Source organism: Streptosporangium sp. NPDC000563 (genome assembly GCF_040299985.1).
In the GTDB taxonomy this organism is placed as follows: Bacteria; Actinomycetota; Actinomycetes; order Streptosporangiales; family Streptosporangiaceae; genus Streptosporangium.
The window spans coordinates 115,344-173,014 of the sequence record NZ_JBEPDA010000013.1; the positions used below are offsets into that span (position 1 = coordinate 115,344).

At 71.0% G+C, this 57,671-nt stretch carries 45 protein-coding genes and 1 pseudogene (2 of these 46 cut by a window edge); 23 read left to right on the plus strand and 23 right to left on the minus strand.

The genetic code is table 11. From position 1 onward, the window contains the following. On the plus strand, positions 1–201 hold the final stretch of the coding sequence (locus tag ABT352_RS26210; protein WP_350947581.1) for an electron transfer flavoprotein subunit alpha/FixB family protein. Its footprint begins 753 nt before the window's first position; 201 of the gene's 954 nt are visible here — the last part of the coding sequence; its start codon lies beyond the left edge, outside the window; its stop codon occupies positions 199–201. 314 nt (positions 202–515) lie between these two features. Here ABT352_RS26210 and ABT352_RS26215 read toward each other — a convergent pair whose 3' ends face one another. Further along, the gene (locus ABT352_RS26215; RefSeq protein WP_350947582.1) at positions 516–1,718 is read right to left on the minus strand and encodes an MFS transporter; all 1,203 of its coding nucleotides are present in this window, start codon (positions 1,716–1,718) and stop codon (positions 516–518) included. A 196-nt stretch (positions 1,719–1,914) separates the two neighbouring features. Then, positions 1,915–2,421, minus strand: coding sequence for a TetR/AcrR family transcriptional regulator (locus ABT352_RS26220; protein ID WP_350947583.1), 507 nt, complete (start codon positions 2,419–2,421; stop codon positions 1,915–1,917). 110 nt (positions 2,422–2,531) lie between these two features. On the opposite strand from ABT352_RS26220, the gene ABT352_RS26225 reads away from it, so the two are divergent. Then, positions 2,532–3,695 carry a cysteine desulfurase family protein gene (locus tag ABT352_RS26225; RefSeq protein ID WP_350947584.1) on the plus strand — a complete coding sequence of 388 codons (1,164 nt, stop codon included), beginning with the start codon at positions 2,532–2,534 and terminating at the stop codon, positions 3,693–3,695. A gap of 168 nt (positions 3,696–3,863) precedes the next feature. Then, complete coding sequence (gene mnmA, locus ABT352_RS26230) at positions 3,864–4,934, plus strand: tRNA 2-thiouridine(34) synthase MnmA (RefSeq protein ID WP_350947585.1); 1,071 nt, start codon at positions 3,864–3,866, stop codon at positions 4,932–4,934. Between the two features lie 2 nt (positions 4,935–4,936). Here the strand turns inward: mnmA and ABT352_RS26235 are convergent, their stop codons facing one another. The 7 genes from ABT352_RS26235 to eccD all read right to left on the minus strand — a co-directional run bounded on the left by ABT352_RS26235 (position 4,937) and on the right by eccD (position 11,332). Beyond that, positions 4,937–5,578, minus strand: coding sequence for an MBL fold metallo-hydrolase (locus ABT352_RS26235; RefSeq protein WP_350947586.1), 642 nt, complete (start codon positions 5,576–5,578; stop codon positions 4,937–4,939). 101 nt (positions 5,579–5,679) lie between these two features. Then, the gene (locus ABT352_RS26240) at positions 5,680–7,119 is read right to left on the minus strand and encodes a WXG100 family type VII secretion target (protein ID WP_350947587.1); all 1,440 of its coding nucleotides are present in this window, start codon (positions 7,117–7,119) and stop codon (positions 5,680–5,682) included. A gap of 4 nt (positions 7,120–7,123) precedes the next feature. Then, positions 7,124–7,495, minus strand: a complete 372-nt coding sequence (locus tag ABT352_RS26245) for a hypothetical protein (protein WP_350947588.1) — start codon at positions 7,493–7,495, stop codon at positions 7,124–7,126. A gap of 105 nt (positions 7,496–7,600) precedes the next feature. After that, entirely contained in the window at positions 7,601–7,906 is a 306-nt protein-coding gene (locus tag ABT352_RS26250; protein WP_350947589.1) for a WXG100 family type VII secretion target, read from the minus strand. A 22-nt stretch (positions 7,907–7,928) separates the two neighbouring features. After that, positions 7,929–8,243 (minus strand): WXG100 family type VII secretion target, encoded by a 315-nt coding sequence (locus tag ABT352_RS26255; protein WP_350947590.1) that lies wholly within the window; start codon positions 8,241–8,243, stop codon positions 7,929–7,931. A gap of 108 nt (positions 8,244–8,351) precedes the next feature. Further along, positions 8,352–9,791 carry a type VII secretion protein EccB gene (gene eccB / locus ABT352_RS26260; protein ID WP_350947591.1) on the minus strand — a complete coding sequence of 480 codons (1,440 nt, stop codon included), beginning with the start codon at positions 9,789–9,791 and terminating at the stop codon, positions 8,352–8,354. Positions 9,792–9,937: 146 nt separating this feature from the next. Then, entirely contained in the window at positions 9,938–11,332 is a 1,395-nt protein-coding gene (eccD, locus tag ABT352_RS26265) for a type VII secretion integral membrane protein EccD (protein WP_350947592.1), read from the minus strand. A gap of 287 nt (positions 11,333–11,619) precedes the next feature. Here eccD and eccCa point away from each other — a divergent pair, with 287 nt between their 5' ends. The 3 genes from eccCa (at position 11,620) to ABT352_RS26280 (ending at position 17,020) form a co-directional block, all read left to right on the plus strand. Beyond that, a complete protein-coding gene (gene eccCa / locus ABT352_RS26270; protein WP_350947593.1) occupies positions 11,620–15,585 on the plus strand; it encodes a type VII secretion protein EccCa in 3,966 nt (1,321 codons plus the stop codon). Positions 15,586–15,683: 98 nt separating this feature from the next. After that, positions 15,684–16,067 carry a hypothetical protein gene (locus tag ABT352_RS26275; protein ID WP_350947594.1) on the plus strand — a complete coding sequence of 128 codons (384 nt, stop codon included), beginning with the start codon at positions 15,684–15,686 and terminating at the stop codon, positions 16,065–16,067. Next, the gene (locus ABT352_RS26280; RefSeq protein WP_350947595.1) at positions 16,064–17,020 is read left to right on the plus strand and encodes a WXG100-like domain-containing protein; all 957 of its coding nucleotides are present in this window, start codon (positions 16,064–16,066) and stop codon (positions 17,018–17,020) included. Before ABT352_RS26275 ends, ABT352_RS26280 begins: the two co-directional genes overlap by 4 nt. A 282-nt stretch (positions 17,021–17,302) precedes the next feature. Here ABT352_RS26280 and ABT352_RS26285 read toward each other — a convergent pair whose 3' ends face one another. From ABT352_RS26285 to ABT352_RS26295, 3 genes are all read right to left on the minus strand, one after another. Continuing rightward, positions 17,303–17,641 (minus strand): YbaB/EbfC family nucleoid-associated protein, encoded by a 339-nt coding sequence (locus ABT352_RS26285; RefSeq protein ID WP_350947596.1) that lies wholly within the window; start codon positions 17,639–17,641, stop codon positions 17,303–17,305. A gap of 29 nt (positions 17,642–17,670) precedes the next feature. Then, positions 17,671–19,890, minus strand: coding sequence for a serine/threonine protein kinase (locus ABT352_RS26290; protein ID WP_350947597.1), 2,220 nt, complete (start codon positions 19,888–19,890; stop codon positions 17,671–17,673). 100 nt (positions 19,891–19,990) lie between these two features. Next, on the minus strand, positions 19,991–21,328 hold the full coding sequence (locus tag ABT352_RS26295) for a S8 family serine peptidase (protein WP_350947598.1): 1,338 nt from the start codon (positions 21,326–21,328) through the stop codon (positions 19,991–19,993). Between the two features lie 261 nt (positions 21,329–21,589). Here ABT352_RS26295 and ABT352_RS26300 point away from each other — a divergent pair, with 261 nt between their 5' ends. The 3 genes from ABT352_RS26300 to ABT352_RS26310 all read left to right on the plus strand — a co-directional run bounded on the left by ABT352_RS26300 (position 21,590) and on the right by ABT352_RS26310 (position 27,121). Next, entirely contained in the window at positions 21,590–22,594 is a 1,005-nt protein-coding gene (locus tag ABT352_RS26300; protein WP_350947599.1) for a methionine synthase, read from the plus strand. Positions 22,595–22,732: 138 nt separating this feature from the next. Next, the gene (gene ligA / locus ABT352_RS26305) at positions 22,733–24,913 is read left to right on the plus strand and encodes an NAD-dependent DNA ligase LigA (protein WP_350947600.1); all 2,181 of its coding nucleotides are present in this window, start codon (positions 22,733–22,735) and stop codon (positions 24,911–24,913) included. Positions 24,914–25,039: 126 nt separating this feature from the next. Beyond that, entirely contained in the window at positions 25,040–27,121 is a 2,082-nt protein-coding gene (locus ABT352_RS26310) for a putative bifunctional diguanylate cyclase/phosphodiesterase (protein WP_350947601.1), read from the plus strand. A 165-nt stretch (positions 27,122–27,286) separates the two neighbouring features. Here ABT352_RS26310 and ABT352_RS26315 read toward each other — a convergent pair whose 3' ends face one another. Next, positions 27,287–28,702, minus strand: a complete 1,416-nt coding sequence (locus ABT352_RS26315) for an ATP-binding protein (RefSeq protein ID WP_350947602.1) — start codon at positions 28,700–28,702, stop codon at positions 27,287–27,289. 471 nt (positions 28,703–29,173) lie between these two features. Between ABT352_RS26315 and gatC the strand changes: the two genes are divergently transcribed. The 5 genes from gatC (at position 29,174) to gatB (ending at position 34,306) form a co-directional block, all read left to right on the plus strand. Beyond that, the gene (gene gatC, locus ABT352_RS26320) at positions 29,174–29,473 is read left to right on the plus strand and encodes an Asp-tRNA(Asn)/Glu-tRNA(Gln) amidotransferase subunit GatC (protein WP_350947603.1); all 300 of its coding nucleotides are present in this window, start codon (positions 29,174–29,176) and stop codon (positions 29,471–29,473) included. Continuing rightward, positions 29,470–30,960 carry an Asp-tRNA(Asn)/Glu-tRNA(Gln) amidotransferase subunit GatA gene (gene gatA / locus ABT352_RS26325; protein WP_350947604.1) on the plus strand — a complete coding sequence of 497 codons (1,491 nt, stop codon included), beginning with the start codon at positions 29,470–29,472 and terminating at the stop codon, positions 30,958–30,960. Before gatC ends, gatA begins: the two co-directional genes overlap by 4 nt. Before the next feature lie 70 nt (positions 30,961–31,030). Beyond that, the gene (locus tag ABT352_RS26330) at positions 31,031–32,119 is read left to right on the plus strand and encodes an AAA family ATPase (RefSeq protein WP_350947605.1); all 1,089 of its coding nucleotides are present in this window, start codon (positions 31,031–31,033) and stop codon (positions 32,117–32,119) included. Then, on the plus strand, positions 32,116–32,685 hold the full coding sequence (locus ABT352_RS26335; protein WP_350947606.1) for a hypothetical protein: 570 nt from the start codon (positions 32,116–32,118) through the stop codon (positions 32,683–32,685). The genes ABT352_RS26330 and ABT352_RS26335 overlap by 4 nt, the downstream gene beginning before the upstream one ends. Before the next feature lie 115 nt (positions 32,686–32,800). After that, complete coding sequence (gene gatB, locus ABT352_RS26340) at positions 32,801–34,306, plus strand: Asp-tRNA(Asn)/Glu-tRNA(Gln) amidotransferase subunit GatB (RefSeq protein WP_350947607.1); 1,506 nt, start codon at positions 32,801–32,803, stop codon at positions 34,304–34,306. A gap of 245 nt (positions 34,307–34,551) precedes the next feature. Here gatB and ABT352_RS26345 read toward each other — a convergent pair whose 3' ends face one another. The 7 genes from ABT352_RS26345 to ABT352_RS26375 all read right to left on the minus strand — a co-directional run bounded on the left by ABT352_RS26345 (position 34,552) and on the right by ABT352_RS26375 (position 41,669). Beyond that, positions 34,552–36,117, minus strand: a complete 1,566-nt coding sequence (locus ABT352_RS26345; RefSeq protein WP_350947608.1) for a hypothetical protein — start codon at positions 36,115–36,117, stop codon at positions 34,552–34,554. 187 nt (positions 36,118–36,304) lie between these two features. Continuing rightward, positions 36,305–36,616 (minus strand): DUF4352 domain-containing protein, encoded by a 312-nt coding sequence (locus ABT352_RS26350; protein WP_350947609.1) that lies wholly within the window; start codon positions 36,614–36,616, stop codon positions 36,305–36,307. Positions 36,617–36,715: 99 nt separating this feature from the next. Then, positions 36,716–38,854, minus strand: a complete 2,139-nt coding sequence (locus ABT352_RS26355; protein ID WP_350947610.1) for a peptidase domain-containing ABC transporter — start codon at positions 38,852–38,854, stop codon at positions 36,716–36,718. Next, positions 38,851–39,357, minus strand: a complete 507-nt coding sequence (locus ABT352_RS26360) for a hypothetical protein (protein ID WP_350947611.1) — start codon at positions 39,355–39,357, stop codon at positions 38,851–38,853. Before ABT352_RS26360 ends, ABT352_RS26355 begins: the two co-directional genes overlap by 4 nt. After that, entirely contained in the window at positions 39,354–40,358 is a 1,005-nt protein-coding gene (locus ABT352_RS26365) for a TIGR04500 family putative peptide maturation system protein (RefSeq protein WP_350947612.1), read from the minus strand. Before ABT352_RS26365 ends, ABT352_RS26360 begins: the two co-directional genes overlap by 4 nt. After that, positions 40,355–41,377, minus strand: a complete 1,023-nt coding sequence (locus ABT352_RS26370; protein ID WP_350947613.1) for an MvdC/MvdD family ATP grasp protein — start codon at positions 41,375–41,377, stop codon at positions 40,355–40,357. Before ABT352_RS26370 ends, ABT352_RS26365 begins: the two co-directional genes overlap by 4 nt. A 154-nt stretch (positions 41,378–41,531) precedes the next feature. After that, positions 41,532–41,669: a putative ATP-grasp target RiPP gene (locus ABT352_RS26375; protein WP_350947614.1), complete on the minus strand. Its 138-nt coding sequence runs from the start codon at positions 41,667–41,669 to the stop codon at positions 41,532–41,534. A gap of 412 nt (positions 41,670–42,081) precedes the next feature. Between ABT352_RS26375 and ABT352_RS26380 the strand changes: the two genes are divergently transcribed. Beyond that, positions 42,082–42,465 carry an SH3 domain-containing protein gene (locus ABT352_RS26380; protein ID WP_350947615.1) on the plus strand — a complete coding sequence of 128 codons (384 nt, stop codon included), beginning with the start codon at positions 42,082–42,084 and terminating at the stop codon, positions 42,463–42,465. Positions 42,466–42,578: 113 nt separating this feature from the next. On the opposite strand, the gene ABT352_RS26385 is transcribed toward ABT352_RS26380, so the two are convergent. From ABT352_RS26385 to ABT352_RS26395, 3 genes are read right to left on the minus strand one after another with little or no spacing between them, the layout of a single operon-like run. Then, a complete protein-coding gene (locus ABT352_RS26385) occupies positions 42,579–44,072 on the minus strand; it encodes a tripartite tricarboxylate transporter permease (RefSeq protein WP_350947616.1) in 1,494 nt (497 codons plus the stop codon). Further along, a complete protein-coding gene (locus ABT352_RS26390; protein WP_350947617.1) occupies positions 44,073–44,762 on the minus strand; it encodes a tripartite tricarboxylate transporter TctB family protein in 690 nt (229 codons plus the stop codon). Then, positions 44,762–45,727 carry a tripartite tricarboxylate transporter substrate binding protein gene (locus ABT352_RS26395; RefSeq protein WP_350947618.1) on the minus strand — a complete coding sequence of 322 codons (966 nt, stop codon included), beginning with the start codon at positions 45,725–45,727 and terminating at the stop codon, positions 44,762–44,764. The genes ABT352_RS26390 and ABT352_RS26395 overlap by 1 nt, the downstream gene beginning before the upstream one ends. A 171-nt stretch (positions 45,728–45,898) precedes the next feature. On the opposite strand from ABT352_RS26395, the gene ABT352_RS26400 reads away from it, so the two are divergent. From ABT352_RS26400 to ilvC, 8 genes and pseudogenes are all read left to right on the plus strand, one after another. Next, entirely contained in the window at positions 45,899–47,599 is a 1,701-nt protein-coding gene (locus ABT352_RS26400) for an ATP-binding protein (RefSeq protein WP_350947619.1), read from the plus strand. Positions 47,600–47,613: 14 nt separating this feature from the next. Beyond that, a complete protein-coding gene (locus ABT352_RS26405) occupies positions 47,614–48,291 on the plus strand; it encodes a response regulator (RefSeq protein ID WP_350947648.1) in 678 nt (225 codons plus the stop codon). 498 nt (positions 48,292–48,789) lie between these two features. After that, positions 48,790–50,568 carry a VanW family protein gene (locus ABT352_RS26410; RefSeq protein ID WP_350947620.1) on the plus strand — a complete coding sequence of 593 codons (1,779 nt, stop codon included), beginning with the start codon at positions 48,790–48,792 and terminating at the stop codon, positions 50,566–50,568. An 84-nt stretch (positions 50,569–50,652) separates the two neighbouring features. Beyond that, positions 50,653–51,561 carry a 2-hydroxyacid dehydrogenase gene (locus tag ABT352_RS26415; RefSeq protein ID WP_350947621.1) on the plus strand — a complete coding sequence of 303 codons (909 nt, stop codon included), beginning with the start codon at positions 50,653–50,655 and terminating at the stop codon, positions 51,559–51,561. Positions 51,562–51,932: 371 nt separating this feature from the next. Continuing rightward, complete coding sequence (locus tag ABT352_RS26420; RefSeq protein WP_350947622.1) at positions 51,933–54,593, plus strand: putative bifunctional diguanylate cyclase/phosphodiesterase; 2,661 nt, start codon at positions 51,933–51,935, stop codon at positions 54,591–54,593. Positions 54,594–54,817: 224 nt separating this feature from the next. Continuing rightward, positions 54,818–56,557 (plus strand): annotated as a pseudogene (locus tag ABT352_RS26425) (acetolactate synthase large subunit); the annotation flags it as partial. 2 nt (positions 56,558–56,559) lie between these two features. Further along, on the plus strand, positions 56,560–57,084 hold the full coding sequence (ilvN, locus tag ABT352_RS26430; protein WP_350947623.1) for an acetolactate synthase small subunit: 525 nt from the start codon (positions 56,560–56,562) through the stop codon (positions 57,082–57,084). A gap of 39 nt (positions 57,085–57,123) precedes the next feature. Then, positions 57,124–57,671, plus strand: partial view of a ketol-acid reductoisomerase gene (gene ilvC, locus ABT352_RS26435; protein WP_350947649.1) — the 5' portion only. Its footprint extends 433 nt past the window's final position; 548 of the gene's 981 nt are visible here — the first part of the coding sequence; its start codon is at positions 57,124–57,126; its stop codon lies off the right edge, out of view.

Sequence of the window (57,671 nt, forward strand, 5' to 3'; positions counted from 1 at the left end):
ACCGTCTCGCCGCAGCTGTACATCGCGGCGGGCATCTCCGGGGCGATCCAGCACCGGGCCGGCATGCAGACCGCGAAGACGATCGTCGCGATCAACAAGGACCCCGAGGCGCCGATCTTCGAGCTCGCCGACTACGGCGTCGTGGGCGACCTGCACCAGATCGTCCCGCAGCTGACCGAGGAGATCACCAAGCGCAAGTGACCCGCTCGGGTCACCCGGCGTACCGACAGGCAGGAAAACGGCAGGGGCACCGCACTCGACGTGCGGTGCCCCTGCCGTTTTCGTTCCGGTTCTCACGGAGGGCTCCCGGACCGGAACGGCTTCGCGAGATCCGTGACCCGCGAAGCCCCGGACCTGTGGCGTGTGGGGCGGAGTTCGTGGTTCGTCGGACCGGTCCCGTTTTCAGGCAGGGACCAGGACGAGGCCAGGCCCAGACCTGGCCAGGACAGGACAAGCCAGGGCGGGGCCAGGGGCCCAGGCCGAGCCTGGGCAGGGACAGGCCAGGACAGGGCGGGTCAGGCCGCCATGGACAGCTCGCGCCTGGGGCTCTCCAGCGGGACGGTGACCGCGCGGGAGCGGGGCAGGAACCACGCCGCGGCGGCGATCAGGACGCCGAGCACCACGGCGATGCCGAGGCCCACCCTGAGCGTGACCAGGTCGGAGAGGAAACCGATGATCACGGGGCCGAGCAGCAGCCCCGCGTAGCCCATCGCACCGGTCTGGGCGATGGCGGGTCCGGGATCGCCGGTCGCGCCGCCCGCCAGGGACATCGCCATCGGCGAGACCGTCGCCACGGCCACGCCCACGAACAGCATCGCCGACAGGGCGATCGGCGCCGTGGGGGCCGTGATGACCACGGCGAAGGTCGCGGCGGTGGCCAGACCCGAGGCGACCATCATGCCGCGGGCCCCGAAGCGGATCCGGACCCGGTCGCCGGCGAGACGTCCGGCGAGCATGCCCGCCTCGAAGATCGGATAGCCCAGGGCGGCGAGCGCCTCCGGCGCCCCCAGCACGTTGCGCAGGTACAGGCCGTTCCAGTCGGCGACCGTGCCCTCCACCATGAACGCGCAGAAGGCGATCACGCCGAGGAGGTAGACCACCGGAGGCATCCGGCGCCTCGTCGTGCTCCGGCTCCCGGCCGAACGGCCCGAGGGCGCCGGAGGGTCGGGCAGGTAGGAGCGGCTGAGGAAGACCGTCACGGGGAGCGCGAGCAGCGCGACCAGGGCGAGGTGGGCCGTGATCGAGAGCCCGGCCACGATCGCCACGGTGCCCAGCAGGCCCGCCGAGATCGCCCCCACGCACCAGCCGGCGTGCATGCCGTTCATCAGCGGGCGGTCGTAGGCGCGCTCGACCGCCGACCCCTGCGCGTTCATCGCGACGTCCACCGCGCCGAACGCCATGCCGAACAGGCCGCTCGCGACCAGGACGAGGGGGAACGAGGGCGCCACCGCGAGCAGCGCCAGGGTGATCGCGGTCAGGGGGGCCGCGACCCGCAGGATGCTCCGGCTGCCGAAGCGTGCCATCACCCCGCGCATCGACTGCATGGTGATGAGCGCTCCCAGCCCCCACACGAGGAGGGTGACGCCCACCGACGCCTCGGACAGGCCGAGCTTGTCGGAGAGCGCCGGAATGCGCACGGTCATCGATCCGCACAGCAGCCCGGCGAGCACGAATGTGAGAACCGCCCCGGTTCGGGCCGCCCTCAGGTCGCGGGTCATGACGTAATCCCTTCAATAAATGTTTTGACAAACCGGGGAGCGGGCATGCCGAAGACGGTCGCTTTCGCACGCGAAAGCGACCACCAGTTTTTAGGGGCCTACCTGCTCGGTGAATGATCGGAACAGACGCCCACCGATCGGCGCGTCAGGGCGCCAGGATGATCAGGTGGGCAAGGTGTCCGGGCGGGCGGGGTGCTCAGGCGGGCAGCAGGGCGAGAAGGCGCTGTTTCAGCCCCTCGAAGTGCTCGGCGTCGTAGAGATCGGGGTCGTGGCTCGCCACGTCCCACAGTCCCTCGCAGGCCAGGCGCACGATCTGCGCGGCCCCCGGGTCGGGCTCGCGGTCGAGCCCCTCGCGGTGCCAGCGGGCCATCGCCACCCGCAGCGGCGCCAGAAGATAGAGGTTGCCGGAGGCTCCCGTCACCACGGCCCAGCGTCGCAGCCTGCCGCTCTGCACGGCGGCGAACGTGGCCGCCAGATAGTTCTTGGTGTAGGTGTCGTGTCCCTGAGCCGCGATGAGCTCGTCGAACTCCTCGATCAGCCGCTCGACCATGCCCTTGATCAGGGCTTCCTTCGTGCCGAAGTGATAGAGCAGACCGCCCTTGCTGCATCCGGCGCGCTCGGCGACGGTCGCCAGGGTGAGCGCCTGAGAGCCCTGGTCGCAGAGCAGATCCTCTGCCGCGTCCAACAGCTCTTCCCGTCTCATGGCGGTTACTGTACCGTCTGGACGGTTTAGTAGTCAACTCGGGGATCAGGTCCCGGGCGGGCGCGGATACCCTTGGAAGGTTGACAGCGAGTGGGGGAGGGAATGCGGCCGTGAAGCCCGCCTATCTCGATCATGCGGCGACCACGCCGATGCTTCCCGAGGCGATCGAGGCGATGACAGCCCAGTTCGGCCGGGTCGGCAACGCGTCGTCCCTGCACGCCGCCGGTCGCCGCACCCGCCAGGTCGTCGAGGAGTCGAGGGAGACCATCGCCGCCGCGCTCGGCGCCAGGCCCAGCGAGGTCGTCTTCACGGCGGGCGGCACCGAGGCCGACAACCTCGCGGTGAAGGGCCTGTACTGGGCCCGTCGCGCCGGGGGCGCCGACAGGATCCTGATCAGCGCGGTGGAGCACCACGCCGCCCTGGACCCCGCGCACTGGCTGAGCGACCACCAGGGCGCGACCGTCGAGCTGCTCGACGTCGACGAGGTCGGCCGGGTGCACCCGCAGACCCTCCGCGACGCCATCGAGCGTGACCCGGCGAGCGTCGCCCTGGTCAGCGTGATGTGGGCCAACAACGAGGTCGGCACCATCCAGCCGGTCCACGAGCTCGCCGCGATCGCCCGGGAGCACGGCATCCCCTTCCACACCGACGCGGTCCAGGCCGTCGGCCAGCTTCCCCTGGACTTCGCCGACTCGGGGGTCGACGCGCTGACGATCTCCGGGCACAAGGTCGGCGGCCCGATGGGCGTCGGCGCCCTGCTGCTCGCCAGGGGCGTCGACCCGATGCCGGTGCTGCACGGCGGCGGCCAGGAGCGCGACATCCGCTCCGGCACGCTCGACGCCCCCTCCGTCGCCGGTTTCGCCACGGCGGTGCGGGCCGCGGTGACCAGGCAGGCCGAGACCTCCGCCCGGCTGACCGGGCTCCGCGACGACCTCATCCACCGGGTCCGCCAGGCGGTGCCCGGCGTGATCCTCAACGGCGACCCGGTGAGCCGCCTCCCCGGCAACGCCCACTTCTCCTTCCCCGGCTGCGAGGGCGACGCCCTGCTCATGCTGCTGGACGCCAAGGGAGTGGAGTGCTCGACCGGTTCGGCCTGCTCGGCCGGGGTGGCCCAGCCCTCCCACGTGCTGCTCGCGATGGGCGCCGACGGGGTGCGGGCCCGCGGCTCGCTGCGCTTCTCCCTGGGGCACACCTCGACCGAGGAGGACGTGGACCGGCTCGTCGAGGTCATCGGCCTCGTCGTCGAGCGCGCCCGCCGTGCGGGGATGAGCTGATCCTCGTCGTACAGGTGTCCGTCGTACCGGGCACGTGCCGAATCTCGGGCGGGGCGGTCCGTGTTTCCGGGGCTCCCGGTCTCTCGGCCGGGCGCGAGCCGGTTCACGGCCCAGGGGCCTCCTGATCCGACGGGGGTGGGCGCCCGACGCGGGTAGGCTCAAGGGGTTATGAGTCTTCGTGTGCTTGCCGCCATGTCCGGTGGCGTCGACTCCGCAGTGGCGGCCGCCCGCATCGCCGAGGCGGGCCATGACGTCACCGGTGTCCACCTCGCCCTCTCCGCCAACCCCCAGTCCTATCGGACCGGCGCCCGCGGGTGCTGTACGGTCGAGGACTCGCGAGACGCCCGCAGGGCCGCCGACGTGATCGGCATCCCCTTCTACATCTGGGACATGGCCGAGCGGTTCCACCGGGACGTGGTCGAGGACTTCGTCAGCGAGTACGCCGCCGGACGCACGCCCAACCCGTGCCTGCGCTGCAACGAGAAGATCAAGTTTGAGGCGGTGCTCGACCGGGCTCTCGCGCTGGGCTTCGACGCGGTGGCCACCGGGCACCACGCGCGGATCACGGACGGTGTCCTGAGCCGCAGCCCCGACCAGGGCAAGGACCAGTCGTACGTCCTGGGCGTGCTCACCAGGGAGCAGCTCTCTCACGCGATCTTCCCACTGGGTGACTCCACCAAGGCCCAGGTCCGTGAGGAGGCCGCGCGGCGTGGCCTCATGGTGGCCGACAAGCCCGACAGTCACGACATCTGTTTCATCGCCGACGGCGACACCCGAGGCTTCCTCGCCGACCGCCTCGGCGCGGAGCACGGCCCGATCGTCGACGAGTCCGGCGAGGTCGTGGGTGGCCACGAGGGTGCCTACGGCTTCACGATCGGCCAGCGCAAGGGCCTGCGCATCGACCGCCCGGCCCCCGACGGCCGCCCGCGCTACGTGCTCTCCATCGAGCCGGTCTCCAACACCGTCACCGTCGGACCGCGCTCGTCCCTCCAGGTCACGACCATCGTCGCGGAGCGGCCGGTCTGGAACGGCCCGGTGGACGAGCCGCGCGAGCCACTGGCCTGCACGGTCCAGCTCCGCGCCCACGGCGAGGTGTACGGCTGCCGTGCCCAGCTCTCCGGCGGGGAGGTCCACATCACGCTGGACGACCCGGCCACCGGGGTCGCGGCGGGGCAGGCGGCCGTGCTCTATCTCGGCGACACCGTGATCGGCTCGGCCACCATCGCCTCGGCCTCCTGAGGCTAGGGCAGGGTGACCGACTCGCCGGGCTTGAGGCGGCGCATGTCGGCCTTCTGTTTGTCCGACTCCATCTCCAGCCACATGTCGACCAGCCGGAGCCCGATGTCGTTGATCAGGCCGTCGTGGGTGGAGAAGGCGCGGGCCGGACGGATCCGGCGGAGATACTCGACCATCTCCGACGCCTTCATCCACGGCGCGTTGGTCGGCACCAGGAGCGTCGGCACCTCGACACCGGGAAGGGTGAACGCGTCACCCGCGTAGAAGACCTCCTCGTCCACCAGGAAGCCGACGTTGCGCACGATCGGCAGGTCCGGGTGGTTGGGGGCGTGCCACTCACCGACGACCTTCACCCCGAAACCGGCCGTGTCGAAGGCGTCGCCGTGCCGTACCACCTGGATCTTCGCGGGCACGTCGGTGAGCGTGGCGGCCACGCCCTCGTTCGTCCAGATCTCCAGGGACGGGTTCGCCTCGGCGGCCCGGCGCAGCCGGTCGGCGTCCACGTGGTCGAAGTGCTCGTGGGTGATGAGCACTGCCTGTGCCCCGTCGAGCGCGGACTCCTCGCTGAAGGAGCCCGGGTCGATCACGAGGGCGGAGTCGTCCTTCTCCAGGCGGACACACGCGTGCCCGAATTTCGTGAGTCTCATCCCCTCACTCTATGAGGAGCCGAGATCACGGCCCCTCGGGGAGGGAGGGCGGAACGCGCGCGGGGGGCTGCCGGGAAGGCGGTGCCCCCCGCGCGGTCCGATCAGTTGATCACGGGCGGCGCGGTACCGCGGTCACCACCCCACACGTCCTCGTCCTCGGTGAGCCAGGTGGAGCGTTCGCGGTCCTGGTCTCCCTGGCCCGCCGCGCCGCTCATGGGCATGAACGGCATGCCGCCCATGCCCATGCCGCCACGGCCGTCGAGCCTCGGGCCGCCGACCCCGCCGACGCCGCCGAGACCACCACCGGTCCCGGTGGTGCCGCCGTTGCCGACCCAGGAACTCGGCCCCGCGGGACCGTTCTGGCCGAACACGGTGGGACCCGCGCCCCCTCCACCGCCCCCGGTGTAGGGGGGCAGACCGGTTCCGGGGCCGAGCCCGGTGCCGGGACCGGCTCCCGTGCCGGGACCGAGCCCGGTTCCGGGGCCGGGCACGGTGGGCTCGAAACCGGCCAGCTTGGTGTTGCGCGGATCGTTCGGATCCAGGCCCGCGCGCGGGTCGTTCGGGTTCAAAACCGTCGGGTCGGTGTGTCCGGGCGGAAGGTTGCCGTTGCCCGGCAGGCCCGTGCCGGGAACACCCGGACCGGGAAGCTCCGTGCCGGGAAGGCCCGTGCCGGGAGCACCGGGACCGGGAAGTCCCGTACCCGGATTGCCCGCGCCGGGACCGCCGGGATAGGCCGGGACGGAGGGGTGGGAGACGCCGGGATAGTCGCTCCCGCTCGGATAGCCGCTCCCCGAGCCTCCCGGATAACCGCCCGAGAAACCGGGCAGCCCTCCGACGCCACCCCCGCCGTAGCCGCCGGGTATGCCGCCGCCCCCGGGGTAACCCCCGCCTCCCGGATAGCCTCCCAGGCCGCCGGGGTAGTTCTGGTTGGTGAGCGCGGGGTCGGCCGCGCCGCTCAACTGGGGCAGGTCCTTCTCCACGGTCGCGGGAATGCGGTCGTAGAGGTTGACCAGCTCCTGGTTGAGGGCCATCAGGTCCTCGCGGGCGAAGTCGTTCGTCGACTTGTTGGTGAAGAGATACGTGTCACCGACCTTCCCGACGGCGATGTCGTCTCCCGGAAGGAAGTCGACGCCGTCGAGGAACCCCATCGAGGGCCTGCTGTTGGCGTACTCGATGTACTTGGGAAGGACCTCCCTGCCGTAGTGGGTCAGTGGTGGCCCGAGCTGGCCGCAGCGGGTGGACAGCTCGTTGACCGTCTTGTGGACCAGTTGGAGCGCGTTCTGCGCCTCGATCGAGGCGTCACCGCTCCAGACCTGGGCGAGTTCTCCGGCGATCTGCCGGATGAGGGTGTGGCTGGCGCGCAGTGTGGACGCGGCGGAACTGTAGGCGTGGCCCGCGTCCTCGATGGCCCGCGGGTTGGTGTTCTGCAGCATCACCTTGATCTCTTCGGCGCTGTAGCCGCTGTAGTGGCCACGGCTGCCGATCCCAGGAGGTCCCTCACCGTCGAACTTGATGTGGTGAAGCGCGTGGTCGTTGCCCATCGCCTCAGCCCGCCTTGTTCGTGGTGCTGGCCTGCTCGGCGTCCTGGTAGTTGTAGGCGGCGACGCGCAGCAGCTCGATCGCGGCCCGGTATTTGACGATGGTGTCCTGGTATACCGTGCCGACCTTCATGTGGGCCTTGCCCGCGGTCCTGGCGACGTCCTTGGCGGTGTCCCATGCGCCGAAGTGGGTCTCGGGCAGGTTGGTCATGGCCCGCATGTCCTGCAGGGCGCCCTCGTTCGAGCCCTCAAGGCGGGCGACGTCCTCCTCAAGGGCCTTGAGGAGCTGCTTGATCCGGTCGCGCTTGATCTCGACGGCCGGACGGTCCTTGTCGAGGCCTGGCCAGGGGGGCGCGACTCTGTCTTCGGGAGGTAACATGCCTCTCTCCCCGTTACTGAAGGGGCCGCGGCGACGCCGCGACCCGGTTGGTTCTCCCCGGTGACATGGGCCGCGGCAGCGCCGTGACCCGCCCCGTTCGCGGGGTCAGCGTCCGTCGAACATCGTGACGTTGACCTTCTCGGTGTTCGCGAAGTTCTCCCTGCCGATCTCGATGACGCCACCGAGACGCTGGAGCAGCGCGGCCATCCGGCCGGACGCGGCGTCCCACTGCGCACGGGCGCCGTAGTAGGCCGTGCGGGCGTCGCCCTCCCAGTCGCCGAGCAACCGGTCGAGGTCCCCTTCCAGGTTCTGGAGGGTCCCTTCCAACATCTGCCACTGCCGCGCGAAGTCCGCGGCAGAGCGGTCCATCTGGCCGAAGTCGACAAGAGTGCGGTCAAAGTCGCTAGCCATGGTGATCCCCGTTTCTGAGCTGTCAGCTGTTGATGTCGGCCCCGAGCCGCTGCGAGACGGCGGTCTGGTTCTCCTGGGCCGTCTCGTAGTTCTTCTGGATGTTCTTGAGCTTGATCGACAGGCCCTCGAGCTCGCGCAGGATGTTGGTCATCTCGGTGCTCCAGGCGTTGAACACGCCGTCGAAGGAGACCGCGGACTGGCCGTCCCAGCCGGAGCGCAGCTCGCCCCGGTGGCCGTCGAGCTGGGTCTTGATCTGGTTGATCGTGCCCTTGGCGTCGTCGGTCTTCTGTGACGCCTCACCAAGCCGCGAATGGTACGCGGTGGTCCTCTGAACCACGTGACACCTCCATGGTGTTCGACTGACATGGGTCTTTCGATCATTACAAAGTGGACAACCATCGCATCTCTCACCTATAACGAACAGGTGTACCGTTGGTAACGGGGATCACGGTTGTCCCACGGGCACCGGGACTGCCGCCGCCGTCCGGCTGAGCGCGGGCCCCTGCGGGATCAGATGCACGATGTGCGCGGGCAGCGGCGCGACGTCCGCCGCCGTGTAGCCGAGGCTCGCCAGCGACTCCGTCGCGGTGATCGCGTGCCGCCGCCCCTGGTCGCTGACGAGGAAGACCGAGGTGACCGCGTCCAGCCTGTCGTTCCCCGGCAGCACGCCCACCAGCGACGCGGTGCCCGGCGGGAGCACGACCTGGTCCACCGAGTCCTGGTCGAAGCGGCCCGCCGGCGGTGCGGGAATGCGCATGGTGCTGCCGACGGTGAGCCGCGCCCGCGTCGATCCGCGCTCGGTCTCGGCGTAGACCGCGCACACCGGAGAGGCGGGATCGGGGGCGACGACCCGGGGCATGGTGGCGGGAAGCCCCGCGGGATCGAAGCGGGTGGCCGAGCGCCGCATCCCGTTCGCGGTCGCGGCGTCGATCTCCACGGCGCGCACCGGCGCCCTGCCGTACGCCCTCTTGCTCGCCGGGTCCTGGAGCAGGAGTTCGGCCTGGGCCGGGGTGAGCGCGGCCAGGCCGTCGGGGAGCAGGACGTACCACTTGGCGGTGTCCCCCGACGTGTCCCCCGACGTGGCCCGCACGGTGTAGATCCGGCCCGCGGCGGAGCGCCCCCCTTCGGGGCCGCGCATCACCCTGCCGCGGGCCGCGAGCGCCGGGGCGCTGAAGTCGGGGCCGATGGGCAGCGCGTTGAGCCAGGCCGCGGGGACCTGCCGGGGCTGCTCCTCGGTCAGTGCCCGCAGGCTCTTCTGCGGCACCCGCATCCGCCGGTCCGACCAGAGCAGCCAGGTCTGCGAACCCTCCTGCACGACCATCGCGGTGTCCTGGCCGAGCGGGGTGCCGCCGACCGAGAAGCCGCCGACGAGCGAGGTGTGCGGGGTACGTGTCCCCGCGGTGTCCACGCCCTCGACCACGCAGGCCGACCAGGGGGCGCGGACGAGCCGCTCGCGGGGCGGCAGCGACTCGGGGGCGCCGGGGATGCCGACCAGGAGCCCGCGGGGGAAGCTCGCGAGTGACGCCGTGGTGACCGTGCGGACCTTCACCCCCTGCCCGCCGCCGAGCAGCAGCCTGGCCGAGGTCACGTTGGCGACCGGGATCATCTGCCCCCGCGTCGCGCTGTAGACGAAGGTCGCGCCCGACTCCTCCTCGACGATCACCGTCCCCGGCTCGGTGAGCGCGGTGGCGCCGCCGGGACGCAGCAGCCCGTAGACGCCGAACGCCACCGCCACCAGCACCGCGACCAGGATGCCGCAGAACGTCGCGACGTTCTGCCTGCGCATCGGCGACTCCGGCACGTCGGGCTCGCCCTGGAGCAGGGCCATGCCCAGGCGCTGGGTCATCAGCTTGTGCGCCTGATAGAGATCACGACGGGTCTGCATCCCACCTCCGCCTCGCCGGGTGCGCGGTCGCCGACAGCATAGAAGCGTGATCGACGATCAGTGCAAAGAGCGCGAACGGTGAACGGCGCCGGTATCCGGCGTTCACCGCTGTCGACGAGCTCGCGGTCGGGATGCGCTGTCGCCGGTCAGCCCGACAGGCCCCTGATGGCCGCGTACACGTCCATCACCCCGAGCGCGAGCGGGATCAGGGCGAGGATCAGGCAGAACTCCAGGATGTCCCCGGCGCGGCCCCAGAACGGGGAGGGCCGCCGCTGGGGGAGGAAGAGCGCCATCCCGCCCGCCAGCGCCGTCGCGCACACCAGGCCGACCGTGACCGCCGGAGCCGAGCCGGGCGTGGTGAACGCCACGCCCAGGATGAGTGCGAGCAGGCCGGTCAGCCCCGAGCCGAGCAGCCAGAGACGCTGACCCGTCCCCTGGAAGACACGGGCGCGCATCAGCAGTGCGAGCGAGAGCGTGACCAACGTCGCGGGGGCGGTCCATCCGCTCGCGGTGAGCAGGGCGGGCAGCGTGCCCAGTGCCACCAGGGCGACGCCCGCGGTGAGGCCGGTCGCGAACCGTTCGGCCTCCGTCGCGCGGCGCCGGATGTCCGCGCCGTCGATGTCCTCGGTGTCGGCGCGCAACTCCTCGGCGTTGGCGGGCAGCGCGGGCAGCGGGAGCCGCGCCAGCCGGAAGGACGTCGTCGGGATGAGCGGTGCGCAGGCGAGGGTCACCGCGGCGGCCACCGCGGCCACACCGGCGGCGGGCGCCCCGGTGAACATGACGACCGCCGAACAGATCGTCCCGATGACCGCGGCCAGCCCGACGCCGAAGAAGTTGGGCAGGCCCTCGGCGACGACCCAGCCGGTCACGGTGGCGACCAGCGCGGTCACCGCGAACCCGGCGAGCAGGTTGGGCGCTCCGAAGGCGGCGGAGCCGGCGGGGGGAGCGGGTGCGCAGGCCCCGGCGAGGAAGGCGTGGGGCAGCGCGGTGTAGCCGATGATCGCGCCGGCACGTCCGTCGCCCAGGGCTCTGGAGAGCGCGGCGCCCGCCACGACGGCGAGGATCGCGCACGCTCCGGCGAAGGCGACGACCGGGCCCCAGGGAGGCCCGCTCACCGCGAGCACCACGGCCGCGGCGACCATCGACAGCGCCGCGGTGCCCAGCCCCACGCCCCTGGTGTGCGCGGGCCGCCAGCGCCCGGTCCTTTCCTTGACGCCGGTCGCCACGGTGTCGGCGACGTCGTCGAAGACCGCCTCGGGCAGCTGGGACGAGCGGGGCAGCAGGTAGAGGACCTCGCCGTCCCTGATGCCCAGCTCGTTCAGGCCCGCGCCGGGGGGCATGGGGGCCGCGCCGATCCGCTGGAGTCCCCATCCTCCGACCGGCGCGACCTCCTCGGCGCTCTCGCCGGTGGCGGCGAGCAGGTCGGGCAGCAGATGGGAGAGGGGGAGGTCCGAGGGCACCGCCAGGTCGACCCGGCGGCGCGGGGTGACGACGGTGATGCGGCACAGGGAGATTGCGGTCACCTGGTTCACAGGGCGCATGCTAGCCACCTCCGCGATCATCCGGCACCCGTCGGGGCGAGCCGTACGGTGTTCACCCCGCCGACCACCCGGTCCGCGGGCGGTGGAGTCCTCCCGCGATCATCCGGTCCATGGGCGGTGGAGTCACCCCGGTCATCCGGTCATCCGGTCACGGGTGGTGGAGTCACCTCCGCGATCATCCGGTATCGGTCCCGGGACGTTCTCGAAGACCCCGTCGAACATCGGGGGCGGTTTCGCTACGGTGATCCGGACTGCACGATATTTGCTTAACTCACATCGGGGGCGAAGTGGGCATAGTGGTCGTTCGGCGTCCTGAGCGGCGCCCACCTCCGGCACCACCGCGCGGCGAGATCCTCCTGGAGTCGCCGCCGGAGATCCCGGAGACCACCTCGGCGGGGTTCACGCAGGTGCTCATGTACCTGCCGATGGTGGCGGGCGGCGCCGCGATGGGGCTGATGTTCGCCGGCGGCGGCGGCGGAAACCCGATCATGTACGTGGCGAGCGGCATGTTCGCGCTCTCCATGGTCGGTATGACCGTCGGCCAGATGGGCAGGGCGGGCGGGGAGCGCAAGCTACGGATCAACGGCCAGCGCCGCGACTACTTCCGCTACCTGTCCCAGACCCGCGCCAAGGTGAGGCGCGCGGCCGCCAGGCAGCGTGAGGCGCTCGACTGGAACGGCCCCGCCCCCGACGCCCTCTGGGTGATCGCGCTGAGCGCCCGCCTGTGGGAGCGGCGCCCCTCGGACGCCGACTTCGGCGCCGTCAGGGTGGGCACCGGCTCCCAGCGTCTCGCGATCCAGCTCATACCGCCGGAGTCCAAGCCGGTCGAGGACCTGGACGCCATGTCCGCCGGGGCGCTGCGCCGCTTCGTCCGCGCCCACTCGACGGTGGCCGACCTGCCCATCGCCATCTCCCTGCACTCCTTCGCCAGGGTGAGGCTCACCGGCCCCGAGACGGCCGTCCGCGACATGGTCAGGGCGCTCGTCGGCCAGCTCGCCGTCTTCCACTCGCCGGACGAGCTCAGGATCGCGGTGTGCGCGTCCAGGGAGTGGATGGCCCACTGGGAGTGGGTCAAGTGGCTCCCGCACGCCCTCCACCCGCACGAGACCGACGCGGCGGGGCCCGTCCGCCTCATGACCGAGGACCTGGGCGAGCTCGACCGGCTGCTGGGCGCCGACTTCAAGAACCGGGCACGGTTCAAGCCGGGGATCTCCCCCGACGCGCTCCCGTACCACATCGTGATCATCGACGGCGGGCACGTCCCGCAGGACTCCCCGCTGGGCGCGGACGCGATCGAGGGGGTCACCCTCATCGACCTCGACGGCACCACCACGCCGGCGGGCGAGAAGACGATGCTCAGGCTGCGTGTCACCGAGGACCTGTTCAGCCGGGTCACCACCGACCAGGCGGGCAAGGAGGTCGTCACCCCGCTCGGCAGGCCCGACCGGTTCTCGTACCTGCAGGCGGACGGGCTCGCCAGGCGGCTCGCCCCGTTGCGTGGCTCACCGGCCGGAGCCGGGGGCGGCGACGCGCTCGCCGCCGACACCACGCTGGCCGAGCTGCTGGGACTCGGCGACCCCGCGGGGCTGGACCCGGCGCTGCTCTGGCGTCCCAGGGCGCCGCGCAACCGGCTGCGGGTGCCGATCGGTGTCGGTACCGACGGGCGTCCGGTCGAGCTGGACATCAAGGAGTCCGCGCAGGGCGGCATGGGCCCGCACGGCCTCGTCATCGGCGCCACCGGCTCGGGAAAGAGCGAGCTGCTGCGCACGCTGGTGCTCGGGCTGGCCGTCGCGCACTCGTCGGAGGTCCTGAACTTCGTGCTCGTCGACTTCAAGGGCGGCGCGACCTTCCTGGGCATGGACTCTTTGCCGCACGTCTCGGCCGTCATCACCAACCTCGCCGACGAGCTGCCGCTCGTCGACCGCATGCACGCCGCTCTGCACGGCGAGATGGTACGGCGCCAGGAACTGCTCCGCGCCGCGGGGAACTACGCCTCGTTGCGCGACTACGAGCAGGCCAGGGAGCAGGGGGCCGACCTGAGCCCGATGCCCACGCTCTTCGTGGTGCTGGACGAGTTCAGCGAGCTTCTGTCGGCCAAGCCCGAGTTCATCGAGCTCTTCGTGATGATCGGCCGCCTCGGCAGGTCCCTGGGGGTTCACCTGCTGCTGGCCTCGCAGCGGCTGGAGGAGGGCAGGCTGCGCGGCCTGGACACCCATCTGTCGTACCGGATCGGCCTGCGGACCTTCTCGGCGATGGAGAGCAGGGTGGTTCTCGGCGTGACCGACGCCTACGAACTGCCCTCGGCGCCGGGCAACGCCTTCCTGAAGTTCGACACCACGGGGATGGTCCGCTTCAAGGCCGCGTACGTCTCCGGCCCCTACACCCCCGAGCGGCGGGTCGTGCGGCGCGAGCGCGCCGAGGGGCGGCAGATCGTCCCCTACGGTCCCGCCTACATCGCGCCTCCCCGCCAGGCCGAGCCGGAGGAGGAGCCCGAGAGCGTCGTCGCGGGGCGCGACACGCTGCTCGACGTCGTGGTCCGCAGGCTGGGCGGGCAGGGTCCGCCCGCGCACCGGATCTGGCTGCCGCCGCTGGCCGAGCCGCCCTCGCTGGAGAAGCTCCTGCCGCCTTTGTCCGTCACCCCGCAGCACGGGCTGACGACCGCGCACTGGCAGGGGCGCGGGGGGCTGCACGCGCTGCTCGGCGTCGTCGACCGCCCCTTCGAGCAGCGGCGCGACCCGTACTGGCTCGACCTGTCGGGCGCCGCCGGGCATCTGGCCGTGGCCGGGGGGCCGCAGAGCGGCAAGAGCACCGTGCTTCGTACGCTGATCGCCGGTCTCGCCCTCACCCACACCCCCGCCGAGGTGCAGTTCTACTGCCTGGACTTCGGCGGCGGCGCCCTCGCCTCGCTGGAGGGCCTGCCGCACGTCGGCGGGGTGGCCAACCGGATGGACAGCGACCGGGTCCGCCGTACCGTCGCCGAGGTCACCGCGCTGCTCGCGCGGCGGGAGCGGGAGTTCGCCGAGCTGGGCGTCGACTCGATCGCCGCCTACCGGCGCCAGATCGCCGCCGGGGCCGTGGATCCCGGCGGTTTCGGGGACGTGTTCCTCGTGGTCGACGGCTGGCTCACGGTCCGCCAGGAGTTCGAGTCGCTGGAGCCCACGATCACCGAGCTGGCCGCCCGCGGTCTCGGCTACGGCATCCACGTGGTCGCCGCGACCAACAAGTGGTCGGAGTTCCGGCCCTCCATCCGCGACCTGTTCGGTTCCCGGGTGGAGCTGAGGCTGGGTGACGCCTACGAGTCGGAGGTGAACCGCAGGACCGCGATGGCCGTTCCCGAGGGCGTGCCGGGGCGCGGCCTCACCCGCGAGGGCCTGCACTTCCTGAGCGCGCTGCCCCGCGTCGACGGCGGCGACCGGAGCGACGACCTGCCCGCCGCCACCCGGGCGATGGTCGAGTCCGTCGCCGCCGCCTGGCAGGGCCCGTCCGCTCCCAGGGTGCGGCTGCTGCCCGCCGTCCTGGCGCCCGAGAGCCTGCCGGGCCCCGAGGAGACCGGTGCGCGCATCCCGCTGGGCATCGACGAGAGCACCCTCTCGCCGGTGCTCGCCGACTTCGACGCCGATCCGCACCTGGTCGTGATCGGCGACAACGAGAGCGGCAAGTCCAACCTGCTGCGCCTGGTGGCGGAGGGGGTCGTGGCCCGCCACGAGCCCTCGAAGGCCCGCCTCGTCGTGATCGACTACCGCCGCTCGCTGCTGGACGCCGCCTACACCGAGCACCGCATCGGGTACGCGGCCTCCTCGACGGCCGCCACCGAGTTCATCGGCGAGCTCAGGGATTCGCTGGTCAAGCGGCTCCCCCCGGCGAACCTCTCGCCGGAGGAACTGCGCTCGCGCGGCTGGTGGAAGGGGGCGGACATCTACATCGTGGTCGACGACTACGACGTGGTGGCCTCGGGCGCGAACCCGCTCGGCGGGCTGCTAGACCTGCTGCCCCAGGCCCGCGACATCGGCCTGCACCTGGTGCTGGCCCGCGCGATGGGCGGCGCGGGACGCGCCATGTTCGACCCGGTGCTCCAACGGCTCAAGGACATGGCGACCCCGGCCGTGATGATGTCGGGCCACAAGGACGAGGGGGTGCTGTTCGGGGTGCGGCCCCACGCGCTGCCGCCGGGACGCGCCTATCTGTCCGACCGGAGGAACGGCGTGCGCCTCATCCAGACCGCGTTCGTCTCCCAGCCCGATACCGACAAGTGAACGGGAAGAAACAAAGGAGAACGCTACCCGTAACATCTCGCGTAACAATTGATGAATAGTTTCACCCGGAAAACGTGCGTAACGTTCAGGGGGCTCTCTTGTCATTTCCTTCGGAGCCGACGGATATCAGTCCGGCCGATCTGAAAAGACGTAAGGAAGACTTTCACACCGAGAGCGACGAGCTCGCCACCGCCTTCGCCAAGGCGATGGCCGACCTCGACGCCCTGGGCGCCTTCTGGGGCGACGACGAGGTCGGCCGGAAGTTCGCGGGCGCCGCGGGCGGCACCGGCTACCTCGCCGCCCGCGACGAGGCCAAGAGCCATGTCGAGGGCATCGGGAACGGCTACCGCAAGATCGGCGACAACCTGGGCCTGGTCGGTGAGAACGTCACCGGGGCGAACTGGGCGACGGTCGGGGAGATGGTCAAAGCGGTCGTCGGCCCCGAGATCGGTGCTCCGGGCAGCAAGGCCGAGCTCGAATGAGCGGCCTGGGCCTGCCCACGGGTCCCCTGGGGGCGGTGGGGGCGTTCGCCAAGGCCAACCCGGTCAAGACCGCGATGGGGGCGGGTTCCCTCGGGGCCGCCGCGTTCGTCACGTCCATGCTCGGCGTGGGCTGGCCGGAAGGCGATCCCGACAAGCTGCGCACGGCAGCGGATATCTGGGACAACCTGGCCAACACCATCGAAGGCTCCGGCACCGACGCGAACGGTGTCGCCGAGCAGGTCTGGAAGAACAACGGCGGCGCGGCCGTCCGGGAGTTCAACACGCTGTGGACGGGCACCTTCCGGCCCTATCCCGGTGAGGTCGCCACGTTCTGCCGGGCGATCGCGAAGGCCTGCCGCGACTACGCGCAGGCCGTGGAGATCACCCGGTACGTGCTGATCGTGCTCGCCGTCCAGGCGTGGATGAACATGGTCTACACGGTGGCCTGGGGCTGGGCCACGGCGGGCATCGGGGCGGCCGTGCAGAAGCAGATCATGGACAGGTTCTTCAAGGGCCGCGCGATCCTGCAGATGAAGATCTTCAAGATCAGCGTCGAGAAGATCATCTACAACTCGTTCTACTACCTGGGTGACAGCGTGGGCTACGCGGGCGGCCAGCAGGTGCTGCAGTGGAGCATCTTCGATCTCGCCGGGGTGAAGAAGGACCTCACCGGCAACGACGTCACCGGAGAGGGAGAGAACACCAAGCAGTTCGGCCGGGGTTTCGTCAGCAACATGGCCTTCAACGCGGCCTTCGACCTGACCAAGATCGGCCCATGGGGCAGGGCGTTCCCCAACGACGCGGCGGGCAACCTGATGTCCCGGCTGGTGGGCTCGGGCACGTACACCGTGGCGGACAACACGGTCCAGGGGGACCCCGCCCTCCCCACCTGGGAGCAGTGGGTCTCCAAGGTGATCGTGCACGGCTCCCGCGCGGCCAAGCCACCGGTCTGAGCGGGGCCGTGCTCTTGTCGGGCCTCGCCGTGGCCTTGCCGTGGCCTTGCCGCGTTTCGCCGTGATCCCGGCGCGTTTCGGCTGAGGTTCGGTCAGACCTGCGGTGGTCCCGTTGAGGTTCGGTCAGACCTGCGGTGGTCCCGTTGAGGTTCGGCCTGGCTCTGCCGTGGCCCCGTCACGGTCCGGCCGGACCTGCCGTGCTCCCGTCGTGGATCCGGCCCCGGGCGAAAGCCCGGGGCCGGATCCACGACCAGGGTGAACCGGGGCCGGCCGGTCACCTGGTCAGAGGGGTTGGTTCCCGAAGGGGTCCTCCAGGAGGGAGTTCAGCAGCGCGCCGCTCTGTTCGGCCGCGTCCCTGACGGCCTCGCCCGAGGCCTCCAGGATCGCCTCCGCGAGGGCCTCGGAGCCCAGACGGAGAGCACGCGGGTCGATGCGGAGGGCGGCCAGCGCGCCGCTGGCCAGCACCTCCACCGACACGTGGCCGTCGGCCGCCCGGCCGTGGCCCCTGGCCTCGGCCAGGTTCCGGCCGACCTCCTCCATCCGGGTCGTCTGCTCCCCGATCACCGTGAGGAGCCGGTCCGCCTCCGGGTCCCCGGTCGGTGAGTACGGTTCGCCGGACATACCCGGCATGCTCTCCCGCCGGCCGCGCATTACCGGCAGTTTCCCCAGTCGACGGAGGCGGAGCCGGCGGATCCGCCGCCGCCGAAGCGCACGCACTTGCCCTGGGCGGAGACGATGATCGGTCCCAGGTAGTACTCGTGGCTGCCTCGTTCGGTCTTGGCCCGGCTGCCCTGCACCTCAAGGGTGGCCCAGAGCGGGGACGCGACCCCCACGTTCTCGTTCTTCAGGGTGGCCACGCAGGTGTTCTTCGTGGCGGCGTTGAAGAGCTGGTAGACAGTCCCGCCCGTGAACGGGGACTGCCGCTGCACGACGAAGCCCGGCCCGCAGACCTTCTCCGGCGTGTAGGGGTTGGCGCGCCGCGCCGGCGCGGACGACGAAGGACTCGGGGGCGAGAACGTCCACGAGGGCCTGGCCGTCTGCGAGGGCCTGAACGTCCATGAGGGCCGTGCGGTGTGCGAGGGCTTCCAGGACGGCGGGGCCGGGGACGACGTCGGTCTCGCGGCCGGACGGGTCGGCGCGATGCTGGGGGTCGGCGTCGGTTCGGGGGTGCCGGGCGGGGCCGGGGTGGGGGTGGGGCTCGGCTCGGGGGTCGGCGTTCCGGTCGGGGGTCCCTCCGGCTCGACGGTCAACGACGGGGTCGGTGTCGGCGTCGGGGTCGGCTGGGCCGCGGGGGCGGACGTCTCCGCCGCCGAGGGCACCCCGGCCGTGGGACTCGGCACCCCGGGCACGTTCGGAGCCTCGGTGAGCGGTGCCGTCGGCACGGGCGGAGGGTTGGTGTACATGCCGATGTCCGGGACCTGAGGCAGCTCGGTGGGTGTGTCGCTCGGCAGTTGCAGCGGCCCCACCTCGGCGACCTCGGGGTCGGGCGTCGTACCCCAGGGCACGGTCACCTTGCCCGAGGGGTTCTCCCCGGTGTTCTGCACGGGGTCCTGCCCCTGCGGCTCGTTCCGTGACCGGTCCACCAGCCCGAGCGAGACCTCGGGAAGCGCGCCGTCGGCGGAGGCCCGCTGCTCGCTCAGGGCGGTGTATCGTCCGGCGGCCCAGATCCCGAGCCCGGAGAGCAGGACGATCACACCGACGCAGGCGGCGAGCGCCATCGAGAAGTTGCCCGTCCTCGGACGGTCCTTGACCGCCTTCGCGGGTGCCGGGTCCGGGGCTCCGGGAGCGGCCGACGTGACCTGGGGAAGCTGCGGAGCTCCCCAGACCGACGTCGCGGGCTCCGCCTGTCGCGGTGCGGCGGCACCGGGAACCTGCTCGCCCCGTGATGAGTCGTCTTCCCCCGTGGTCCCCGTGCCCGGCCGAGCCCCCACGCCGGTGTCCGGTGCCCCGATCTCCGTTCCGGCGTCCGAGACGGTGCCGGGGACGCCCGGGAGCCCCAGGACGCCGGAGACAGGGCCGGGAGGAGAGGGGATCGCGGGACCGGTGGCGGTGCCGGGGAGAGGAGCCGGTGCGTCCGTGACCTCCGGCTCGCCCAGCAGGCGCAGCATGGCGGCCTTGGCGTCCGGGCGCTCCAGGGCTCGCCCGTCCAGACAGGAGGCGAGGAGTGGCCTCAGCTCCGCGGGCAGGCCGGTCAGGTCCGCGTGGCCTTCCAGGACCTTCTCGGCAAGTCCGCCGAAGGGCGGCCGTCCGGTCGCGGCGTAGACGACCGTGGCCGCCCAGGCGAAGAGGTCGGCGGGCTTGCTCGCCTCCGGCGCGGAGGTGGCCTCCTCGCGAATGTGCTCGGGGGCCCGGTAGTCCGGCTCCCGCTCGCCCGTGACGGGTTCGAGCCCGATGTCGAAGACGCGGGGACCGTCCGGGCCGAGGAGCACGGTGTCGGGGGTGAGGGACCCGTGGGCGAGGCCGGACAGGTGGAGGGCGGTCAGCGCGGTGAGCGTGCCGGTGGCGAACCGCTCCAGCGCGTCCCCGGTGAGCGGCCCGCCCTCGGCCACCGCCTGCCGCAGCGTGGGTCCCTCGATGTGCTCGCGGACCACGTACGGGCGGTCGTCGAACCAGCCGACCTCCAGCAGTCTCGCGGCGTGGGCTCCGGACGCGCGCTTGGCGGCGTGCAGTTCGTTGGTGATCCGTTCCCGTGTCCTGGGGTCGGGAGCCCCGGATTCGGCGGGGAGGAGGCGGATGACGCGGATGATGTCGTCGTCGGGAAGATGTCCCAGGTAGGCGGCGTGTCCTGGATCCTGGTCGAGCCGGCCGACCAGGATGTACACACCGATGCGCTTGGGATCTTCGGGTAGTAATGGGTGCAAATACCCCATTGCATTCCTTCCAGCACAGCTGTCAATAAAGCCGCTTTAAACTAATCGGGCACCATCCAACCAAATTTGCCGCACCAGATCGTATTTTTAGTCCTGTTCGTTACGTTTGGCGGTCAATGGTGCCCGGTCGCCAACCCCTGCGGCGTCCCATCGGTATCGCGATGCCCGCCACGGTCACCAGAACGCCCACGACGAGCGCTCCCAGCGCGACCCAGATCGAGATCGAGACGGCCCGGGAATCCTCGGGAGGTGCGGGCCGCACCACGTTTCCCGGCAGCGGCGCGGCGAGGCGCGGCGCGAGCGCCACCTGCTCGGACGGCAGGATCGCCGAGACCGCCAGCAGCGGGTTGACCATCCCCGCGCCGGTACCCGCCCCCGCGCCGCCGTCGGCGGTCAACTCGACGCGCCGCCGTACCCGCACGTTGTCCAGCCCGGGATGGCGGGCCCGGACCAGCGCGACGACACCGGCCACGTACGGGGCGGCGAAGCTGGTCCCCTCCAGGTCCTCGCGGTAGGTCCGCCCGGCCCAGGTGCTCGTCACGTTCCGGCCCGGAGCCAGGACGGAGACGGGGGTGACGGCGTTGGAGGAGTCGGCCCTCGCGCCGTCGGGGCCGGCGGCCCCGACCGAGAGGACCCCCTCGTAGGCGGCCGGGTAGGCGGGCGCGGGGGTGCCGTCCTCCTTCTGCACGTTGCCGGCCGCGGCCACCACGACCGCGTCCATGGCGAGGGCGTAGGCGACCGCGTCGCGCAGGTCGGCCTGGTCGCCCGCCTGGACCGACACGTTGATCACGTCGGCGCCCAGCTCGGCGGCCCGCACGATGGCCGCGGCCAGCCGGCCCACGTCGCCGGTACCGTCCGAGGTCTGCTTGATGGAGATCAGCTTCGCCTGCGGCGCGACCCCGGTGAAGGGCACCCCCTTGATCTCGGCCGCCGCGATGATGCCCGCCACCGCGGTGCCGTGGCCGAGACAGTCGCGGGCACCGGTCGCGGTCAGGTCGATCGACCGGGCCCTCCTCAGCTGGGGATGCCTGGTGTCCACCCCGCTGTCGACGACCGCGACGGTCACCCCGGCCCCCTTGGTCAGCTCCCACACCTCGGGGAGGCTGAGCCGGCGCTGGGCCCAGGACTCCCCGATGCTGGTCGTACCGCGCCGGGGGTTGCATTTGGCGGGCGCGGACGTTCCCGGGGTTCCCGCTCCGCCCTTCGCCGTCGAAGCGCCCGCGGTCGCCGTAACCGCGCTGCCCGCCCCGCCCCTCGCCGTCGAAGCGCCCCCCGCGGTCGCCGTACCCGCGCTTCCCGCCGAGGCCGTCCCCGCCGTCGCGGCGGCCCGTGCCGCGGTCTCCGCCTCCGTACCCTTCGCCTCTGTACTCTTCGCCACGGCCGGTGGCGCGGCGACCGCCGCCAGCACCAGCATCGTGACGAGCATCCGACCGATCACGAAACGCCCCCAGAACGAACCAGCACGAACGGTCCCCCGAGCGAAACGGCCCCGCACCGAGACGCTTCCGGAGCGATAAGGCCCCAGAAAAGGGTGAATACCGGGCAGCACCCTACTCAGCTTGATCGCACGCCGTCACGGTGCGGCGGGATCGCCACGGCCGGAGACGCGATCCGGCGGCCATAGGCTGGCCTGGGCGGGGGAGCCGAGCAGGCGCCGGCGGGTTCCCGCCCACGTCCCCACGCGAAACCAGGAGCAGTCTTGAGCCAGTACCCATGGGGCGAGGCCACCGCGACCGGCATCGGGTCGCATCCGGGTGAGGATCACGCCGAGGCGGTCAGGGTCGCCTTCGGGGAGTCACCCGCGCTGCCGTACCTGCCGGAACTACCGGCCCGCGGTGTCGGCGCCGACATGATCGGGCGCACCGCGTCACTCCTGCTGGACCTGCCCGTCGAGGTGCAGCCGTCCGGCTGGCGCTTCGCCGACCGGCCGGGACGCGACTTCAAGCGCGCCCGCGACCATCTCGTACGCGACCTCGACGGCCTGGAGGAGGTGGCCCAGGGATACGAGGGGCCCTTCAAGATCCAGGTGTGCGGGCCGTGGACGCTGGCGGGGGCGATCGAGCTCAGGCACGGCGACAAGACGCTCGCCGACCCGGGAGCGGTGCGCGACCTGGTGGAATCCCTGGCGGAAGGGCTCACCGCGCACGTCGCCGACGTGCGCCGCAGGGTTCCCGGCGCCTCGCGGATCGTGGTGCAGATCGACGAGCCCGGGCTGCCCGGCGTCCTGCGGGGTACGGTGCCGACGGCCTCGGGCTTCGGGCGGCTCGCCGCCGTCGACCGTCAGATCGTCGCCGACCGGCTCGGCGCGGTGTTCCCCGCGGAGACGTTCACGGTCGTGCACTGCTGCGCCCCCGGCGTGCCCTTCGGGGTCCTGCGCACGGCGGGCGTGGGAGGCGTCTCGCTGGACGCCCACCTGATGAGGAGACGCGACGAGGACGCGATCGGCGAGACCGTCGAGGCCGGGACCGCCCTGTTCATCGGCGTCGTACCGGGCGTGGACTCCGCGATCCCGGACGTCGGCGCGGTCGCCGAACCCGCCGTCGGGCTCTGGCGCCGCCTCGGCTTCCCCTCCTCGACCCTCGCCTCGCAGGTCGTGCTCACCCCCGCCTGCGGGCTGGCCGGGGCCTCGCCCGCCTACGCCAGAGCGGCCCTGGCCGCCTGCCGCAAGGCCGCCGCCGTGCTGCGGGACGACCCCGGCGAGTGATCTCGCGCGGGCGCCCGGACGGGGGCGGCTCGGGCTTGTCCAACTCGGGGCAATGACGGGGTCGCGTTGTCGGTGCTCGAAGATACGTTTGTCATGGGCCACGACTGTCTCGGGTCACGACGAGGGGAGAAGCGGGCGATGGGCGCTGAGGTCGAGGGTGTGCCGGTGTCGGCGCTGGAGCGGCACGCGGAGCTGACGGAGCTGGTCGAGGAGGCCAACTGGCGTTACCACGTGCTCGACTCGCCGACCGTGAGCGACGCGCAGTACGACGGGTGGATGCGTGAGCTGCGCGAGCTGGAGGAGCGGAGCCCGAGCCTGCGCACGCCCGACTCGCCCACCCAGAAGATCGGCGCGCCGATCTCCAGCGACTTCACCCCGGTCAGTCACCTGCAGCGCATGGAGAGCCTCGACAACGCCTTCAACGCCGACGACCTCGCCTCCTGGCGGGCGAGGGCCGAGCGGCTGGCCGAGCGCGACCCCGCGCCCTACCTGTGCGAGCTGAAGATCGACGGCCTGGCGATCGCGCTGCTCTACGAGAAGGGGCGCCTCACCAGGGGGGCGACCAGGGGTGACGGCCGCGTCGGCGACGACGTGACGGCCAACGTCCGCACGATCGCCAACATCCCCCACCGCCTGACCGGCGACGACGTGCCCGACGTGGTGGAGGTGAGGGGCGAGGTCTACATCCCCGTCGAGGAGTTCGAGAAGCTCAACGAGCAGCTGGTCGAGGCGGGCAAGGCGCCGTTCGCCAACCCGCGTAACTCCGCGGCGGGCTCCCTGCGGCAGAAGGACCCGCGCATCACCGCCCAGCGGCCGCTCTACATGATCGTTCACGGGATCGGCAAGTGGGAGGGGGCCGCCGCGCCCCGCACCCAGTCGGAGATCTACGAACGGCTCGGCGGGTTCGGCCTGCCGGTCAGCGACCTCTACCGGGTCGTCGACGATCTCGACGGCATCAACGGCTTCATCGAGTTCTACCGCGAGCACCGCCACGACCCGGCCTACGAGATCGACGGCGTCGTGGTCAAGGTCAACCGCATCGAGCTGCAGCACAACCTGGGCTCGACCAGCAGGGCCCCGCGCTGGGCGATCGCCTACAAATACCCGCCGGAGGAGGTCAACACGAAGCTCCTCGACATCCAGGTCGCGGTGGGCCGCACCGGCAGGGTCACCCCGTACGGCGTCATGGAGCCGATCGTCGTGGCGGGTTCCACGGTCGAGCGGGCCACGCTGCACAACGCCTCCGAGGTGGCGCGCAAGGGCGTGCTGATCGGTGACACCGTGGTGCTGCGCAAGGCGGGCGACGTCATTCCCGAGATCGTCGGCCCGGTGGTCGACCTGCGTGACGGCACCGAGCGCGAGTTCGTGATGCCGGAGCACTGCCCGGAGTGCGGCACCATGCTGGCGTACGAGAAGGAGGGCGACGCCGACCTGCGCTGCCCCAACACCAGGGCCTGCCCCGCCCAGCTCCGCGAGCGCATCTTCTTCGCGGCCGGACGCAGGGCGTTCGACGTCGAAGGGCTCGGCTACGTGGCGGCCACCGCGCTGACCCAGCCGCTGCCGCCGCAGGAGCCGCCGGTCCGCACCGAGGCCGACCTGTTCGACCTGACGATGGATCGGCTGCTGCCGATCAGGTCGGTGGTCCGCGACCCCGACACCGGCCTGCCCAAAACCGATCCGGAGAGCGGCGAGCCGAAGGTCGTCACCTTCTTCGCCAACCAGAGCGGCGAGCCGAGCAAGAACGCGGAGAAGATGCTGGAGCAGCTGGAGAAGGCGAAGACCCAGCCGGTCTGGCGGGTGCTCGTCGCGCTCTCCATCCGGCATGTCGGTCCTCCGACGGCCCAGGCGATCGCCGACGAGTTCCGCTCGATCCCCGCGATCGCGGAGGCGTCGGAGGAGGAGCTCGCCGCCGTCGAGGGCGTCGGCCCGCGCGTGGCCGCGGCGATCCACGACTGGTTCACGGTCGACTGGCACCGGGAGATCGTCGACAGGTGGGCCGCGGCCGGAGTCCGGATGGTCGACGACCCTCCGGCCGAGCAGCTCCCGCAGACCCTGGCCGGTCTCACCTTCGTGGTGACCGGCACGCTCGCCGACTTCACCCGTGACGAGGCGGGCGAGGCCCTGGCCGCCCGCGGCGGCAAGGTCTCGGCGTCGGTGTCGAAGAAGACCTCCTTCGTGGTGGTGGGGGAGAACGCCGGTTCCAAGTTCGACAAGGCGGTCAAGCTCGGCGTGCCGATCCTCGACGAGGCCGGCCTGCGGGTTCTGTTGAGCGAGGGGCCCGAGGCGGCGTCGGAGGTCACGGTGACACCCGAGGAGTAGGGGTCACCCCAGACTTGTGTCTCAAAAACGTGCGAATTGATAGTGACAGAACGTGCGCAATCGGTTCCGCGAAGTGGCCTGTAGGCCGTACTCTCCCATAGTGAACTAATGGGGGTTTTGTTACTCATGGCCGACCCAACCGACACTCGCGACACCGGACCGCGACCGGGGACGCCCCTGTGGGCCTATCTCGCCGTCGTCATCACGATCGGGTTCACCGCGCTCGTCGTATCCCTGCTGAGCATGAACGTGGCCGAGGCCGCGGAGCTCGTCCGCAGCCCGCTGTTCTGGATGCTCGCGGCCCTCATCGTGTTGGGCGAGTTGCGGCCGGTGGTCCTGTCGTCGTCGATGACGGTGGGGGGCACCTACCCGTCGACCATGTTCACCTTCGCCGCGCTGCTCCACTACGGCCTGCCGGTCGCCGTGCTGCTGCAGGCGGTCGCCATGATCGTCAACGGGGCCGTCACCCGCAAGGCGATCCATCGGATCATGTTCAACATCGCGCAGGTGACGATGGCCTGCGGTGCGGCCGGGCTGGTGCTCGGGCTGTTCGGCGACCGGCCTGTCACGGTGACCGCCTGGGTGCCGACGGGCTCCGACCTGCTCGCGATCGGGCTGGCCGGGCTCGCCTACTTCGTGGTCCGGGCCCTGCTGGTCTCCGGCGCGGTGGCGCTGCACGAGCGCAGGTCGATCTACCGGGTGATCAGGACCACCGTCGGCCACCAGAGCCTCGTCTACACGGGGCTGCTCGGCCTCGCTCCGCTCGTCGTGGTGGTGATGAACCACTCACCGGCCCTGGTGCCGCTCTTCCTGGCGCCGATGGTGGCGGTCTACTTCACCGCCACCATGTCGGTCCGCCGCGACCACCAGGCGACGCACGACGTGCTGACCGGGCTGCCCAACCGCAAGATGCTCGTGCTCAGCACGGAGGAGGCGCTCGCCGAGGCGCGCGACGGCGAGCGGGTCGGCCTGTTCCTGCTCGACCTCGACAGGTTCAAGGAGATCAACGACACCCTCGGGCACCCGGTCGGCGACCGGCTCCTGCAACTGGTCGCGCACCGCCTCACCCACAGCGTCCGGCCCGGCGACGTGGTCGCCAGGCTCGGCGGCGACGAGTTCGCCGTCCTGCTGCCCTCGGTGCGGGACGCCGCGGCGGCCAGGGAGGTGGCGGCCCGCCTGCGGGTGGCGATCACCGAGCCGGTCCGGCTGGAGGGCATGAGCTTCGACCTGGACGCCTCGTTCGGCATCGCCATCTACCCCGACCACGCCCCCGACTTCGAGATGCTCCTGCAACGTTCCGACGTGGCGATGTATCTCGCGAAGGAGAGCAGGAGCGGGGTCGAGATCTACGCCGCCGACAAGGACCGCAACAGCCCGGAACGCCTCAATCTTCTCGGCGACCTGCGCAGGGCGATCGACCGCTCCGAGCTCCGGCTGCACTACCAGCCCAAGCTCGACCTGGCGGGAGGGCAGGTCAGGGGCGTGGAGGCACTGCTGCGGTGGCGCCACCCCGAGCGGGGGATGATCCCTCCGGGGGAGTTCGTGCCGATGGCCGAGCAGTCCTATCTGATGCGCCACCTCACCGGATACGTCATCGACGCCGCGCTGGAGCAGGCCGCCCACTGGTGGCACACCGGTCTGCACGAGCAGATCTCCGTCAACGTCTCGGCCCGTGACCTGCTCGACTGCGCTCTCTCCGACCAGCTGGGGGAGGGGCTGGCGCGATACCGGCTGCCGCCCAAGGCGATCCAGCTGGAGGTCACCGAACGCATCCTGATGACCGACCAGGCGTACACCGACGGGGCCGTCCGAGCCCTCACCGCGCTGGGGGTGCCGCTCGCGCTGGACGACTTCGGCACCGGCTACTCCTCGCTGGTGCGCCTGCAGCGCCTTCCCGTCTCCGAGGTCAAGATCGACTCCTCGTTCGTCCGCCGCATCGGCGAGTCCAAGGACGACGAGCGGATCGTCCGCTCCATCATCGACCTGGTCCGCTCTCTCGGGCTGCGCTCGGTCGCCGAGGGCGTCGAGTCGGAGGAGGTGGCCAAGCGCCTGGCCGACATGGGCTGCGACCTCGGCCAGGGCTGGTTGTTCGCCGAACCCATGTCCGCTGCCGACGCGACCGTATGGTTGCGCGAACATCGAGCCATCGCCACCCATGACCTGGGCTTCCTGCGCGGCACCGAGATCCTCGATCCCCAGAGGGCCTAGGTCGTCCCTGGGGCGGGCCGCCATGCCGTCGGGGGACGTCCACGCACCCGGATGTCCCGGCCGCACCGCCCCGCGTGCCCCCGATCGGCCCGGGGTGATCACCCGCTGAGCCGGCGCGGACACGGCCGCCGACTCGCGACGATGAGGTACCTGCCGGCGACGGGGTCAGCTCCACGCCCGGATGAGATCATCGGGGCCGTACGCGGCGGTGAGGCCGGCGCAGGAGACTCCGCCGCGCGAGACCGCGACGAGCGGGATGGGCTCGTCCGTCAAGGCCGCTCGGTGTCCGGCCAGGGCGGCGAGGTCGTGGTCGTCGAACGAGGCGTTCTCCAGCCACTTGATCGACCCCAGGAAACACAGCCGCCGGGCGATCGGCCCCCTGTCCGCACCCACGATGTCGATCTCCACGTCGTTGCTCCTGGTCCAGTAGGAGCCGATCGCCGGCGCCTCCGGCAACCGGTCGTCGGGGAGCAGCCGGGCCAGTGACTCGCGGATGAGAGGTTCCACGGCTCGGCCTCGCCAGCTGCTCCACTGCGAGGCGACCCGCCGCATGGTCAGGTCACCTCTGCGACGCTCTATCTCGGGCATGTGCGGCCGGACGAAGTGGAGCCAGAATCGCAGGTACGGGTCGGTCACGCGGTATCGGCGCTCTTTGGAAGGGCGGGTGGACAGCGGCAGGTCACCGGTGACGATCCCCTTGGAGGTGAGAAGCTCGGCCGCCCTGGAAAGGGTGCTATGTGAGATCCCGCCCGCGCTTCTGGCGATGTTGGTGAACGTGCGCTCGCCGCTGCCGATGGCCCGGAGCACTTCACTCGCCTGGGCGGCGGAGGGGAACTCGGCCGCGAGGGAGCGCTCGGCGGACACCAGAAGGGCCGAGACCGGGTTTGTCAGGGCGGCGTGCAGATATTCCCAGAGCGACGCCCCACGAGGCCACTCCCCGCAGACGAGCGGGAGACCGCCGGTGACGAGGGCCGCGTCGAACGCGTCGGCGGCCGTGAGGTGGAGCATCTGCTGGATCTCACGGGGGTTGAGCGGCCCGACGATCATCTCGGTGCCACGCTGGTGGAAGGGGTGCTCGTAGCTGTTCAGCGCCTCCATCATGGACAGGTCGGATCCGATGAGGATCAGCAGCACGGGCTTGCGGCTGAGAAACCGGTCCCAGGCGCGCTGGAGCAGTCCCTCGAAGGCGTCGACGCGGTCCATGAGATAGGGGACCTCGTCGATCACGACGATGGACGGGCTGTCGTCGGGAAGCGCGTCCGCCAGCAGCTGCAGTGCTCCGTTCCAGGTGCCGGGTGCCGCCTCCAGGAACGTGTTCCTGCCCGGCAGGTCCGACATCGCGACATCGGCCATGATCTGGTGGAGCTCGCTCTGGGCGTCCGCCCGCGCAGAGGTGTAGAAGAGCGACGGCAGGCCGCTGCGGGCGATGAACTCCTCGGCCAGGGCCGACTTGCCGATTCGCCTGCGTCCCCGGATCAGCACGCACCGCCCGGGACGCCCGGTCGTCGCCTCCGTCCGGACGCGGTCGAGCAGGGAACCGAGAGCCGCCAGCTCGCGCTCCCTGCCGATGAACTCGCCCACGCCTCCCCCGATACTTCCATCGGCGATACTATCGCCGACAATACTATCGCTGGCGATAGTATTGTCGGCGAAGGAAGATGGAAGCGTACTTCTCAGAAGTACGCTTCCACGCGATGAGGAGCGTGGTCCGCGATCTCCTCGGGAAGGGCGCACGGCCGACCGTTCGCACGGGACGAGACGGGCCGCTCCCTCCGGGGCGTAAGGTTCACGCCGGACGTCGCCCGAGTCCGTGACGGAAGACGTTTCGAGGTCGGTCAGCCCGTCGGGATCGTGGTCGCGACCCCGTCCGGACCCGCACCGGCGGACTTCGGGGGGTTTCCCGCGAGGGGTGACGGCCCGGACGCGGTCTGACCGCCCCGAGTAAGAGATCTTCGCTCGGTTGCGGCCGTGTTAATGAGTCGGGACCCTCAGGTCGCGAGCCATAGGATGACAGTGTCCAATTGCCATTCCACGAAACGGGTTCAACGACTCATGTCCGCCATAACCCGCGACGAGGTCGCTCACCTCGCCCGGCTGTCCCGGCTGGCGCTGGCCGACGAGGAGCTCGACCACTTCGCCGCCCAGCTCGATGTGATCATCGGTGCGGTCGCCCGCGTCGCCGAGGTGGCGGCCGACGACATCCCGCCGTCCTCGCACGCGCTCCCTCTCACCAACGTCTACCGTCCCGACGAGGTGCGACCCAGTCTGACGCCGCAGGAGGCGCTGTCCGGCGCCCCGGCGGTCGAGGACGACCGCTTCCGCGTCCCGCGCATCCTCGGGGAGGAAGCATGAGCCTCATCCGCAAGTCCGCCGCGGACCTCGGCGCGCTGATCGCGAGCGGTGAGGTCTCCGCCGTCGAGGTCGCCCAGGCCCACCTCGACCGGATGGCCGCCGTCGAGCCGAAGGTGAACGCCTTCCTCCACATCGACGCCGAGACGACCCTGGAACAGGCGCGCGCCGTCGACGCCCGCAGGGCCGCCGGCGAGGAGCTCGGCCCGCTGGCCGGGGTGCCGATCGCGCACAAGGACGTCTTCACCACCAGGGACATGCCGACCACGGCCGGATCGAAGATCCTCCAGGGTTGGAAGCCGCCGTACGACGCGACCGTGACCCGCCGCCTGCGCGAGTCCGGGCTGGTGATCCTCGGCAAGACCAACCTCGACGAGTTCGCGATGGGCTCCTCCACCGAGAACTCGGCGTACGGCGTCACCCACAACCCCTGGGACCTCTCCCGCATCCCCGGCGGCTCCTCGGGTGGCTCCTCCGCCGCGGTCGCCGCGTACGAGGCCCCGCTGTCCACCGGCACCGACACCGGCGGCTCGATCCGCCAGCCCGCCGCGGTCACCGGCATCGTGGGCATGAAGCCCACCTACGGCGGTTCGTCCCGATACGGCCTGATCGCCTTCGCGAGCTCGCTCGACACCCCGGGCCCCTTCGCCCGCAACGTGCTCGACGCGGCGCTGCTGCACGAGGCGTTCTCCGGGCACGACGTCATGGACTCCACCTCCGTCGACGCCCCGGTGCCCTCGGTCGTCGAGGCGGCGCGCAACGGCGACGTGGCCGGGCTGCGCATCGGCGTGGTCAAGGAGTTCGGCGGCGACGGCTACCAGGCGGGCGTGCTCGCGCGCTTCCACGAGACCGTGGAGCTGCTGGAGTCGCTGGGCGCGAAGGTCTTCGAGGTCTCCTGCCCGTCGTTCACCACCGCGCTCCCGGCGTACTACCTCATCGCCCCCTCGGAGTGCTCCTCCAACCTGGCCCGCTTCGACGCGATGCGCTACGGCCTGCGCGTCGGCGACGACGGCACCCGCAGCGCCGAGGAGGTCATGGCCCTGACCCGCGCGCAGGGCTTCGGCCCCGAGGTCAAGCGCCGCATCATCCTGGGCACGTACGCGCTGTCCAGCGGTTACTACGACGCCTACTACGGGCAGGCGCAGAAGGTCCGCACGCTCATCGCGCGCGACTTCGAGGCCGCCTTCCAGCAGGTGGACGTGCTCATCTCGCCGACGACGCCCACCACGGCGTTCCCGATCGGCGAGCGCGCCGACGACCCCATGGCGATGTACCTGGCCGACCTGTGCACCATCCCGACCAACCTGGCGGGCAACGCGGCGATCTCCGTGCCGTGCGGCCTGGCCGACGAGGACGGACTGCCCGTCGGTCTGCAGATCATGGCCCCGGTGCTCGGCGACGACCGCTGCTACCGGGTCGGCGCCGCGGTGGAGAGGGCGCTCCAGAGCCGGTGGGGCGGCGACCTGCTGTCCAAGGCGCCGGAGCTGTAGGGCTTTTCCGGGACCGTGGGGCGAGGGTTCGTGGGGCTAGGGGGAGACAGGTGACAGGGAGAACGGTGGCATGATCACTCGGATCGAGATCGACGGGTTCAAGTCCTTCTTGAGCTTCGATCTCGATGTGCCGCCCTTCCTCGCGCTGGTCGGTCCCAACGCGAGCGGCAAGTCGAACCTCTTCGACGCCGTGGGGTTCGTGGCGGCCGAGATCGAAGGTTCCGGGGGGCTGCTCGGGGCGACCCGAGGGCTGCCCGGGGAGCAGTTCCACCGGGTCGCCCACGGCTCGGCGGTGCCGGGGTTCGTCGTCTCGGTGGAGGCGCTGGTCACCCCGGAGCCGGGCTCCGTGGTCCCGGTCAGGTTCGACGTGGGCGCGGAGATGGTGCTGAAGATCCCCAGATCCAGCGGTGCCGTCGTCAGCCACGCGGTCCAGCGGATCCCCGAGGAGCTGCTGGAGCTCATGGTCGAGGACCCCGACCCGGAGGGAACGCCCCGCCGTACGGTCCAGTCGTGGCGGCGATACTCGCCGTCACCTGCGGCGATGCGCCGCCGGTGCCCCGCGGCCGACCGGGGGCCGCTCGCGGCCGACGGCGCGAACCTGGCCGCGGTGCTCGGGCGGATGGCGGGTACGGGGGCGCTGGCCGACCTCGCGGCCGATCTCGCCGGGGTGGTTCCCGACGTCATCGACCTGGTGCCGCGCGTCGAGCGCGGGGAGTGCTCCTTCGAGCTGCTCGTCGACGGCCAGGGAGCGGTTCCCGCCGCGCTGCTGTCCGACGGCACGCTGCGGATCCTCGGCCTCCTCACCGCGCTGCACGACCCCGACCACCCGGGCACGCTGCTGGTGGAGGAGATCGAGAACGGTGTCCACCCGGCCCGCCTCGGCGAGCTGCTCCGGCGGGTGCGCCGCCGGATCACCGTGCCCGGAGGTCCCGAGCCGTTGCGGCAGCTCATCCTCACCAGTCAGTCCCCGATCGTCGTCGCCGAGGTCTACCGGACCGAGCCGGACGCGCTCACGTTCCTCGACACCGCGGTCCGCGTCGACCCCGACAACGACCGGGTCTCGCGGGTGACCGTGGCCAAGTCGATCCAGCCGGACGGCGAGCCGGGAACGTTCGTCTCGCCCCGGCAGGTCCGCGAATACCTGGGAGCGGCGGCATGAGCAGCCGCCCCCTGGTGCCGGGACTCATCGCGGAAGGGGAGGTCGACGAGGGCTTCCTCGGCGTCCTGATCTCCAGGCAGCTGCGCGAGCTCACCTGGATGTCGCCGTACGCCGTGGACGTCGAGGCGACGGAGGTCGTCTCCTGTGACCGGGATCACCTGGTCACCGCGCTGGAGGAGCTCGCGGCCGACTGCCACCTGCTCTTCACGCACGAAGACGAGCGGGAGCGCCGCCGCAGAGAGGGTGTCCGCTACCACTCGCACTACCTCGTGCCGGTGATCGGAATGGGCGAGACCGAAGGCTGGATGCTCGCCGACCCCGCCGCGTGGGCGAAACTGGAGGGCAGCGACCTCAGCAGGCTGCCCGCGCGACCTCGCGACGTCGAGAGGATCTCCGACCCCGCGGGGGTGCTGGCCACGACCGTCCCCCAGCGCGGCAAGCCCGCCCGCGACTACTTCGAGTACATAGGACGCAACATCGACCTCGCCGTTCTGGCCCAGGTGCCCGCCTACGCGAACTGGGTGGCCGAGACGAGGAACGCGTTGAAGGGACTTGGATATCTGTGACGTTTTCTATGGAAATGGTGAACGACAATGAGCGCTGAGAGAGCCCGACGCAGTGAGCGTAGTGGCGCGCGAGGGACGAGCGCTCCGCGTAGCGAGCGAGGAGCGGTGAACGACAATGAGCGCTGAGACGTTGATGCCGTACGACGAGGCGCTGGAGCGCTTCGAGCCGGTGCTCGGCCTGGAGACGCACGTCGAGCTGGGTACGGCGTCGAAGATGTTCTGCGGCTGCCCGACCGCGTTCGGCGCACCGCCGAACACGCACGTCTGTCCGGTCTGCCTGGCGCTGCCCGGCTCGCTGCCGACGGCGAACGCCGCCGCGATCGAGGCGACGATCCGCATCGGTCTCGCGCTCAACTGCTCCATCGCCGAGTGGTGCCGCTTCGCCCGGAAGAACTACTTCTATCCGGACATGCCGAAGAACTACCAGATCAGCCAGTACGACGAGCCGCTCTGCTTCGACGGCTACCTCGACGTCGAGGTCGACGGCAAGACCGTCAGGATCGAGATCGAGCGCGTCCACCTGGAGGAGGACACCGGCAAGTCCACCCACGTGGGTGGCGCGACCGGCCGCATCCACGGCGCCGACTACTCGATCGTCGACTACAACCGGGCGGGCATCCCGCTGGTGGAGATCGTCACCAAGCCGATCCCGGGGACCGACAGGCTCGCCCCCGAGGTCGCCCGCGCCTACGGCACCGAGCTGCGTGAGCTGGTGCGCGGTCTCGGTGTCTCCGACGTGCGCATGGAGGAGGGCTCCATGCGCTTCGACGTGAACGTCTCCCTCATGCCGCGCGGCTCCTCGGAGTGGGGCACCCGCACCGAGACCAAGAACGTCAACTCGCTGCGCAGCGTCGAGCGTTCCGTACGGGGTGAGATCGAGCGCCAGGCCGCGATCCTGGCCGACGGCGGCCGGATCATCCAGGAGACCCGTCACTTCCACGAGAACACCGGCACCACCACCTCGGGACGGTCCAAGGAGGAGGCGCAGGACTACCGCTACTTCCCCGAGCCCGACCTGGTGCCGATCGCCCCCGACCCCGCGTGGGTCGCGACCCTCAAGGCCGCCCTGCCCGAGCTGCCGGGCGCGCGGCGCAAGCGGCTCCAGCAGGAGTGGGGCGTCTCCGACCTGGACATGGCCTCCATGCACAACGCCGACGCCATCTCCCTGGTCGAGGCGACGGTCGCCGCGGGCGCCCCGCCCGCGGACGCCCGCAAGTGGTGGATGGGTGAGCTGGCCCGCCGCGCCAACGAGGCCGGGCTCCCGCTGAGCGCGCTGAGCATCACCCCCGACCAGATCGCCAGGGTGTGCGCGATGGTCGCCGGGGGAGCGCTGAACGACAAGCTGGCCCGCCAGGTGCTTGAGGGCGTGCTGAACGGCGAGGGCTCGCCCGACGAGGTGGTGGCCGCCCGCGGCCTGCAGATCGTCAACGACGAGGGCGAGCTCATGGAGATCATCGACCAGGTCCTGGCGAGCAACGCCGACGCGGCCGACAAGGTCCGCAGCGGCAAGGTCGCCGCCGTCGGCGCCCTGGTCGGCGGTGTCATGAAGGCGAGCAGGGGCAAGGCCGACGCGGGCCGCGCCCGCGAGCTCATCCTGGAGCGCCTCGGCGTCTCCGGCTGACCGGGCGATCCGCGTGCGGGGTCTCCCGGAGGCTCACGCGACGGGCTGAGAGTGGCCCGCGCGTGAGGCTTCCGGGAGGCCCACGCGGAAGGTTCCGCGAGGAGCCCGCGCGCCGGCGTCCGGGAGGTGGCCGCCGGAGGTTCCGTGAAAAGACCGCGCGCCGGCGTCCTGGAGGTCGCGCCGGAGGTTCCACACGTCGGCCTTCGCCATGTGAGACGAACGCTCCGCCGAGCGGCTGACCAGCGTTAGTTTCGAAGGAAGTCGATCATCTCGGTTCTGGTCTTCTCGTGGGGTTCGACCGACGCCGCCTGCCGCAGCCAGTGTCTGGCCTCGTCTGGTACGGCTGAGCTCGGCCAGCCGGTCAGTGTGGCCAGGGCAGCGCGCCGGACTCTGGTGAGTCGGCCGCGCAGCGCCACGTCGATCAGTGTCAGTCCGATGCCAGGGAAGGCCTCCAGTCCGCCTACGACGGACTCCAGCGCTCGATCCGGCCGGTACTCCTCGCCGATGCCGCGGTGATCACCAGGCCCGTCGGCCAGATCGGCGAGGGGAAGGAGCCGTTCGGCCAGGTGTCCGAGTTGTTCGGCCTCCTCGGCGGTGGCGAGCCGGATGGCGTGGTACCAGGCGGACTCGTCCAGCGGATCGGTCTTCAGCCGGGCGATGATCTGCGGGACCACCCGCAGCCGAAGTCTGTCGGCAACCCACATCGCGTGGTGGAAATGGGCGTGGTGCGGGTCGGTCAGGCACTCCAGTACGAGGTCGTTCCACCGAGGTTGGGCGGTGAGTTCCTCGTAGCGGCGGCGGAGCCGCGCGATCGTGTCGGGCGGCCAGGGCGAATCGTCGTCGAGCTCGCGGAGGAAGGCCAGGATTCTCAGCGCGGCGTCCAGCCTGCCGAGCGTGCCTCCCCGGTCGGCGAGGAGGTCGGCGAGGCGATGCATGGCCGGTACGGCGTCGGCGTAGTCGCTCATGTCCTCGGCCGGGCCACCCAGGGCCAGGGCTGCCAGGATGTCCGCGGCGCCGTCCAGTAAGGCGTCGTCGATGTCCGGCTCCAGCAGGGCCGAGTACAGGTCACCGGTCGTGGCCGCGAGGTGGGCCAGGTATTCGTCCATGATCTCGTTGCGGAAGCCGTCGCGGAGCAACCAGGCCCTGATCTGTGGATCGCCGCACCCTTTGAGTCGTTCCACCGCGTGGATGCGGCCCCAGCCGCGCACTCGGCGGGCCAGTTCGTAGGTGGCGCGTTGGCGGTCGGGCTGGGTGCGCTGCAGGGCCACCACCGCGTACAGGGTGAGTTCCTCCAGTGTGCCGAGCAGGAGCAGCAGCTCGCGGTCCCGTTCGTCCCCACAGGCGCCGAGCAGCACAATGCCGATCTTGACGGCTTCACGGTGGGTGCCGTGCTCGGCCAGATGTCTGCCGACCGCGCCTATGCGGTCTCTGGGGAGTCGTAGTCGCCGGATTCGGTCGACGAGATCGTCGGCGATACCGAGCGCCGAAACGGCGCTTGACCGAGCATGCAGCCGTAGAAGATCGTCATGGGCGGGATCGCCGGTGACGATCCTGCCGAGCAGGTCGGCGATCTCGATGACGGCGTCGTCGTCGGACTCGATACCGAAGTGATGGCTCTGGATGCCGTCCATGACGACGCTGCTGATGAACGGTTCGTCGCCGGTGGGGCGGGGCTGGTCATCGGGGAGCCGGTCCGCGTCCTGCGGCCACGGGCCGGACCCGTAACGCAGGGACATCGCGAGGGCGTGAGCGAGGAAGGTGGGGCGCTCATCGAGAGGATCGTCGCCCGGCTCCCACGTGCCGGGGTTCATCGGCTGGGGCGGTGGCCGCCCTTCCTGTAGGTCATGACCGCTATGATGACCTATCGGGGGCCCGGATCGCAATCACGGGCCAGCTCGCCCGGATCGACGGCGAGGACCGCGGCCAACCGCTCCCGTGCTGACAACGCGTTGGCGGACGCGCTGATCTCGCTGGGATCAGCGCGTTGTGAACGTATTTCTATTCGGTCAGCCACTCGCCCTTGTGGTCGGCGAATCCACTGTCCAGTGCGAACTGAAGCTTTTTGATTTTCATGGTCTTGGGGACCTCGAAGACGAGGACCCCCTTGCGGCTGTCGCCGCTGCTCATCGTGACCGATCCGGCGAACGAGACGCCTTCCTGTATATCGCCGTACGTTGTTCGGTATTGCTGGCCCTCGGTGTCGATCAACATGGCGCCGTTGGACGGGCTGCCCGGTGTTTTTGAGGATGAGTTGGACCGGATGTCCGCCCGGATGACGCGATCCGCGATTCTTCTGGCCTTCTTATGCATGCCGGGTGATCGAATACTCGACCGCAGGTTGGTAAGCGCCGTCCGTTCGGTTGCGTTATCTCGAAAATCGAGTCGGTTCGTGTCGTGCGGGGAGCGAAGTCAGGTGGGACTGCTCTGGGCGGTTACGAGTTCGGCGTACTTGCCGGCGGCGGCCATCAGTTCGTCGTGGGTGCCGCGCTCCACGACGCGTCCGGAGTCGATCACCAGGATCAGGTCGGCGTCCCTGATCGTGCTCAGCCGGTGGGCGATCACGATGCGGGTCTGGGTGAGCCAGAACAGGTTGGACTCGATGGTCGCCTCGGTGGCGCTGTCCAGGTTGCTGGTGGCCTCGTCGAGCAGCAGGATCTTCGGTCGCGGCAGGATCGCGCGGGCGAGCGAGAGCCGCTGACGCTGGCCGCCGGAGAGACCGCCGCCGTCGGTCAGCACCGTCTCGTACTTCATCGGCATGGCCATGATCTCCTCGTGCAGCGCCGCCACCTCGGCCGCGGCGACGACCCGCTCCAGGGGGGCGTCGGGGAGGTTCAGTGCGATGTTCTCCCTGATCGATCCGCTGAACAGGGAGGAGTCCTGGCCGACCACACCGAACTGGCGGCGCAGGGTGCGCAGGTTGAGCTCGGAGGCCGGAACGCCGTCGTACAGGATCTCGCCCTCCACCGGGGTGTGCAGGGTGAGCAGCAGCCTGGCCAGCGTGCTCTTGCCGGAGCCCGAGGCGCCCACCAGCGCGACCTTCTGCCCCGGCCGGATGGAGACCGAGACGTCCCTCACCACCCACGGGCCGCGGGGGTCGTGCCGGAAGCTCACGCCGCGCAACTCCACCGCGCCGCGCAGCCGGAGCACCTCGATGCCTTCGCTGGGTTCGGGTTCCGAGGCCAGGATGTCGGAGAGCCGGTCGAAGTGCGCGCCCGCCTGCTGCAGGCTCTGCAGGCCGGTCATGAGCGAGCCCAGCGGGGTGAGGGCGCCGAGCGCGATGGCGTTGAGCGCGATCAGCGCGCCCACGGTCAGCTCCCCGTCGAGGACCCGCCAGGTGCCGAGCCACAGCAGGCCGAGCGGGGCGACCACCCGGATCGCGGACAGCGCGGCCTCCACCAGGCCCCGGGTGAGGCCGCTGCGCACGTCGGCGTTGAGCTGCTCGGTGAAGTGGGCCGACCACTGCTCCACCGCCCGGCTCTCGGCCCCGGACGCCTTCAGCGTCTCGATGCCGGTGATCGCCTGGATGAGGCTGCTCTGCGACGCGGAGTAGGCGGTCAGCTCCCGCTGGGTGAGGAGGTTGATCCGGCGGGTGGTGGCCAGCACCAGAAGCCCCTGAGCCACGACCACCCCGGTCAGGGCGAGCCCGAAGACGGGATCCCAGACGTAGACGAGCACGAGGTAGCCGATGGCGAGCGGGCCGTCCAGCAGCGCCGCCACGATCTGGCCGGTGAGGATGTCACGCAGTGTGGAGACGCTGGCGGCCCTGGTCAGCAGGTCGCCCTTGCCGCGCTGCGCGAAGTACCGGTACGGCAGCGTCACCAGGTGGCCGATCACCCCCTCGGTGAGTTCCTGGTCGGCGCGGGCCCGTACCGCCACCAGCAGCGCCGCCCGCAGGTAGCCGATCACGAACTGGGCCACCCCGGCCAGCAGCACGGCCCCCCCGAGGAGGGGGAGCAGGTCCGCTCCCCGGGAAGGGATGACCTTGTCGATCAGCAGCTGGGAGAGCAGGGGCAGCGCCAGGCCCAGCAGTTGCAGCAGCAGCGAGGCGGCGATGACCTGCGCGAGCAGGCCGCGGCGGCGCCGGAACAGGGTGCGGACGAACTCGCGCCGCCAGGCGCTCGCCATCGAGGACGTGCCGCGATGGAACCCCTCGCCGGGTTCGAAGACCAGCAGTACGCCGGTGAACCCGGCGCCGAACTCCTCCGCGGTGAGGCGGCGGCGGCCCCGCCCGGGATCGACGAGGTCAACCCGGTCGGGTGACCAGCGCTCGACCACCACGAAGTGGTTGAACTCCCAGTGCGCGACCGCGGGCAGCGGCACACGCGCCAGGTCCTCGGGCGCGAGGGAGAAGGCACGCGCCTTCAGGCCGTGTTCGCGGGCGCCCTCCACGATGGCCTTGGCGCTCAGCCCGTCCCTGCCGACCTGCAGCCGTTCGGACACCTGGTGCAGCGTGGTGCGGTGGCCGTGGTGGCAGAGCACCATCGCCAGGCACGCCGCGCCGCACTCGGTGACGCTGTTCTGCAGCAGGACCGGTACGCGGTTCCTCATCCGCCCGCTCCCAGCACGAGCGTGATCAGCGTGGCACCGGCCGCGAGGACGGCGGCCACCACGATCCACAGCAGCAGGAACGACGGGCCGCTGATCACCAGCGGCATCTTGGCGGCGGCGCGGGAGTCGGCGTGCCGGCGCAGCGCCTCCTCCCGGTAGATGGGCCGCCCGTGACCGCTCCCCGAGGGGGGACCGGCCGGTGCGGACGGCGTCGGCGCGGCGGGGCCGGCCGAGGAGGAGGGCATCCCGGGGCCGGTGGTGGCCGGGGGGCGCGTCCGGGGGTCGGTGGCGTCGGCGGTGGTGGAGGGCTGCGTCCGCGTCTCGGTGGCGTCGGCGGTGGCGGGAAAACGCGTTCGGGGGTCGTCGGCGTCGGCCGCGGGGCGCGGAGGGGAGGCGGGAGGGGCGTAGGGGGGCCGCGTACGGTACCCCTCGCTGTCCTCCCAGTGCCGCACCCGGTGCCGGCCGGGCGCCGGGACGGCCTGTGTGCTGTCCGGATCGATCACGACCAGTGCCACTCGATCGTGGCCGAGGCGCGACGTTCCGCCAGCCAGCGGGCGAACGCGGCGCGTCCGGCGGCGGCGAGGGTCTCGGCGTCGCCGATGGCCGCGCTCCTGGACAGGACGGCGCCGGTCAGGAAGCCGCCGTCGGGCAGCTCGACCGGGCCGACGACGCGGCCGGGCGCCGCGCCGCGCAGTGCCTCGGGCAGATCCGTCTCCCAGCGGGTCGCGAAGGTCACCACCGTCTCCTCCACTGACGTCCCCTCCCCGAACGAGGTCAGGGCGGCGAGGAGGTCGGTCGTGCCGGCGGCGGACACCTTCTCCTCGCCGGTGACCCACACGGCCCTGACCCGGGCGAAGGCGCCGGGGTTCGCGGCCAGGTGGCCCGGGGCGAGTTCCGCCTCCTTGTCCCGGCGGAAGCGGCGGCGGCGGGCGATCTCGGTGATGTACGCCTCGAACCGCTCGCCGGACATCCCGGCCTCGGTCATCCAGGCCAGGGTCGACGCGCGGTCGTGCAGCCCTCTGCTCCTGCGGAACTCGTCGGCCGTCGCCTGGAGGTCGGCGGCGGTGAGCGGCTCGGTGCCGGCGGCCTCTTCGGTGGCCTCGACGAGCAGGCACTGGTCGACGATCTCCTGGTACGGCGACGCGTCCCTCCGGGAGAGCGAGCGCAGCATGGTCAGCGCCTGGGGAACCGTCACGTCCACGTCGTTGACGCTGACCAGATACCCGGCCGCCCAGTGCGTCGAGTGGTCGATCAGCCAGGGCACCCCGTCCTCGGCAGGGGCGGTCAGTGCGACCGTGCCGCCCTCGGGATGGTCGAGGAGCAGGTCGTAGTCGACCACCGGGGTTCCGGGGCGCCGGTCGACGACGAGCTGTGCCCGGATCTCCGGGTGCCGCGCCGCCCACTCGCCGACGGCACGGTGGGCGTCGGCGACGCCCGCGTCGCGGCGGGGCAGCGTACGGAGCAGGGAGACCCCGGATCGCAGGGCCTGCGCGAAATCGGTCACGGTTTCTCTCCGTCCATGAGCCAGCCCGCGATCGCGTCGCTGACGGGCAGTCCGCTCCACAGTTCGACGAACCCCCACGCGCCGTTGGAGTTCAGCTCCAGGAAGACGTACTCGCCGCCGGGGGTGACGATGAGGTCCAGGGCCGCGTAGGTGAGGCCGACGTCGGCGACCAGCCGGGCGCAGCGCGACGCCACCTCGGCGGGCAGTTCGTGTACGCCGTACCTGACCCGGTCGTTGTCGTAGTGCCGCCAGTCGTCCCTCGCCGCCCGGGAGGCCGAGGCGTCGATCTCCGCGGCGAACACGCGCTCTCCCACGACGATCACCCGCAGCTCGACCGCCTTGGGAACGTAGGGCTGCAGGATCACCGGCTCGTCCTGGAGGCGGTGCCGGGAGGTCAGGTGGCGGCGGGTGACCACGGTCGTGAACGCGCGGTGCTCGGCGCCGTCGACCTGGAACGGCTCGGCGGTGATCTGCTTGGCGACCAGCCGTTCCGCCGATTCGTACGCGCCCGCGAGTTCGGCGGGATCGTTGGTGTAGACCGTGTCGGGTACGGAGAAGCCCAGCTCGATCGCACGCGCCATGTGGAAGATCTTGTTGTGCGCGCGGCGTTCGTCCGCCCGGCGGCCGGGCAGCCAGCGCGCGGGCAGGAGGCTCCACACCCCGTCCAGCATGAACTCCGCCTGCCGGTCGACGTGCGCGCGGTGACTCGGCTCGGTCACGGTGTCGGCCGCGGAGGGCGCGCTCGGACGGCTGCGCCAGACCGCGGTGATCCGGGACAGGTCGATCGTCTCCGCGCCGGTGTCCAGCAGCAGCCGTCGTTCCCCGCCGGCGAACGACGCGGTGATCCGGCTGCGGCTCGGGAAGTCACCGGTGTCCCACCACAGCACGGGCGTCCCCGAGCAGGTCGCGGTGGTGTTCGCGTCGCCGTCCGCTCCCACCAGGTGAGCGCCGCGCCGCCGGAGTGCGGCCACGACCCTCTCGACCGCCCCGTCACCCCGCCTGCTGATGATCAGAATCACTGTCCGGTCCCGTCTCGAAGGCGCGGCGGAACGGGTCTCCCGTCCCGCCGCGCCGTGTTCGTCCGATGCGCCCGTCCGCCGAAGGGTCCGGCCCGCCTCACCGGGGGGAAGGTCCCGTCGGTGGGCCGGCCCGATCAGCCGCTGGATCCGCGGACTAGTACTGCCACCACTCGCACGGCAGGTCCTTCTTCCACGCGCTGACCGACCACTTGCCGCCGGACACCTCGCCCAGCTCGGCCTCGGCGAGCTCGGCACCCTCGAAGGGCAGGTCGTCAATCGTGATCTTCGACATGATCATTCCTCTCGGCCGCGTCGTCGCGACCCCGGCTGGTCCTCCGGCCTCGGTGTCGAGAACCGGTCACCGGGCTGCCGCTTTCGGCCCCCGGTTCTACGGAGGAACCTAGGAACGATCACTTGTGGACCACTTGTGTTCCGCTTGGGAGCGCGAGGGGCCGGGCGCCGTGGCCGCCCGGAGCGAGGCCTGCGACGCGACCTGGACCGCCGGCGGGACCGGCCCGGTAACGGATGTCGAGGATCCTTCCGGTCGCCTGCGTGCCCTTAATCGGAAGGCCTCTTTTATGTGGTAATTCACATTTCTGAAACTGAACAGGTGTTGACGAAATTCTTGATGGCTTGCACAGTAATCACTGCAGTCCCACCTTTAACTCCGGCATGACCTGACCTCACGATCGGAAGAACGTCCAATGAAAAAGCTTCTGGCATTCGCCGCCGCGACGTTGACGGCCGCCGCGGGGATGGCCGTTGCGGCCGTTCCCGCTCATGCGGACCCGGTGAGGAGCGCTTTCGTCCTGTCGGCGGCCCCAGGCGTGGACGCGGTGGTGGTGGCGGACGGGGTGCGCCTGCGATCGAGCGCGGGAGGATCAACGGTCATCGGCTATCTCTACTACGGCGATTACGGGCAGATTCTCAACCCGAACTCGACGGGCGGCTGGTGTAACTTCCGGCTGGGCGCCAGGTCGGCCTCGGGATTGCCCTCCGGCACCACGGGATGGGTTTCGTGCAGCTATCTGGCGAGGGAGGACGGCTTGAAATTCAACGGACCGGCCGTCGACACCCTGCGGGAATAGCCTTTTTCCCCGAACTTTCCCGGACAAGACCCGGCCGCCCGGCTCCCCACAACCGGGCGGCCGTTTCCCGTTTTCCCGTCGCGGACCCGTCGCCTTCCCCGGCGCAGGCCCGGTCAGGCGCCGCGGCGGGCGGCCACCCTCCTGACGAGGGGCGTGAACAGCGCCAGAAGCGAGATGACCAGCAGCGTCGCCGCGATCGGGCTCCTGACCAGGACCGTCACATCACCCGCGCCGATCGCGAGGGCCCGGCGGAGCTGGATCTCGGCCATCGGGCCCAGGATCAGGCCGATCACCGCCGGGGCCACCGGCAGGCCGAAGCGGCGCATCGCGAAACCGAGCATGCCCAGGACGTAGAGGATGACCAGCTCCACCCAGGAGGAGTTCAGCGCGTAGACGCCGAGCGCCGCGAACAGCACGATCCCCGAGTAGAGGTAGGGCCGGGGGATCTGCAGCACCCGTGCCCAGATCGGGGCGAGCGGCAGATTGAGCACCAGCAGCATGGTGTTGCCCACGAACAGTGAGGCGATCATGCCCCAGACCAGCGCAGGGTTGTGGTCGAACAGCTGCGGGCCCGGCTGCAGCCCGTACTGCTGGAAGGCCGCGAGCAGGATCGCGGCCGTCGCCGAGGTGGGCAGGCCCAGCGTGAGCAGCGGGACGAGCGTGCCCGCCGCCGAGGCGTTGTTCGCGGCCTCGGGACCGGCGACCCCCTCGATCGCGCCCTTGCCGTACTCCTCGCGGGCGACCCCGCGCGCCAGCCGCTTCTCCACCGAGTACGACAGGAACGTGGGAATCTCCGCGCCGCCACCGGGCAGCGCGCCGAACGGGAAGCCGAGCGCGGTGCCGCGCAGCCACGGCCGCCAGGAACGCGACCAGTCTGAGCGGCCGAGGAACGCCCGGCCGACCGGGATCACCTCCGGCCGGTCGTGCCGCAGCCGCGAGGCGACGTAGAGCACCTCGCCCATGGCGAAGAGCCCGACCGCGACGATCACCACGTCGATGCCGTCGAGCAGCTGGGGGACGCCCAGGGTGAGCCTGGCCTGCCCGGTCTGCTGGTCGATGCCGATGAGCCCGACGACCAGGCCGAGGCCGAGCGAGGCGAGCCCTCGTACGACGGAGCGGGACAGCACCGACGACACCGCGGTGAAGGCGAGGACGGCGAGTGCGAAGTAGTCCTCGGGGCCGAAGGAGATCGCGAAGTCCACCACCAGGGGCGCCGCGACGACCAGCAGCGTGGTGGCGATGGTGCCCGCGACGAACGACCCGATCGCGGCCGTCGCCAGCGCCTGGGACGCCCGGCCGCGTTTGGCCATCTTGTTGCCCTCAAGGGCGGTGATCATCGAGGAGCTCTCGCCGGGCGTGTTGAGCAGGATCGAGGTGGTCGACCCGCCGTACATGCCGCCGTAGTAGATCCCGGCGAACATGATGAACGCGCTCTCCGGAGGGACGGTGAACGTGATCGGCAGCAGCAGTGCCACGGTCATGGCGGGGCCGATGCCGGGCAGCACGCCCACCAGCGTGCCCAGCGTGACGCCCACCAGCGCGTAGAGCAGGTTCACCGGGGTGAGCGCGGTCACGAAGCCGTCCAGCAACAGCCGCAGGGAGTCCACTCAGATCACCCCGGACAGCAGCCCGGCCGGCAGCGTCACGCTGAGGCCCTTGACGAACAGCAGGTAGGTGAGGAAGGACACCAGGATCGCGACGACCCCCGCGCGCAGCCGCCGGGTCGCCCCGAGGGTCACGGACAGGCCGAAGAAGAGCAGCGCGCCCGCGATGATCCAGCCGAGCAGGTCGAGCAGCCCGGTGAAGGCCAGGAAGATCACGCTGACCAGCGCGACCGTACGCCAGTCCGCCCGCGCGGCCGAGTCTGCGTCCTCGGCGTTCTCGGGGTCGCCGTGACCTCCCCTGAGCACGTCGATCACGTAGAACAGCCCGATCAGCAGCATCGCCCCCCCGACGAGGGCGGGGAAGAACCGAGGGCCGAGACCGAGGACGGAGCCCGCGGCGGTGACGTCGGCGGTACCGACGATCACGAACGCCCCCAGCGCGAGGACCAGCACCGCCAGCCCCAGCTCGGGCCGCCGCCACGACCACCCGGCCGCGGTCGCCGCCCCGCCTCCCGAAGGCGAGCCGGAGTCCAGGGCGGGATCGGGGCCGGAACCCGAGCCGGAGTCCAGGGCGGGATCGGCGCCGCCGTCGCCCACGCGGGTGACGGCGGCCGGTTCGGGTCCGGTGCCGGCCGTACCGGCACCGGTCGCGCCGGTGCCGGTACGGTCGGACGGGTCTTCCACGGGAGGCATCAGGAGACGAGGCCCATCTCCGCGATGATGCCCTTGACCTTGGTCTGCTCGGCCGCGAGGAAGTCGGCGAACGGCTGACCGGTCTGGAAGACGTCGGCCCACCCGTTCTTGAGCACCGCCTCCTTCCACGCGGAGGACTCGTGCATCTTGGTGACCAGGTCGGTGAGGCTCTTCTTCGCCTCGTCGTCCAGCCCGCCGGGCGCGACGAAGCCCCGCCAGTTGGCCAGCTCCACGTCCAGACCCCCCTCCTTGAGAGTGGGCGCGTCGACGTTGCCGAGCCGCGCCGGAGAGCTGACGCCGAGAGCGCGCAGCCTGCCGGACTTCACGTGCTCGGCGAACTCGCCGATGCCGGAGATCCCCATCGCGACCTTCTCGCCGAGCAGCGCGTTGAGCGCCTCGCCGCCGCCGGAGTGGGCGATGTAGTTGACCTGCCTGGGGTCGATGCCCGCGGCCTTGGCCATCAGGCCCGCCACGATGTGGTCGGTGCCCCCGGCGGAGCCGCCCGCGACGGCGATCTTCGTCGGGTCCGCCTTCCACGCCGTCACCAGCTCGCCGAGCGTCTTGTACGGCGACCCCGCGGGGACCACGACGATCTCGTACTCCTCGGTGAGCTTCGCGATCGGCGTGGTGTCGGCGAGGGTGACCTTCGACTTGTTCTGCTCGATCGCGCCGACCATGACCAGGCCCATGGTCATCAGCAGGTCACCGTTGCCCTTCTCGCCCGCGAGCTGGGCCAGGCCGATGGTGCCGCCCGCGCCGGGCACGTTGTAGACCTCGATCTTGCGCGACGGCTCGGCGGTCTTGAGCGCCTCGCCGGCGACGCGGGAGGTCTGGTCCCAGCCGCCTCCGGGTGAGGCCGGAGCCATGATTCTCAGCGCGCTCGTTCCCGAGCCACCATCGGAACCGCAGGCGGTGAGGGCGGCGAGGGACAGCACCGCGAGGGCGGCCAGTCTCCGAAGTCGCATGGTCAGCTCCAAACAAACGTCAATAAAGCGTGGTGAGGATGCTGACCTCAGGAGAGCAGCCTGTCGATGCTTTGCGTGGTTGCCGTCGTATCGGTCGTATTGGTCACACGTCCTCGACCGCGCCGTTATCTCGGACTGCTTTCATCGAGGTCTCCGACCAGGAGTCAACTCGTGCGACGCTTACTCGACGCCTCGCTCGGCACCCAGCTCTTCGTGCTGCAGACCGTCATCGTGTTCCTCGCGGTCGCCGGCACGGCGGGTGTCTGGATGGAGCACACCCGCGCCCTGCTGGACCGGCAGTACCGGCAGCGCGCCCTGGCGATCGCCGAGTCGGTGGCGGGGCTTCCCCAGGTGCGCGAGGCGTTCGCCCTGCCCAGGCCCGAGCTGAGCCTGCAGCCGATCGCGCTCGGGGTGCAGGCGGCGACCGGAGCCGACTACGTGGTGATCGCGAACCGCGACCAGATCCGCTACGCCCACCCCAACCCGAGCCTGATCGGCAAGAGGCTGTCCACCGACGGCTCGGAGATCCTCGCGAACGGGCGGCGCTGGACCGGTGTCCAGACGGGCACCCTCGGCCGCTCGGTACGCGGCAAGGCCCCGATCTTCGACTCCTCGGGGCGGGTCATCGGCCTGGCCTCGGTCGGGATCCTGGAGGAGCGTCTCGCCGACCAGCTCGGCGAGGCGCTCCCGCCGCTGCTGTGGACGGTCCTCGCCGTCCTCGTCGCCGGGTCGGCCGCCGCCGCGCTGATCGTCCGGCGGGTACGCCGCCAGACGTTCGGCCTGGAACCGGGAGAGATCGCGGCCCTGCTCGAACAGCGCGAGGGCGTGTTGCACGGCGTCAAGGAGGGGGTGCTCGCCCTCGACCTCCAGGGAAGGGTCACGCTCGTCAACGACGCGGCGCGCGAACTGCTCGGACTCTCCCGGCACGACGTCGGCCGGAGCCTGCGGGAGATGCCCCTGTCCGACCGGATGCGGGACGTGCTCGACGGGGTGGACCCCGGCGACGACAGGGTGGTGCTCCACCGGGACCGGGTGCTGGTGCTCAACCGGACCCCGGTGGCGGTACGGGAACTGCAGAGCGGCTGGGTGGTCACCCTGCGGGACCGTACCGAACTGGTGCGACTGACCCGCGAGCTCGACCGGGCCAGCACCACGACCGGCGCGCTGCGCGCGCAGGCCCACGAGTTCGCCAACCGGATGCACACCGTGGTCGGCCTGCTGGAACTCGGCGAGTACGAGACGGCCGTCAGCTACATCACCCAGACCACCGAGGCCTACAGCAGGCACGCCTCCGGCATCAGGGAGAAGGTCGCCGACCCGACGCTGGCCGCCCTGCTGCTGGCCAAGTCGGCCGAGGCGGCCGAGCGGGGCGCCACCCTGGTGCTGTCCGACGACTCCCGGGTGGAGGAGGGCATGCTCGGCGACCCGCACGACGCGGTCCTGGTCGTCGGCAACCTGGTCGCCAACGCCCTCGACGCGCTGCAGGAGACCGGCGGAACGGTGGAGGTCTCGGTCCGCACCGAGGCGGACGGGCTGCGCGTCCGGGTCGGCGACTCCGGTCCCGGGATCACCCCCGGCCTGGTCCACGAGGTGTTCAGGGAGGGCTTCACCACGAAGGCGGCCCACGCGGGACCGCGCGGCCTGGGCCTCGCCCTCACCCGCCAGACGTGCTCGCGCCGGGGCGGTTGGGTGCGGGTGCACAACGCGGGCGGCGCCGTCTTCACCGCGCTCCTTCCCACCGGGGAGCCCGCACCGCCCGCCGCGGAAGGAGCCCTCGGTGGGTGGGGCGATCGAGCGCGGCCGGCGCCCGCCCCGCCTCTCGCGGAAGGAGCGGGGGAATCCGCCTCCACGGAACGGAAGGTGCCGAGTTGACCGGGGACACGCACATGGGTGACATCCGCGTCCTGGTCGTGGACGACGACTTCATGGTGGCGAGGATCCACGGCGGCTACGTCACCAGGACGCCGGGCTTCACGGTCGCCGGTGTCGTCCACACCGGGGGCGCCGCGATCGCCTCGGCCGCGGCGCGCAGGCCCGACCTGGTGCTGCTCGACATCTACCTGCCGGACATGTCGGGACTCGACGTCCTGAGGAAGCTCAGGGGGGCCGCGCAACCGGTGGACATCCTGGTGATCACCGCCGCGCGCGACGTCACCACGGTCCGGGCGGCGATGCGCGGCGGCGCGGTCAACTACCTGATCAAGCCCTTCACCGCCCGCGCCCTGACCGAGCGTCTCGAACAGTACGCCGAGATCCGCAGACGGCTCGCCACCCTCGGGGACGAGGCCCGTCAGGACGAGGTCGACAGGCTCTTCGGCGCGGTCAGGGGGGTTCCGCCGCCGCTGCCCAAAGGGCTGTCGGGCACCACGTGCTCCCTCGTCGCCGAGGCGCTCAGGGAGAGCGGCGGCGACCTGTCGGCGACCGAGACGGCGACGGTGACCGGCCTGTCCAGGGTGAGCGCCCGCCGGTATCTGGAACACCTGTGCGCGGTGGGCCAGGCGGAGCTCCGCCCGAAGTACGGCACGGCGGGAAGACCCGAGCATCGCTACCGATGGACAGGATGATCTCGTGCACAAAGGTCGCGGACTCCGCCCCTCGGGTGGGGAGGAACGGCCCGATCAAACAGGAAACCCCCGGGGCGACCCTGAAAATCCCCTCTCCGTCGGGGACGGGTGAGGAGGTCAATTGTTACTTCATTCAGGGCGGAGGCTGACCAATGTGGTTTAAGGTTGCCGGAGGTGGAAGCTGCGAAGCAGGAGGATGCGGAGGCCGTGCGGAACGCCGGAGCGTCTGTGGACCCACCGACGGACCCCTTTGAGGCAATGCCCCTTCCTTCACGCCCCGTGCCACCGGGCGCCCGCGACCCGCGACGGGCTCCCGGCACTCAGGCCGCCCAGCCCCAGGGGGGTTCGCGCCTTCCCCCCGGTGTCTCGCCCGACATCTTCGGCCCCACCGGCCACGGAGGATCCCCGGGTGCCGGAAGGCCCGGCCCCGGTGGTCAGTCCGCACCGTCCCGCGGGACGACGCTTCCCCCCGCGGCCCAGCCCCCGCAGCCCTGGCAGATGGCCACGCCGGAACGCCCCTTCCGGCGCGACGAGCCGACGCTCGTCCCCGGTGGCGACGGCGGGTTCCCGCAACCGGACGGGCTCCGCTACGAGGAGCCGCCTCCGCGTCGCCGCGGGGCCCGCAGACTCTTCCTGATCGTTTTCGCCGTACTCTTCGTCGTCGCGCTCGCCTACGCGGTGCCAGCCGTCATCATGTCCGGAAAGATGCTGCCGGGCACCACCGTGCGGGGCATCGACATCGGCGGCCTGACCGCGACCGAGGCGGCCGACAAGCTCAGGGACCGTCTGTCGGGCAAGGCCGGCGAGAAGATGACCCTGCTGGCGGCGGGCAAGCGTTACGACTTCGACCCCGCGAAGTCGGGCCTGGAGTTCGACGTGGTCGCCACCATCGCCCAGGCGCCCAGCGGCTTTCCCAGCCCCGCCGAGGTATGGCGGGCCTTCACCGGCACCACCGACCTGGAGCCCAAGGTCTCCTCCGACCTTGAGAAGATGAGAGCCGCGGTCGCCGGCCTGGCCAAGAAGGTCGACCTCAAGGTCCGTGAGGGCTCGGTCACGTTCGAAGGCGTCAAGCCCGTCGTCGTCACGCCCCGCGACGGCCGGGAGCTGGAGCGGGAGGCCGCGGTCGCCGCGATCACGAAGGCCTTCCTCGGCCCGGAGAAGGAGATCCGCCTCCCGGTCTCGGTGATCAAGCCGATGGCCGGGGCGGAGACGGTCAAGCAGGCCGCGGCCAGTGCGCGGAAGGCACTGTCGGGGCCGGTCACGCTGACCTTCGCCGGCAAGCAGACCCAGCTGCCGGTGGAGACCCTCGCCGCCCACCTGTCCTTCAAACCGGACAGCTCCGGCGGCATGAGCCCGAAGTTCGACGCCAAGAACGCCGTGGCCTCCGTGGAGGGGGACCTGATCGACTCGGCCCTCGCCCCCCGCGACCCCACGTTCCAGATCGTCGAGGGAAAGCCGAAGCTGGTGCCCGGACGCAAGGGAAAGGGCATCGACGACGAGCGGCTCGCCACCGACGTGGCGGACATGGTCGCCCGTGACGGCGACCGGACGATCCCGGTCCTCCTCGCCACCGTCAAGCCGAGGATGTCCGACGCCGACGCGCGCAAGCTCGGCATCAAGGAGCGGATCAGCCAGTTCACCACCCCCTACACCTGCTGCCCGCCGCGGGTCACCAACATCAGGACGATCGCCAAGCTCCTGGACGGTCACCTGGTGAAGCCGGGTGAGACCTTCTCGCTCAACGGCGTCGTCGGCCAGCGCGACACGGCACGCGGCTTCGTCCCCGCCCCCATGATCCAGGGCGGCAGGCTGGTCGACTCGGTCGGCGGCGGCATCTCCCAGTTCGTCACCACCATGTACAACGCGGTGTTCTTCGGCGGCCTCGAGGACGTCCAGCACATGGCGCACGAGTTCTACATCTCCCGCTACCCGGCCGGACGCGAGTCCACGGTCTCCTGGCCCGAGCCCGACTTCCGCTGGAAGAACGACTCGCCGTACGGGGTGCTGGTGAAGACCTCCTACAACGACAGCGGGGTCACCGTCGCCTTCTGGAGCACCAAGCGTTACGAGATCGAGTCGATCTCCTCGGAGAGATACAACGTCACCCCGTTCAAGAGCGAGACCGACAGCGGCCCCACCTGCATCCCGATGGTCGGCCAGAACGGGTTCACGATCGATGTCTGGCGCGTCTTCAAGCAGGACGGCAAGGAGATCAAGCGCGTCAAGAAGACCACGGTCTACCGCCCCGAACTCGACCTGAAGTGCGTGTCCGAATAATCACGGTGCCGGCGCGTCCCGCACGGCCGGACGGTGCGGTCGTGAGGGGCGGCGCCACCGGCCGTACGGCTGGATAATGCGCACATGAAGATCTGGGTACCTTCCAAAGCCATCGCCGATGTCCTGTGTGATCTCCCGGAAGTGGAGTGCGTCGTCTACGACGGCACGGAGCCGGTGCCCGAGGGCGTGGAGGAGGCCGAGGTCTGGATCCCGCCGCTCACGCCGTTGGCGGATCTTCCCGGTCTGCTCGCCCGCATGACCGGCCTGCGGCTGCTGCAGACCGTCACCGCGGGTGTCGACGCCTACCGGCCGCACGTGCGGGAGGGGGTGACGCTGTGCAACGCCAGGGGGGTGCACGACGCGGGCACCGCCGAGTGGGCGGTGGGAGCCATGATCTCCGTGCTGCGGGAGTTTCCCGGATTCGTCCACGCGCAGCGCGAGGGCGAGTGGACCTACCACCACACCGGGGTGCTGGCCGACTCCACGGTCCTGATCGTCGGCTACGGCTCGATCGGTGAGGCGCTGGAGCGGCGGCTCGACGGCTTCGAGGTCGACGTCGTCCGGGTGGCCAGGACCGCCAGGGCCGGTGTGCACGGCCTGGACGAGCTGCCGGGGCTGCTGCCGGAGGCGGACGTGGTGGTGCTGCTCGTACCCTCGACGCCCGAGACCACCGGCATGGTGGACGCCGGGTTCCTGGCCGCGATGAGGGACGGCGCCCTCCTGGTGAACGCGGCCAGGGGCACGGTGGTCGACACGGACGCGCTCGTCGCCGAGCTGCGGGCGGGCCGGATCCTCGCCGCGCTGGACGTCACCGACCCCGAGCCGCTGCCGGAGGGCCACCCGCTGTGGACGGCGCCGGGGGTTCTCATCACCCCGCACGTCGCGGGCAGCAACCCGGCGTCCGTACGACGCACGCTGAAGCTTCTGCGCTCCCAGCTGCTGCGTTATCTGGCGGGGGAGCCGCTGAAGAATGTGATCACGGGTTCGTACTGACGGGCGGGGGAATCCGGGCCGTGTGCCCGCGGCGCACGCCGAAGCCCCTCCGCCGTCGCCTCGCGAGGGAGCCGCTCAAAGATGTGATCACGGGTTCGTACTGACCGGCAAAGGAATCCGGGCCGTGGCTGCCCCGTGACCTGCGGTGCGTACCGTCGGTAAAAGCGATCACCGTTGCTCGCGTGGTTATCAGATCGGTGACGACTACGGCGTTGTCACCACCCGCGCGGGCCGGACGGCACACACTGGCCCTGTGCCGGTACGAGCGCCGAGGACGAAGGACGACGCGCTCGCACCGGCAGCGCGGGCGCAGCGAGCAAGGGAAGCTGCGAAAGCGAAAAACACCAAACGACATTGATGGGCAGACGACATTGATCCGCTGGCGTGACCCCCGGGTACCGCTGACCGCCGCCGCCGCGGGCGTGGTGGGGCTCGTTGCCGCGCTCGTCAGCGGCGCTCCGGCCGTGGTCGTCGAGGCGGTGGCGGGCGTCGTCACCGCCGCGGCGGCCGCGGGCTCGCTGTTCGCCGCCGCCTCCAAAATCACCGACCGGCGCAGGGCGCTGGCCTGGCGCTGGCTGGCCGGAGGATCGCTCACCTGGCTGGCCGGGGTGGGGGTACGGCCGATCGCGGAAGGCACACCCTTCGTGGTGACCTTCGCCGACCTGGTGCTCCTGGCCGGTACGGCGATGCTCGCGGTCGGCACCGCGCTGTCGGCGGCCAGACCCGCGCGGGGACACGCCCTGCTGCGTGACCTCGCCGACTCCTACGTGTGCGCCGCGGCCATCATGGTGATCGTCTGGGTGTCGCTGGTGGGTCCGCTGTACGGCACCGGCGGTGACGCTGGCGACGCCGCGGTCACCTTCGCCTCGCCGCTGTTCTGCCTGATCCTCGCCAGCGTCGTGGGCCCGGCCGTGGTGCCGATCCGGCGCTCGGCCTGGCCGGTCGGGCTCGCCGCGCTCGCCGTGCTCGCCGCGATCGCGACCTCCGAGACGGTCACCGCGGTGGCCCGGGTGAACGGCGACACGCCGTCCCTGACCTGGGTGTGGCTCGCCCCCGCCGCGTTCCTGGTGCTCGCCGCGGTCCCGTGGAGCGGGCCCGCGACGCGGTCTGTCGCGCCCAGGGACGACGAGCCGTTCGTCAGGGAGAGCACGTCCTCGCTGATCGCGGCGGTGCCGCTGTTCCTCGTGGGGGCGGCCACCGTCGTCGTGCTCCTGCGCGTGATCAGCGGCGGGGTGCAGGGCCCCCCGGCGGTCCTCGCCTCGGTGTGCGCGTCGATCGTCGCCGTCCTGGTGGTGCGCCTGTTCGTGATGCTGATGGAGACCGGGCGGATGCGGAGCCTGCTGCATCTCGGCGAGCGGCAGCTGCGGGACCTCGCGGAGAGCGCGGGGGACGTGGTCATGCTGTGCGGTTACGACGGCGTGGTGCAGGAGGTCGGCGAGGGCGTCGAGATCACGTACGGCTACCGTCCCGACGACCTGGTCGGCCGGAAGATCTTCGACTACATCCACCCCGAGGACGTGCCGGGGATCCAGGCGGCGCTGAGCGCGATGAGCCTGGAGGAGGAGGCCGAGGAGGGGCCGGGCGCCTGCATGGTCGCCTGCCGGGTCCGGGCCTCCGACGGGACGTGGCGGCCCGCCGAGTCGGTGGCGACCCGGCACGTGCGCGGCGACGACCTGCTCCTCGTCACCACCCGCGACATCAGCGACCAGGAGGCCCTGCGCAGCCAGGTCGCCCACCTCACCTTCCACGACGGCATCACCGGCCTGCCCAACCGGGCCTACTTCGAGGAGCGCACCCGGGAGGTGCTGGCCCGTCCCGGCGCGAGCAACGTCGCCGTGGTCTTCCTGGACCTGGACGGCTTCACCGCGGTGAACGACTCGGTCGGCCACGCCAGCGGCGACTACCTGCTCGGCCAGGCGGCCCGCAGGCTCCGCGCCGCCGTACGGGCCGACGACACCCTGGCGCGCTGGGGGGGCGACGAGTTCGCGGTGCTGCTCGAGGCGTCGGTCGACGCCCAGACGGCGGTCGACCTGGCCGAGTTGCTGGTCCGTACGGTCTCGTCCGAGCCGTTCCGGGTCGCCGACCGCGACGTCGCGCTCACCGCGAGCGTCGGGGTGGCCTTCTCCACCGCGGACGTCTCCTCCGCCGACCTGATCCGCAACGCCGACGTGGCGATGGCGAGGGCGAAGGAGCTGGGCGGGCGCAGGGTCGAGGTGTTCGCCGCGCACATGCACGCCGACGTGGTACGACGCCTGGAGCTCGCCGCCGACCTGCAGCGGGCGCTGCTGGAGAACCAGTTCGCGATCGAGTACCAGCCGGTGGTCGATCTGGCCACCTCGCGCGTCACCGCCGTCGAGGCGCTGGTGCGCTGGTGCCGGGGCGGCGAGTTCGTCCCGCCCGAGCAGTTCCTCGGCCCGGCGGAGGACACCGGCCTGATCGTGCCGCTGAGCGAGTGGATCCTGCGCGAGTCCTGCAGGGAGGTGGCCGCCTGGCGTGCCTCCTCCTGGGAGATCGGGCTCTCGCTGAACCTCTCGGCCCGGCAGATCATGGCGCCGCGCTTCGTGGAGACCGTCGAGGCGGTCCTGGCCGAGAGCGAGCTGCCGCCCAGCGCGCTCACCCTGGAGGTCATCGAGGAGATGCTGGTCGAGGACGCGGAGGAGACCATCACCCGGCTCTCCGAGCTGCGTGCCCTCGGCGTCCGGCTCGCCATCGACGACTTCGGCACCGGATACGCCTCGCTGGCGTTCCTGCGGCAGCTCCCGGTCGACATGATCAAGATCGACCCGTCCTTCGTGTCCGGGCTCGGCCGTGACGAGACGCTCACCCTGCTCACCCGCACGATCGTGCGGCTGGGGCACGACCTGGGGCTGATCGTGGTCGCCGAGGGCATCGAGCGGCCCGAGCAGCTGGAGTTGCTGCGCGAGATGGGCTGCACCCGCGGCCAGGGGTTCCTGGTGGCGCGCCCGATGGCCGCACGCGGCGTCGACTCGCTGATCCGCACCAGCCTCTCCAGGCTCGGGTCTCCCGCGTGACCTCGCATCTCGGACTCTGAGATATGTGTCCCATGAATTTGACGCGGGGGTACTCCGTCGGCCATGGTGGAGCCATGCAGCTTCACCGTGGGATTCTCGTAGTACTTCGCCGGCGCGCGGGCCGATAGCGAATCACTACGACCTGCGCGCCGCCCCAGCTCCGCCGACCAGGCGGGATGGGGCATTTTTTATGCCATTAAGCATGTTCAGCCACAAGGAACGAGCCGATGACCGAACAGATGACAGGAGCCCAGGCCCTCGTGAGGGCGCTGGAGCTCGTCGGGGTCGACACCGTGTTCGGGATCCCGGGCGGCGCGATTCTCCCCGCCTACGATCCTCTCTACGACTCGACCAAGGTCAGGCACGTGCTCGTACGGCACGAGCAGGGTGCGGGGCATGCGGCTCAGGGCTACGCGCAGGCCACCGGCAAGGTCGGGGTGTGCATGGCCACGAGCGGCCCCGGCGCCACCAACCTGGTCACCCCGATCGCCGACGCCTACATGGACTCGGTCCCGATGGTCGCGATCACCGGTCAGGTGGCCAGCGCCGCCATCGGCACCGACGCCTTCCAGGAAGCCGACATCTCCGGCATCACCATGCCGATCACGAAGCACAACTTCCTGGTCATCGACCCGAACGAGATCCCCAGGACGATCGTGGAGGCCTTCCACATCGCCTCGACGGGGCGTCCCGGGCCGGTGCTGGTCGACATCGCCAAGGACACGCTCCAGGCGAAGATGACCTTCGAGTGGCCGGTCGCGATGCAGCTGCCCGGTTACCGTCCGGTGACCCGGCCGCACTCCAAGCAGATCCGCGAGGCGGCGAAGCTGATCGCCGAGGCGAGGCGGCCCGTCCTCTACGTGGGCGGCGGCGTGCACCGGGCCGGGGCGTCGGGGGAGTTGCTGGAGTTCGCCGAGCTGACCGGCATCCCGGTGGTCACCACCCTGATGGCGCGGGGCACCTTCCCCGACAGCCACCCGCAGCACATGGGCATGCCCGGCATGCACGGCTCGGTCTCGGCGGTCGGCGCGCTGCAGAGGTCCGACCTGATCATCGGGCTCGGTGTCCGCTTCGACGACCGGGTCACCGGCCAGCTGTCCAGCTTCGCGCCGCACGCGAAGGTCGTCCACGCCGACATCGACCCGGCGGAGATCTCCAAGAACCGGCACGCGGACGTCCCGATCGTGGGCGACTGCAAGGAGGTCATCTCCGACCTGATCGCCGCGGTGCGCGGTGAGGGGCGCAAGGGCGACTACGCCGACTGGTGGACGGCGCTCAACGCCTACAAGGCGACCTATCCGCTGGGCTACACCGAGTTCGAGGACGGCTCCCTCGCGCCGCAGTACGTCATGGAGCGGCTGGGCGCGCTCGTCGGCCCGGACGCGATCTACACCGCCGGTGTCGGACAGCACCAGATGTGGGCCGCGCAGTTCATCGGCTACGAGAACCCCGGAACGTTCATCAACTCCGGCGGCGCGGGCACGATGGGCTTCGCCGTCCCGGCGGCGATGGGGGCCAAGATGGGCCGCCCCGACACCACGGTGTGGGCGATCGACGGCGACGGCTGCTTCCAGATGACCAACCAGGAGCTCGCCACCTGCACGATCGAGGGTGTGCCGATCAAGGTCGCGATCATCAACAACGGTAACCTTGGCATGGTCAGGCAGTGGCAGACGCTGTTCTACAACCAGCGTTACTCCAACACCGACCTGCAGACGGTCCGCCGCATCCCCGACTTCGTCAAGCTCGCCGAGGCCTACGGCTGCGTGGGACTGCGCTGCGAACGCCCCGAGGACGTGGACGCGACGATCAAGAAGGCCATGGAGATCAACGACGTGCCGGTGGTCGTCGACTTCGTGGTGCACCAGGACGCCATGGTGTGGCCGATGGTCGCGGCAGGGACCAGCAACGATGACATCAAGTTCGCGCGCGACATGGCGCCGGTCTGGGACAGCGAGGACTAGGCATGAGCAGGCACACGCTCTCCGTGCTGGTGGAGAACAAGCCCGGCGTGCTCGCGCGCGTCGCGGCGCTGTTCAGCCGCAGAGGGTTCAACATCGACTCGCTCGCGGTCGGTCCGACCGAGCACGCGGACATCTCCAGGATGACCATCGTGGTCAACGTCGCCGACCTGCCGCTGGAACAGGTCACCAAGCAGCTCAACAAGCTCGTCAACGTGCTGAAGATCGTGGAGCTCGACCCGGCGCAGTCGGTGCAGCGCGAGCTCACGCTGATCAAGGTGCGGGCCGACGCCGACAACAGGTCCAGCGTGCTGGAGCTGGTCAACCTGTTCCGGGCGCGCTGTGTCGACGTTTCCTCGGACGCGGTGACCATCGAGGTCACCGGCACTCCGGACAAGCTGCAGGCCTTCATCAAGGTGCTGGAGCCGTTCGGCATCAAGGAGCTCGTCCAGTCGGGCATGGTGGCCATCGGCCGCGGTGCCCGTTCCATCACCGACCGTTCTCTCCGGGCCCTGGACCGGACCGCGTAACGCGCACGAGAAACCCGAAAGGTTAAGCAAGTGACTGAGATCTTCTACGACGACCAGGCCGACCTGTCGATCATCCAGGGCCGGCACGTCGCCGTTCTGGGATACGGCAGCCAGGGCCACGCCCACGCGCTCTCGCTGCGCGACTCCGGCGTGGACGTGCGGGTCGGCCTGCCCGAGGGCTCCAAGAGCAGGGAGAAGGCGGAGGCCGACGGCCTGCGCGTGCTCACTCCCTCGGAGGCCGTCGAAGAGGCCGACCTGACCATGATCCTCGCGCCGGACCACATCCAGCGCCACCTGTACGCCGACCACGTGGCCCCGAACCTCGTCGAGGGCGACGCGCTCTTCTTCGGGCACGGCCTCAACATCCGCTACGGCCTCATCGAGGCGCCCGAGGGCGTGGACGTGGCCATGGTCGCTCCCAAGGGCCCCGGCCACCTGGTACGCCGCCAGTACACGGCGGGCCGCGGCGTGCCGTGTCTCGTCGCGGTCGAGAAGGACGCGAGCGGCAACGCCCTGGACCTCGCCCTGTCGTACGCCAAGGGCATCGGTGGCACCCGCGCCGGCGCGCTGAAGACGACCTTCAAGGA

Excerpts from the sequence above, each read along its gene's own strand:
- ABT352_RS26215 (WP_350947582.1), bottom strand. The coding sequence starts at position 1,718 with ATGACCCGCGACCTGAGGGCGGCCCGAACCGGGGCGGTTCTCACATTC.
- ABT352_RS26220 (WP_350947583.1), bottom strand. The coding sequence starts at position 2,421 with ATGAGACGGGAAGAGCTGTTGGACGCGGCAGAGGATCTGCTCTGCGAC.
- mnmA (WP_350947585.1), top strand. The coding sequence starts at position 3,864 with ATGAGTCTTCGTGTGCTTGCCGCCATGTCCGGTGGCGTCGACTCCGCA.
- ABT352_RS26235 (WP_350947586.1), bottom strand. The coding sequence starts at position 5,578 with ATGAGACTCACGAAATTCGGGCACGCGTGTGTCCGCCTGGAGAAGGAC.
- ABT352_RS26240 (WP_350947587.1), bottom strand. The coding sequence starts at position 7,119 with ATGGGCAACGACCACGCGCTTCACCACATCAAGTTCGACGGTGAGGGA.
- ABT352_RS26245 (WP_350947588.1), bottom strand. The coding sequence starts at position 7,495 with ATGTTACCTCCCGAAGACAGAGTCGCGCCCCCCTGGCCAGGCCTCGAC.
- ABT352_RS26250 (WP_350947589.1), bottom strand. The coding sequence starts at position 7,906 with ATGGCTAGCGACTTTGACCGCACTCTTGTCGACTTCGGCCAGATGGAC.
- eccB (WP_350947591.1), bottom strand. The coding sequence starts at position 9,791 with ATGCAGACCCGTCGTGATCTCTATCAGGCGCACAAGCTGATGACCCAG.
- eccD (WP_350947592.1), bottom strand. The coding sequence starts at position 11,332 with ATGCGCCCTGTGAACCAGGTGACCGCAATCTCCCTGTGCCGCATCACC.
- ABT352_RS26280 (WP_350947595.1), top strand. The coding sequence starts at position 16,064 with ATGAGCGGCCTGGGCCTGCCCACGGGTCCCCTGGGGGCGGTGGGGGCG.
- ABT352_RS26285 (WP_350947596.1), bottom strand. The coding sequence starts at position 17,641 with ATGTCCGGCGAACCGTACTCACCGACCGGGGACCCGGAGGCGGACCGG.
- ABT352_RS26290 (WP_350947597.1), bottom strand. The coding sequence starts at position 19,890 with ATGGGGTATTTGCACCCATTACTACCCGAAGATCCCAAGCGCATCGGT.
- ligA (WP_350947600.1), top strand. The coding sequence starts at position 22,733 with ATGGGCGCTGAGGTCGAGGGTGTGCCGGTGTCGGCGCTGGAGCGGCAC.
- ABT352_RS26310 (WP_350947601.1), top strand. The coding sequence starts at position 25,040 with ATGGCCGACCCAACCGACACTCGCGACACCGGACCGCGACCGGGGACG.
- gatC (WP_350947603.1), top strand. The coding sequence starts at position 29,174 with ATGTCCGCCATAACCCGCGACGAGGTCGCTCACCTCGCCCGGCTGTCC.
- gatA (WP_350947604.1), top strand. The coding sequence starts at position 29,470 with ATGAGCCTCATCCGCAAGTCCGCCGCGGACCTCGGCGCGCTGATCGCG.
- ABT352_RS26330 (WP_350947605.1), top strand. The coding sequence starts at position 31,031 with ATGATCACTCGGATCGAGATCGACGGGTTCAAGTCCTTCTTGAGCTTC.
- ABT352_RS26335 (WP_350947606.1), top strand. The coding sequence starts at position 32,116 with ATGAGCAGCCGCCCCCTGGTGCCGGGACTCATCGCGGAAGGGGAGGTC.
- gatB (WP_350947607.1), top strand. The coding sequence starts at position 32,801 with ATGAGCGCTGAGACGTTGATGCCGTACGACGAGGCGCTGGAGCGCTTC.
- ABT352_RS26345 (WP_350947608.1), bottom strand. The coding sequence starts at position 36,117 with ATGAACCCCGGCACGTGGGAGCCGGGCGACGATCCTCTCGATGAGCGC.
- ABT352_RS26350 (WP_350947609.1), bottom strand. The coding sequence starts at position 36,616 with ATGCATAAGAAGGCCAGAAGAATCGCGGATCGCGTCATCCGGGCGGAC.
- ABT352_RS26355 (WP_350947610.1), bottom strand. The coding sequence starts at position 38,854 with ATGAGGAACCGCGTACCGGTCCTGCTGCAGAACAGCGTCACCGAGTGC.
- ABT352_RS26375 (WP_350947614.1), bottom strand. The coding sequence starts at position 41,669 with ATGTCGAAGATCACGATTGACGACCTGCCCTTCGAGGGTGCCGAGCTC.
- ABT352_RS26380 (WP_350947615.1), top strand. The coding sequence starts at position 42,082 with ATGAAAAAGCTTCTGGCATTCGCCGCCGCGACGTTGACGGCCGCCGCG.
- ABT352_RS26390 (WP_350947617.1), bottom strand. The coding sequence starts at position 44,762 with ATGCCTCCCGTGGAAGACCCGTCCGACCGTACCGGCACCGGCGCGACC.
- ABT352_RS26395 (WP_350947618.1), bottom strand. The coding sequence starts at position 45,727 with ATGCGACTTCGGAGACTGGCCGCCCTCGCGGTGCTGTCCCTCGCCGCC.
- ABT352_RS26405 (WP_350947648.1), top strand. The coding sequence starts at position 47,614 with ATGGGTGACATCCGCGTCCTGGTCGTGGACGACGACTTCATGGTGGCG.
- ABT352_RS26410 (WP_350947620.1), top strand. The coding sequence starts at position 48,790 with ATGGCCACGCCGGAACGCCCCTTCCGGCGCGACGAGCCGACGCTCGTC.
- ABT352_RS26415 (WP_350947621.1), top strand. The coding sequence starts at position 50,653 with ATGAAGATCTGGGTACCTTCCAAAGCCATCGCCGATGTCCTGTGTGAT.
- ilvN (WP_350947623.1), top strand. The coding sequence starts at position 56,560 with ATGAGCAGGCACACGCTCTCCGTGCTGGTGGAGAACAAGCCCGGCGTG.